Origin of the sequence: Pseudomonas putida (assembly GCF_001976065.1) — a bacterium.
GTDB classification, from domain to species: Bacteria; Pseudomonadota; Gammaproteobacteria; order Pseudomonadales; family Pseudomonadaceae; genus Aquipseudomonas; species Aquipseudomonas serbica.
In genome coordinates this window covers 1,379,176-1,436,846 of sequence record NZ_MNAH01000001.1, presented here as the reverse complement: position 1 = coordinate 1,436,846, position 57,671 = coordinate 1,379,176, and the positions used below count along the sequence as shown (strand labels likewise).

Below are 57,671 nucleotides of genomic sequence, written 5' to 3'. Positions count from 1 at the left end.
TTGAAATACGCCTGCTCAGCAGGTTCTTCAGCCTGCACGCGCGCCAAGTGATCAGCCGTGTTGAACGACGGCACCAGAGTCCGCGCATCAGCGTCTGAGTACAGCGCAAACCCACAGACATCGGCAGTGGGGTGCGCTTGGCGAAATTGCTCGATAGCCCTCTTGCACGCTACCTGAATATCTCGCTGAAAATGGTCGTTGATCTGGCCCGAGTCGCTCATTCAAAAAAGAACCTCATGAAACCATCCATATCCGTGCCCTCAACATCGCCGACCACTTCCCTGGCCCTGAACAGAAAGGCGGGCGTGCGCTGCCCCAGGATACGGCGTACGCGTTGGCATGGGCTCGATCAACGACGTTGTCCTGTATGAAAACGCAACACCCTTGCTGGACGAAAACAACGAACTGCAAAGGCTGCTATCAGACCTCCATCAGCTTTGCGCAGGGAGCCTTTGAACCCGGCGCCCCACGTTTGCCAATGCTGAAAGCCTTCAGGCCTGCTCGAATCGCTGCTGCAGCAAGTGCCGTGCAGTGCCTGCATTCAGGTAGGTGCCAATCAGGTCCGCCAACTCCTGGTCCTTGAGTTTTTTGTCGTCGCGGCAGATTTGCAGCAAGTGCAGCTGGACCCAGCGCTTTTTCCTGTTGAGTTTCGCATCCGGCGAAAAGAACGAACGCGAGGCCAACTCAGGCATCGGGGCGTCGTCTTCCAGCAATAGATTCAAGTGCACCCCTTGGCCCACTTGCAGACCAAAATCGGCGACATGCTGTATCGGCAATGGCGCCTTGAAGTTGGCGAAAACGAAGTGCTCGGGCGTCAGCAACAACGCGGTCTTGTTCGCCCGCGTGAGCATGCGCAAGGAGAGCGGCAGCAGGAACGCCATGCAGATCAAGAGCAGAATGCCAACCAACTTCATTGTGGAATTCGCGTCCACGAAAACCTGCGGCAGAAGGTACGGCAAGACCAGCAGGCCCAGACCCAACAGCATGAAGAACGAGAAGCAACCCAAGGTAATCCACCCGCGCAATCGTGCGCCTTCATGCAGTCGGACTTCCTCCGTGGCATTGCCGGCATGGCTACGCAACTCCTGCACAATCGCCGCATCCTGCTCCACGTAATGGCCGAGAAAGTCCTCGGTAATGCGCGCACGCAATGCCTGGGGATCGGCGAAGTAGTTATCCATCGCGGCGCAGGCTTGTGCCGCGTTGATCGGACGGGTGCCGCGGCTGACGGCCTCTTCGACCGTGACTTGCAGGGACGCCAGCCGCTCGCGATTGGAGGGGTGAGTGTCCGACGGATGAGGCAGGCTGGTTGCCATTTCCTCCTCGGGCAGGGTCAGCGGCTGCACGGCCAGCTCCTGCACCAGGCTGCCAGGCAAATCGCCGGTACGCACGTGTTCGGCGCTGGGGTTGGTCGCGCGGGCTACATGGGTCGATACACCCTGCTGCAACAAGGGGTCGATGGCAGCGATGCGCACCAACGCCGACGCGATGGCGATATTCCCCGTCAACTTCGCGCCCGCCGCGTCCGCCGCCAGCTCCCGCACGCGACTCCAATGGTTCACCGCGTGATCGAAACGCTCAATGAAATACTCACCGAGCATGAACGCCGGCCACAGCGTCGTGCGTTGCAGCACATCGCTTTGCAGCATGGTTTCGGCAATCACGCCGAGACTGCGGCCGATACCCTCGTAGATCGGTACGAAACGCAGGCTGTACTCGGTATCGGCACCGGCGAAGTGGGCCAGTTCGTGACCGATGACCGCGCCGGTTTCCGCCGAATCGAGCAGGCCCAGGTACAGCATCGGCACGTGCAGGGTGCGGCCCTTGAGCGCGGTGCCTGACGGCAGCAGGTTGACGTCGCTGGAGGTGACGTAAAAGCCTTCGGTCATGCCCAACACTATGTGCTCGGGTGCCAGCGCACCGAGTTGATCCGCCAGCTCGCGAACACGGGCCCACAGCGCAGGCGCCTGCTCCGGTGTGACAACTTGGCCGAGAACGCTCATCGGCGTGGACTGGAACATGTGCAGCATGACCGGCAGCTGTTTGCCCATCTGCCAGATCGAATACAGGAAACCGAGCATCAGCATTAGCACGACGAGCATCAGCTTGAATTCACCGGTGCTCATGTTCCCCATGTGCCACAGCCCCAGGCCTTCGAAACCGAGGATGGCCGCCACCGCTGCGCCCATGGCGACGATGTGCCCCACCAGCAGGTACGGCAACAGACGGCTCACCCGGCTGAAGGTGTGCAGCAATCGTTCACGGGAATGACTCGCGCGGGCGCCGGCCCAACGCAAACCCAGCAGCCCCAGCACGCCGACCAGCGAGGCCAGCAGGCCGAGGGCGATGGCGCCCTTGGCCAGGTTGTTCATCACGCCAGCCACCGGTTGCACGATGGTCAGTTCGTGTTCGGCCTGGGTAACCCGCGATAACGCCTCGTGGACACCCATGCGTTCGCCGTTGATATCGACCTTGGCCGAGCGTGAGAACGGCTTGGCAACCATCGCTTCGATTTCGACATGCATCTCGCTCAGTTCGGCCTTGATATCAGCGAACTCCTTGATGCTCTCGGTGCTGCGGTGTAACTCCCAGACAGCAAACAAGCCAAGGAAAAGCGGCAGGAGAATCAGCACGGCAATGAGTTTCAACGTTCTCATGAGACAGGGCCTCAATAGTCGCGTCGCCTTGTATCCGTGGCGAGCATAAATTCCATTTAACGAAGGCCCGAAAGCCCTCACGCTAATGCACGGCCGACACATGAAAGTTGTGAGACGCAGTCGTACCTGGCGCGTTATACAGAAATAACGGCGATATGTAACTCCGTATTGCCCGAACACTCGTTCAACAGCGCAAGGTCGCCTTGTATATCCACGGATATCTCGGGATGCCATCACTTCGTGCCAGTAATATGACACTTATCCTTCAATTTTTTCCTTACCGGATAATCAAGCGGGCATTAGGTGAACCGGTTCACCTTTTTTCAATTTTTTTTAGTTAAAAATTGGATCCATTTTCTTCCGGAAACCATTGAATCCATTGGGTTTCAGGCACTTGAGCCATGGACATCCGGCAAATAGTGGCAAGCAGACATCATTGCGGCAGGTCACAAAAAAAAGAAAAAATCCGCGCCTCGTAGGAACTTTCCTACACATCCCGTTGCCATACACGACGTTACTGGCAACTCGATATCCATATGCCAGCATCGCACTCCCAATGATTCCTGGCAGTGTGATTTCTTGATGTCAAACATCAACGATCACAACTGTGAACTGGTCGAGAAATTAGTCACTGCGCCCGTACTCCCCTGTATATCCGGGTAGTCGTCGCGAAGTGTTCAAGGACGAAGTTACCGATGACTCAGACGTTTTTTGATGTTGAAGCATTGATCAAGCTGCGAAGCCAGACCCGGGCCATTTCTGACGCGCTCAAGGCGCAGGCTTCGGACTACCTGGCGACCCTGGCTTTGCTGATTCGTCCGCAGACGTTTTTCGGTGAATACCTGCAGGGCGCGCAACGCAGCAGCGGCCGCGAGACCCAGCACCATTTCAAGGAACTCAAGGCGCTCTACGACCGCATCGGCTCGGCCGCTCCGTTCCAGCTGGTCAACGAACTCGAAGTGCCCCTCAACCTGCTCAGTACCACCCCGCAACTGTTTGCGCTGGAGTACGACAAGGTGCTGTCCCAAAGTGGCCAGTCCATTCGCATCACCAGCCCCGTGCGCTGGGTGGTCGGGTTCAGTTCGTTCGACCTGGCCCGTTTTCGCACCGTCATCAACGACCCCAATCGCAGCAGCGCCGAGCTGTACCGCTTCGTGGTGCATTACCTGGTGCTGTTCTACTGCCTGAGCAAGTCCCCCGGCATCAGCCGCTTGCTTGAAGGCCTGCGTTTTCCCGTCACCTTCGAACGCTTGAAAGACTTCGGCGACCTGCCCTTTTGCGTCATCAGTTCGCCGGTGCGCTCACAGTTGCCCGACGAATCGGTGATCCGCAGCAGCACCCAGATCGCCGGCAACACCAGCTTCGAAGAATTGGTGGGCTTGGAAAACATCATGGAAATGAACGATGAAATTCGTCAGCGCCTGCTGCTGACGATCGAAGGAATGTAACGCGCTCGGTCACCCATTGAACCGACTCGCAAACGACTTGCAGCGAATTGTTCGCACAGGAGATCACGATGGCGAAGAAGGAAAGTACCCAGCACAAACTCGACCGCGTTCGCGCGCCTCGGGTCCATATCACCTACGACGTGGATATCGGTGACGCTCAGGAAAAGAAAGAGCTGCCCTTTGTCGTCGGTGTGCTGGGCGATTTCTCCGGTAACCCGCTGGAGCCGCTGCCGAAGCTCAAGGACCGCAAGTTCATTTTCATCGACCGCGACAACTTCAACGGCGTGCTCAAGGGCATCAAGCCGCGCCTGACCTACCGCGTCGACAACACCCTGGCCAAGAACGGCACGCAGCTGGGTGTGGAGCTCAACTTCAACGCCCTCGAAGACTTCGAACCGCAGAACGTGGTCAAGCAGGTGGAACCGCTGCGCAAGCTGCTGGAAGTGCGCAACAAGCTGGCGGACCTGCGCAACAAGATGGGCGGCAACGACAAGCTCGAAGAGCTGCTGATGGACGTGTTGCAGAACACCGAGAAGCTGAAAACCCTGGGCAAGGAATTCGGCCGCGAAGCCGCCGTGCCAGCCACCGACGACAAAGCGTAGGAGCCTGACGATGAACGACAAGCAAACCGTGACTCAACAGGACAGCACGCTGGTTGAAGTGGACAGCTTCACCGCGCAATCCTCGTTGCTCGACAGCATCATTTCGCAAAGCCGCGTGGCCCGTTCCGAGACCGAGCGCACCCGCACCCGCGACCTGATCGGTGAATTGGTCAACCAGATCCTGGAAGGCGAAATGACGCCAAGCAAGGACCTGATCGCCGTGCTCGATGCGCGCATCGCCGAGATCGACGCGATGCTCTCCGAGCAAATGAACGAGATCATGCACGCCAGCGAGTTCCAGCAGCTGGAAGCGTCCTGGCGCGGCCTTAAGTATCAGGTCGACCAGACCGAGACCAGCACCACGCTGAAGATCCACCTGCTCAATGCGTCGAAGAAGGACCTGGTGCGCGATCTCAAGTCCGCTTCCGAATTCGACCAGAGCGCGCTGTTCAAGAAGATCTACGAAGAAGAGTACGGCACCTTCGGTGGTGCACCGTTCGGCATGCTGCTGGGTGACTACGAGTTCAACCGCAGCCCGGAAGACATGTACCTGCTCGAAGAGATTTCCCACGTTGCAGCGGCTGCCCACGCTCCGTTCATTTCGGCGGCCTCGCCTGAGCTGTTCGGCTGGGATTCGTTTACCGACATGTCCGGCCCACGGGACCTGGCGAAGATTTTCGACACCGTCGAATACGCCAAGTGGAAGTCGTTCCGCGCCAGCGAAGACTCGCGTTACGTCGGCCTGACCCTGCCCCACGTGCTCGGTCGCCTACCTTACGGCCCGGATACCACGCCGGTCGAGGAATTCAACTTCGTCGAAAGCGTCGATGGCCGCGACCACAACAAGTACCTGTGGATGAACGCCGCCTACGCACTGGGCACCCGGGTCACCGATGCGTTTTCCCGCTACGGCTGGTGCGTGGCGATCCGTGGCGTCGAGGGTGGCGGTCTGGTGGAAGGCCTTCCAACCCACACGTTCAAGACCGATGACGGTGAAATCGCCCTCAAGTGTCCGACCGAAATCGCCATCACCGATCGCCGCGAGAAAGAGCTGTCGGACCTGGGCTTCATTCCGCTGGTGCATTGCAAAGGCACCGACTACGCGGCGTTCTTCGGCACCCAGTCGACGCAGAAGCAGAAGCAGTACAACACCGACATCGCCAACGCCAACGCCCGGCTTTCCGCGCAGTTGCAGTACATCTTCGCCACCTCGCGCATCGCCCACTACATGAAGGCGATCATGCGCGACAAGATCGGCAGCTTCGCCTCGCGCAAGGACGTCGAGCTGTTCCTCAACAAGTGGCTGTCGAGCTACGTGTTGCTGGACGACACCGCCAGCCAGGAAGCCAAGGCCAAGTTCCCGCTGCGCGAAGCGCGCGCCGAGGTGTTCGAGGTGCCAGGCAAGCCAGGGGTGTACAAGGCCGTGACCTACCTGCGCCCGCACTACCAACTGGACGAACTGACCGCTTCGTTGCGCCTGGTCGCCGAACTGCCGCAATCGACCCGCGCCTGATCGCCAACATTGCCAGGGAGGCAAGATGACCCGTCAACACAAGCTGTTGCCATCGCTGCTGGACCGATTGCTGGACGATCGTCCGCATCAGTCCATCGAAGCGTCATCGCAACGCTTGTGTTCGCTGGCCGATTACAAGGCCAGCATCGTTCGCGACCTGGAAGTGCTGGTAAACACCCGCCAGTCCCTGATCGCCAACGAGCTGGACGGTTTCGCCAACCTGAACGGCAGCATCCTCGACTATGGCATGCCGGACTTCACCAGTCGCAGCGTGCTTGATCCGAAGGATCGCCTGCTGATCCAGCGGCAACTGGAGAAGGCCATCACGGTCGGCGACCGGCGCTTTCGCAGCGTCAAGGTGCAACTGCTCGCCCAACAGACCGGCCAACGCATGCTGACCTTTCGCGTGGACGCGGTCCTGCGCCTGCAAGACGTCACCCGCCAGGTGTCCTTCGACGCGGTGCTGCAGGTCAATACCCAGGAATACAAAGTGCAGAACCTCAACTGATGCTCGACGATCTGCTGCCCTATTACGAAAAGGAACTGTCGCACCTGCGCTTTTTGGGCCAGGAGTTCGCCAGCCAGTATCCGAAAATCGCGTCGCGGTTGCTCATCGAGGGCGATAACTGTGAAGACCCGCACACCGAGCGCCTGATCGAAGCGTTCTCGTTCCTGTCGGCGCGGGTGCATAAAAAACTCGACGACGAGCTGCCGGAAATCGTCGAGTCGTTTCTCGAGGTGCTGTACCCGCATTACCTGCGCCCTACCCCGTCGATGTCGATCGTCGAGTTCAACCTGGGCAAGCAGGAGAAAGTCACCGAGGCTTTCCGTGTGCCCCGGCATACCGAACTCAGTGCCAATCCGATCGATGGCGTGGTGTGTAAATTCCGCACCTGCTACCCGGTCGAGCTGTGGCCGGTGGCGGTGCAACAGGCCTCATTCATCGAGATGGAGCGCTCGGCGTTCAACGGCCACAGCGCTGACCTGGTCGCGCGCTTGCGCATCGGCCTGGTGGCGAACTCCGACGTGATGTTCGGCAAGCTGGAACTGGACAGCCTGCGGTTCTTCCTCGACGGCGAAAGCACGCTGATGCTGCAACTGTACGAGCTGCTGTTCAACAACCTGGCCAAGGCCACGCTGACCTTCGACGATCAGGGCCGCAGCCGAGAGGTCGTGTTACCGGCCAACGCGTTGAAAGCCGTCGGCTACAGCCTGGACGAAGGCCTGGTGGACTACTCCGAGCGCTCGTTCCTCGGCTATCGCCTGCTGCACGAATACTTCACCTTCCCCGACAAGTTCATGTTCTTCGACCTGTCGGGCTTTGCACGGATTCTGGCGGGCAAGGAGATCGAGAAAGTCGAGGTCAACTTCTACTTTTCCGACTACGACCTGAGCGACCGCCTCGCGCGCCTGACGCAGAACATCGGGCGCAATAACTTCAAGCTCAACTGCACGCCGATCATCAACCTGTTCCGCCAGCAGGCCGAGCCGATCAAGTTGACCCACGCCCAGCACGAGTACGCGGTGACGCCGGATGTGCGCCTGCAAGGCTCGGCCGAGGTGGTGTCCATCGACCGCGTACGACGGGTTCGCAAGGTCGGCGGTATCGATCAGGTCGGCACCTGTCATCCGTTTTTCGAACCCCGCGGCGATCAGGGCCCGGGGCAAAGTTTCTGGATGGCCCGGCGCCGTGCGGCACAGGGCGGCCAGCGCGATGGCTCGAACGTGTTTATCCGAATCGTGGATCGCGAGCTGGGCCTGATGGAGGCCAACAACGATGCGTTGAGCATCCGCCTGACCTGCAGCAACCGTGACCTGCCCCTGCTGTTGCCGTTCGGGGGTGAGCGCGGCGATTTCAATATCCCGGGCAACTCGGTGATCAAGGACATCCGCTGCCTGCGCAAGCCCACCGCCACCGCGCGCGTGCCCCTGGGCAACGGCGTGATCTGGCGGCTGATTTCGCACCTGTCGCTCAACCACATGTCGTTGGTGTCCCGTGGTCGCGAGGTGCTGCTGGAGCTGTTGTCGCTCTACAACTACCGCAACGTGTCGGCGATCCGCAAACAGATCAACGGCATCGTCTCGGTGAGCAGCGAGCCTGTGGTCGCGCGCATTGGCCACCCGCGCCCGAACTTCGTCCGTGGTGTTGGCATCACCCTCAACTTCGATGAAAGCCAATACACCGGCAGCGGTGTGTTTCTGTTCGGCATGGTGCTCGATCACTTCTTTGGTCAGTACTGCTCCATGAACAGCTTTACCCAATTAACCCTTCGCACCTTGCAGCGCGAAAAGAGAGTCGTCCAATGGCCACCGCGAACCGGCGATCAACCCCTGGTCTGATCGACCAGGCACGGGCTGAGCCGCACCGATTCGAGTTTTTCCAGTTGGTGCGCTTGCTTCGCCTGCATTACAGCAGGACCGGGCGCATGGACCTGCAGACCCGACCGCACGAAGACCCTTTGCGTTTTCGCTCGCAGCTGTCGCTCAACTTCCCGGCCAGTGAAGTCAGCGATCTGCAGTTCGAGCGTGAAGGCAAGGTGTCCGTGGCCGGCCTGCCGCTGTCCGAGATGCAAGTGACCTTCATGGGGCTGGTCGGGCCGTCGGGCGTATTGCCGCGCCCGTACACCGAGCTGTTGATCGAGCGGCACATCCAGTACCGGGATGACGCGGCCCACGCGTTCCTCGACATCTTTTCGCACCGCATGACCACGCTGTTCTACGAGGCCTGGCAAAAGTACAAGTTCTACATCGAGTACGAACGCAACGGCACCTCGGATTTCGATCGCTACCTGCTCAACCTGGTGGGTTTCGGCCCCGAGGCGCAGAAGCAGAAATTCGACAGACAAGGCTCGCCCCTGCGCCGGGAATTGTTCAGCTATTTCTCCGGACTGTTCGCGCAGAAACCGCGCAACGCGCTGAACCTGGAAGCGATGCTGTCTTTCTATTTTTCGCTGCCGTTCAAGGTCAAGCCGTTTGCCGGTCGCTGGCTGAAACTCGACGCCAGCCAGTGCACGCAGCTGGGGCGCAAGAACGCCGTGCTCGGGCAAAGCGCCGTCGCCGGCAACCGGGTCTGGGACTACCAGTCGTGCGTGCGCATCGAGATCGGTCCACTGGAACTGGCCGACTATCAACGCTTCCAGCCCGGCACCGAGGACTACCAGAAACTGCTGGAACTGGTGCGTTTCTATGTCGGTGCGGAACTCGACTTTCAGTTGGCACCCAAGCTCAAACCCAAGGCCGTACCGGTCGCCCGCCTGGGCAACGTGTCCCTGGGCCGGCTCGGCTGGCTCAAGCGACCAGGCGTCGACGTGGAGCCCTCCCGCTGCGCCCTCTTCCACATTCCTTTTGATGGGGTCTCCCTGTGAACCTGAAGTCCCTGTTTGCCAAGCTCAACGACACCAGCCGCGCCGCCACCGAAAGCGCCGCAGCCCTGTGCCTGTCGGAACACCACTACGATGTCGAGATCGAGCACCTGTTGTTGCAGTTGCTCGACGGCCACGACAACGACCTGCCAGCCATCCTGCGTCATTACGACGTGGTGCCTGAGCGCTTGCAGGCGCAATTGGTCACGGCACTGGGGACGTTCAAGAAAGGCAATACGCGCACCCCGGCGCTGTCGCCGCACCTGACCCGCCTGATCGAACAGGCGTGGGTGCTGGCCTCCATCGAGTTCGGCCAGGCCCAGATCCGCACCGGTCATCTATTACAGGCCTTGCTCGATGACGATGAGCTGCGCCGGGTGGTGATCGCGGGGGCGGCCGAGCTTGAGAAAATCAACGCCGACGATTTGCGCGTGAACCTCAACGCGCTGGTGGAAGGCAGCGCCGAGTCAGCGCTGGGCAAACCGCTGGGCGCTGCCGACGTCGCCAGCACGGTCAAGGGCAATGGCAAGACTCCGGCCCTCGATCAATACACCATCAACCTCACGCACAGCGCTCGCGAAGGCCGGATCGATCCGGTGCTCGGTCGCGAGTTCGAGGTGCGGCAGATGGTCGACATCTTGACCCGCCGCCGCCAGAACAACCCGATCCTCACCGGTGAAGCCGGCGTCGGCAAAACCGCCGTGGTCGAAGGCCTGGCCCTGCGCATCATCCAGGGTGACGTGCCGTCGGTACTCAAGGGCGTGGCCATCCACACCCTCGACCTGGGTTTGTTGCAGGCCGGTGCCGGTGTGAAAGGCGAGTTCGAAAACCGCCTCAAGTCGGTGATCGAAGAAACCAAGCGCAGCCTGCACCCGATCATCCTGTTCATCGACGAAGCGCACACCCTGATCGGTTCGGGCGGCCAGGCCGGGCAGAACGATGCCGCCAACCTGCTCAAGCCAGCCCTGGCCCGGGGCGAGCTGCGCACCATCGCAGCGACCACCTGGGCCGAGTACAAGAAGTACTTCGAGAAGGACGCCGCCCTGGCCCGCCGCTTCCAGGTGGTGAAGGTCGAAGAGCCGGACGAAGACAAGGCGATCCACATGCTGCGCGGCCTGCTGGCCAAGATGCAGGAACACCACAAGGTCACGGTGATGGACGAAGCGCTGGTGCAGGCCGTGCGCCTGTCCAATCGCTACATCACCGGGCGCCAACTGCCGGACAAGGCCGTCAGCGTGCTGGACACCGCCTGCGCCCGGGTCGCCCTCGGGCAATCGGCGCAACCGGGGCCGCTGGAAGACTGCAAGCGCCAGATCGACAACCTGCAGGCGGAAATCTCGGTACTGCAGCAGGAGGCCGCCAAAGGCAGCGACCATGCCCGACGCCTGACCACCCTGAACGCCGAGCTGCTGAGCGAGCAGCAGACCCGTGATGCCCTCGAACAGCAGTGGCAACGCGAGCTGCAACTGGTGAAAAAACTTGGCGCCCTCAGCCACCCCGAGAATCAGGCACCGGATACCCAGGAGATTGCCGCGGTGCGCGCCGAACTGGCCAGCGTCCAGGGTGAGCAACCGCTGGTGCATGCCCTGGTGGATGGCGGCACCATCGGCGAAGTGATTTCCGGCTGGACCGGCATCCCGCTGGGCAAGATGCTGCGCGACGAAATCGACACTGTGCAGCGCCTGCCGGCGCTGCTGGGTGAGCGGGTGCTCGGCCAGGACCACGCCCTGCAGGAAATCGGCAAGCGCATCAAGATTTCCCGCGCCCGCATGGAAGATCCGAACAAACCGATCGGCGTGTTCCTGTTGCTCGGCCCGAGCGGCGTGGGCAAGACCGAAACCGCACTGGCCCTGGCCGACACCCTGTATGGCGGCGAGCGCAACCTGATCACCATCAACATGTCCGAGTACCAGGAAGCCCACACGGTCTCCAGCCTCAAGGGCTCGCCGCCGGGTTACGTCGGCTATGGCGAGGGCGGCGTGCTGACCGAAGCGGTGCGACGCAAGCCGTACAGCGTGGTGCTGCTCGATGAGGTGGAAAAGGCCCACCCGGACGTGCTCGAACTGTTTTTCCAGGTGTTCGACAAAGGCGTGCTGGACGACGGCGAAGGTCGCGAGATCAACTTCCGCAACACCGTGATCATCCTCACGTCCAACACCGGGACCGAGCGCATCATGCAGTGGTGCCTCAATGCACAGCCGCAACCTACACCGGAAGCCATCGTCGAAGGGCTGCGTGAGGAGTTGAACCAGGTGTTCAAGCCGGCCTTCCTCGGTCGCCTGACCATCATCCCCTATTACCCGGTCCAGGACGCGATTCTTGAGCGCATTGTCGCGCTCAAGCTCGCGCGCATTCGCCAGCGCTTCGAGCGCAATCATCAGGCCGTCCTCGGTTATGACGAGGCGCTGGTCAAAGCCATTGCCTCGCGCTGCACCGAGGTCGACAGCGGCGCCCGCAACATCGACAACATTTTGTCCAAGACCCTGATGCCGGAACTGGCGCAGCGGGTCCTTGAGCGCATGGCGCAGGACAAACCGATCCAGAGTTTGAACATCGAGTTGGGCAGCGATGGCGATTTCGCCTATCGCCTGTGCTGATCGGGCATTTACAGGTAGTGGTCATGGACAAGAGAAATTCAGGGACGCGTGGAGCAAGACCGGCATTGGCAAAATGCCTGGTCGCGGCGGCAATGATGATGGCGCTGACGGCCTGTGGCGTCACCGACCGGGTCGGCAAGCGGGTCGACGACACCTGGGCGGGCGACATGCTGTTCGACGATCAGGAGAAGGTCATCCTCACCTCCGACGGCGGCAACCAGCTCAACCCCGATGCGTCCGGCCAACCGCTGTCGGTGGTGCTGCGCGTGTACCAGCTGACCTCGCTGGAGCGCTTTGCCTCGGTCGACGCCGACACACTGTGGGACGACCCGCAAAAGGCCCTCGGCAATACCCTGATCGAGAACCGCGAAATCACCTTGCTGCCGGGCATGGGCCAGGTCGACAAATGGCCGCTGAACAAGGCCACCGGCTATGTCGGCGTCGCCGCGTTTTTCCGCACCGACGAGAACAGCCGCTGGAAGGTTGCGTTTGACGCCAACTCCCTGCGCAAGGACGGCATCTGGTTCTCCTCCGACGGCCTGCGGGTACTGGTGGACAACAACAGGGTGTCCGCCGTCAGTGGCGTCGATGTCCTGGACAAACCCAAGACCCAGGAGCAGCTGGCCAAAGCCGCCACCCTGCCCGAGCAGCCGGCCAAACCCTCGCTGACCGAGCGCGTGCAGGACGCCGTGGTGCAGAAGGCCCAGGACCAGACGAGTGCCTCCGCGCAAAAAGCCGTGGACTCGAAATTGAATTCATTTTTGGAAGGCGCTCAATGAGTAAGCAAAGCCGGGTGATGTGGTCCGAAGGCATGTTCCTTTTGCCCCAGCATTTCCAGTATCAGGATGAGTTCCACCAGCATCAGCTGGCGCAGGCGACCCTGCGCAACACGCCTTTTCACTGGGGCGTGCAGTTGCTCGAAGTGGACGAGGAAGCCCTCGCCACCGGCTCCCTGCAGCTCAAGCGGCTGAAGCTGGTGTTTCCCGACGGCAGCCTGTACGACGCGCCGCAGCACGACCCGCTGCCGGCCGCCCGCGACTTGAAGGACCTGCTCAAGGGCAACGACCTGAAGGTCTACGCCGCGCTGAAACTGCCGGAGCCCTTCGGCCTGAACTACGTCGAAGACGGCCAGGAACAGAAGACCGGGCGGCGCTATCGCAAGCAGTTCGACACCTTGCCAGACCTCAACGAAGGCGACCTGGAAAACGAAATCACCAGCCTGCGCCTGAACGTGGTGATGCTCATCGACGGCGACAACCTCGATGGCTACACCTGGTGCCCGATCGCCCGGTTGTCACGCAACAACATCGGCGGCTTCAACCTCGACGGGCATTTCGTGCACCCGACGCTGCACCTGGGCACCCATGACACCCTGATCGGGCTGGGCAAGCGTTTGCTCGGTGCCCTGCAATCGAAGAGCAAGGCGCTGTCGGGGCGGCGTCGCGAGCGCGCGGACCAGATTGCCGAGTTCGGCTCAAGCGACGTCACCCTGTTCTGGCTGTTGAACACGGTGAACCGTGCGCACCCGGCCCTGGCGCACCTGCTCGCGCATCCACGCCTGCACCCCGAGCGCCTGTATCTGTTCCTGGCCGAACTGGCCGGCGGCTTGCTGACGTTCTCGCTGGACACCCAGCTCAACGACATCCCCGAGTACGACCACCACGACCCGGCGGCCTCGCTGGTCAGGCTCGACGAAATGATTCGCGTGCTGCTCGACAACGTAGTGCCCAATCAGTGCGTGGTGATCAACCTGACCCAGACCAAACCCTCGTACTGGCAAGGGCAGTTGCACGATCCACGGCTGGCGGAGGCGGATTTCTACATCTCCGTGCACGCCGACATGCCGGGCGCGAGCCTGCTGGAACTGGTGCCACGGGCGTTCAAGGTCGGCTCGCCGGAAGACATCGAAGTGGTGGTCAACAGCGCCATGCCGGGGGTCACCCTCAATCATTCGACCCGCCTGCCCAATGCGATTCCGGTGCGACTGGACAATCACTACTTCTCCATCGAACCCCATGGCCGGGTCTACGAGCGAATGATGAGTGCCCAGGCCATCTCTTTCTATGCGCCCAGCGCGTTCACCAACCTCAAGCTTGAACTGATGGCGGTACTCAAATGACCGAAGCCGTACTGCAAGGCGCCGTGGCGCCCGCCCGTGAAAAACCGACCCTCAAGGACCTGGTGCAAGACTTCATCAGCATGGCGCTGATCGTGCGCAAGGGCCGCCAGGTGACGTCGGTCAGCGCCTTCGAGGCCAGCGTCGACAGCTTCTTCAAGGCGCTGGAGCTCGACGCCCGTGGCGCCAACTACAGCGTTGAACAGGTCAAGGACACCCAGTACGCCCTCTGTGCCTTCCTCGATGAAAGCGTGTTGCGCTCCGGGGACAACGAATTGCGTCGGCACTTTGAATTGCAGCCGTTGCAGTTCCGCTATTTCGGCGTGCACCTGGCCGGTGAAGGCTTCTTCGAAAAGATCGATGCACTGCGTGGCGACGTCAAACAGAACCTCGACGTGCTCGAGGTCTACCACCTGTGCCTGGCCCTGGGGTTCGAAGGCAAGTTCAGCCTCGGGCAAAAGGACCAGTTGCGTTACCTGGCCAATACCCTGGGCCAAGACATCGCGCGTTTTCGCAAGACCCCCAAGGCCCTCTCGCCTGACTGGGCCTTGCCCGACCAAGTCTCGCAGATGCTGCGCCATGAAGTGCCCCTGTGGCTCTACCTGGCGCTGATTGCGCTGGTCTGCGCGGGTGTCTACCTGACGCTGGACTGGCTGCTGGGCAAAGACGTAGCCGCGTTGTCCGAACAAATCAGCCAGCTGTTCAGTGCCTGAGCACAGGTCAGGTAACCGAGTCAGGAAGACATGAAGACATTATTGCGTTCGTTGAAAAGTTTTTGGTTCCTCGTCCCCGTCCTGTGGCTGGCGAGCCTGGCGGTCTGCTGGTTCGTGGCCCCGCGCGTGGGTTGGCTGCGCGGGTATGCGCTGGAAGCGATGGCGCTCGTCAGTGCCTTCTACCTGCTGATCATTGTGCTGCGTCAGTACAAGCGCATCCGCGCCGAGCACAACCTTGAAAACCTGGTGCAGATCGAAGTCGATCGTTCGCTCAAGTCTTCTGGTGAGTTCCGCGATCAGCACGTGCTGCGCGAACGCCTCAAGCACGCCATCGCGATGTTGCGCACCGATCGCTCGGCCGGTGGCGGCGGCTCGTCGGCGCTTTACGATCTGCCGTGGTACCTGGTCATCGGCATGTCCGCGGCCGGCAAGACTTCGTTGCTGACCCGCTCGGGCCTGTCCGCCAGCATTGCCAGCAGCGCCAACGACACCGAAAGCGGTACCCAGCATTGCGATTGGTATTTCAGCCCCGAGGCCGTGATGATCGACACGGCTGGCCGTTACCTGCGCGACGACCCGTCGGCCAGTGAATTTGCCGCCTTCCTGCGCCTGCTGAAAAAGCAACGCAGCAAGGCCGCGGTCAATGGCCTGGTGCTGGTGGTGAGCCTGCCTGAACTGCTGGCGTGCAGCGCAACCGAGCGCAACGAACTCGCCGCACAACTGGTGTCGCGCATCGAGGAATACAACGATTGCCTGGACGCCAACCCTCCGATCTACCTGATGCTGAGCAAGACCGATCAACTGCCGGGCTTCAGCCAGGCGTTTGAAGGCCTGGACCTCAACGAGCGCCAACAACCCCTGGGCATGACCTTCGGTTTGTCCGAGATCCGTAACCAGGGCCTGCGCCCGGTGCTGGATGCCAAGCTGGCAAACCTGCACGGTCATATACGTCGCCACGTCGACGCCCAGATGATTGCCTTGGGTGCCGATGCCGACAGCGCGTTGCTGAACTTCCCGAACTATTTCGCCGAGCTGTCCGGGGTGCTGGAACAGTTTCTCCAGCACTTCGCCGAAACCCGTCGCAGCGGTGCGCCGCTGTTGCTGCGCGGGCTGTATTTCACCAGTGCCTTGCAGACCGACCAGCAGCTGAGCCAGGTGTATGAAGACGACCTGGCCGAGTCGTTCGCCTTGCAGACTGCCGCCGAGCAACCGGAGCACGGCAGCGGCAAGAAAATCAGCGACCGCAGCTACTTCATCACTGATACGTTCCGTCGGGTGATCTTCCCCGATCGCGACCTGACCCTCTATCAGTCGCGCATTGGCAAGAACACCTCCGCCAGCCCTGCCCTGCTGGGCCTGGCAGTATTGGCCGGGGTTGCGTTCATTGGCTGGCAAGCCCTGTCGTTCCAGAACAACCGGCAGTGGCTGGCCACCTTGCGCGAACAACTGAGTGAGCTGCAACAGTCCTCGGACCGTGCCGGGCTACTCGCCTCGGGCCAGGGCCTGGAGCTGTTGCGTGAGCAACTCCACGTCATCGAGAAGCACCGTGCCAACGGCGTGCCGCTGCAACTGGGTGCCGGTCTCTATCGTGGTGACGACATCTACCGCGTTGCGCAGACTGCCTACTGGCAACAACTGCGCACCCAGGCGCTGGAGCCTGTCACCTTGCAACTGCAATTGCAGATGCGCGCCTTCAATGAGTTCGCCAGGACCATGGATGCGCAGAACAGCTTTGCGCCTGCACCCAACAAGGCCGACTCAGGCAAATCCCGCGCGTCGGGCCAGAAACTGCCGACCCGCTTGAACAACCTGCCGCGCAGCAGCGGTGATGTCGCCAATCGCCTGACCGGTGCCGCCAAGGGTGCTGCGAACAAGGCCCGGGGCGAAGCGCTGACGGCGCTGCGCAACCCTGCCACGGCGAGCGATGCCGCTGACTTGTCGGCGACCACCGGCGGGCTGTCGTTGTCCGAAGAAATGCTCGGCCGGCTGGATGAGCGCCAAGTCGCCTCCATCATCGAGTCCTATAACGCACTGAAGCTCTACCTGATGCTCACGCAACCGGGCACCCACCCGGACGCGGAATTCGTCGGCGCTGCATTGCCGGTGGCCTGGGCCAATACCGCCAGTGCCGAGCACCCTGTCAGCATCGCGGTGATCGAGGACAACTCACCGGTCTACGTGCAGTTGCTCAAGAATGGCCAGGCACCCGCCTTGTCGCGTAACGAGCAGCTCATCAGCGAAACCCGCAACAGCCTGAAGTCCTTCATGATTTCCAGCTCGCTGGTAGACCGTGAATACCTGCACCTGCAACTGGAATCCAGCCGTCAGTTCCCGGCTGTCGGCTTGAGCGACCTGGTGCCGCTGCCTGGTCGGCAGTTGTTGTACGGCTCCGAAGCGGTCCCGGCGATTTTCACCCGCCAGGGCTGGGAACACTTCGTCAAGCCTGAGCTGATCAAGCTGGTGTCGGGCAACCTGCAAAACGAAACGGACTGGGTACTCGATGGCGAAGGCGGCGACAGCATCGTGCAGAAAGCCAACTTCATTCGCGAGTTCATGACGCGCTACAAGCGTGACTACACCCAGGCCTGGTACAGCTTCGTCGACAGCGTTGGCGTTCGTCATTTCACCGACATGGCCAATGCCACCCAGCAACTGTCGCTGCTCAGCGACGTGCAGAACTCGCCGGTGAAAACCCTGCTGGCGGCGGTCAACGACAACACCCAGTGGGACGTCCCTGCCCCGCGCGAAACCCCGCAGGCGGGCGTCAAGCCCGATGACGGATTCTGGAGCAGCGTCAGCGGGATCTTCGATGGCAAGAACACCGCGCCCGGTGCGCTGGTATCGCCGCTGCCGGCGGTTGACGATGGCAGCCTGGCGAAGCGCTTCGAACCGGTATCGCGGGTGTTCGCCGTGCAAAACGCCGAAGGCGCCGACAGCACGATCATGGACCGCTACCTCGCAGCCCTGCGCAAACTCAAGGTGCGGATGAACAACATCCAGCGCTCCCAGGACGTCGGCAAGAGCAGCAAGCTGCTGATCAGTGAAACCCTCGAAGGGTTGCCAAGCGAAGTGACCAGCGTGCGCAACTATGTCGAGACCACCGTCGACACCAGCCAGGGCAGCCTGTCCGATTCGTTGCAGAGCCTGTTCAGCCTGCCGATCCAGTTTGCCTGGGAAACCCTGCGCGACCCGGCTGGCCAACAGATTGCCAAGGCCTGGGCGCAGCAGATCGCCAAGCCCTGGGAGCAGGTCATGGCGCACCGTTACCCGATTGCGCCCGGCAGCCGCAATGAAGCCTCGGTCAAGGATCTGCAGCGTTTCGTCGACCCGGAATCCGGGCTGCTGCCGAACTTCAAGCGCAACGAAATCGGCAACCTGTCCGGTGGCGAGGGCCTGGGGATGAGCAGCAACAGCAAGGCCACGCCGCTGGTCAATCCGAACATGGTCAACAGCATCGACAAGGCCAGTTCGTTGGGCCAGGTGATCGCCAGCCTGTCGGACCGCGACAACGGCTTCGAGATCATGCTCGAGCCCTCCGCCAACCTCACCGACATCATTTTCACCCTCGACGGCCAGGTGCAGCACTACCGTAATGGCAGGACCAGCTGGAGCCGTTTCTCCTGGCCGGGCACGACCACCACGCCGGGCGCACGCCTGGATGTGGTGACCCTGAGCGGCGAGCGCATCACGGTGTTCGACTACCCGGGCCGCTGGGGCCTGCTGCGCATGAACGACAGTGCACGGGTGAGTGATCTGGACGGCATCCAGCAACGCTTCAGCTGGAACACCGGCAGTGGCCCGGTCAGTCTTGCCGTGCGCAACTATGGCGGCGTCAAGCTGACCGACCTGGCCAACGTCAAGGCCTTGAGTGCGCTCAATGGCGCAGAGGGTCGCCCGCTGTGAGCCAGCAGAACTTGAACCCGGGAACCGGCCAATGATCGGTTGCTTCGGCAAGGTCCCCGCGAGCCCGGACTTCGTCAGCCTGCAAGGTGCGGGTGACGACGTCTGCGAGTTCGACGGCTGGCTGCAAGGCGCACTGGCCGCCCTGCAGCACCGCGACGACTGGCGCACGCTGTTCGACGGGTTGCCGCTGTGCTTTTTCAGTTACCGCGCACGCAGCGGCAACTGGTTGCTGGGCGGGCTGATCAGCTCGAGGGATTCGAGTGGGCGGCGCTATCCGTTTTTCATTTTCCAGTCCCTCAAGGCCAGCGAAGCCGAGCCTCTGGTCAATCCGTTCACCCTGGGTGAATTGTTCAGCGGTCAGATCCGTCCGCTGCTGCACATGGCCGTCCAGGGCGAAAGCACGTCGGCGCTGTTCGAGCGCATCAAGGCCCTGCGCCCGTTGCAAGGCCAGGACTTCGAATTGTTCCGGCGCGTGCATGACAAGTTCCTGATGAATTTCAACCTGCGCGATATCAGTACCGCACTCGAAGGCGCCTACCCGGAGTTCGTCACCAACGCCGTGCTGACCCGGCTGCGGGCCCTGGAAAAGCACCTCGACCAGGCAACGCCAATCGGCATCGCCCTGCCCTTGCCGGCGGAAAGAGGCTTGAAAAACCCCACCGCCGATCTGTGGGTCACCTGGCTGACGCACATGACCGCGGCGCGCGCCGTGCCGCAGGTCAGCCTGCTGGCGGACGACTTCATGCGCCCCCGACTGATCTGTTTTGCCTCACGCAATACCTGCGATGCCTATCGCCTGTTGACCGGTATCGGTGAGCGCTCGCAGAGCTATGACGTGCTGGCGTCTTTCGATGCCTTTGACGAGCACCACCGTAATCACGCCTTTGCCGAAATCGACCGCCCGTTGGGTGACGTTATCGACCGTTTTGTCGATGCCCTGGATTCGAAGCCCGTATGAACAAGATCAAGTATTACTTCTTGCGCTATCAACCCTACATCCTGGGGGTGTGCTTTTTCCTCACGATCTTCGTGGTGTGGGGCATCGGGCGTGGGTTCGGCTTCAGTTCGCTCAACAGCCTGCTGACCGGCATCGGCGTGTTCCTGGTGCTGTCCGCCGGGTATGTGCTGCTGCTTTATCGGGGCGTGTCCCGGCATCACAACCTCGAAGGGCTGCTGCGTGAGGATGCCGACCAGGCCGTGTTGAACGCGAGCCCGGCGGATCGTGAGGAAGTCAGCCTGTTGCGCGAGCGGTTGTTGCAGAGCATCGAGCGCTTGCACAGCAACAAGCCACGGGGCAGCAATCCAAAGGATGCGCTGTATGCCCTGCCCTGGTACCTGGTGGTCGGCCAGCCGGCGGCAGGCAAGAGCACCATGCTTTACCAGTCGGGCCTCAATTTCCCTTACGCCGAGCGCGAAGGTGTGCGAGTCGCAGGCCTGGGTGGCACGCGCAATTGCGACTGGTTCTTCAGCTCCGAGGCCGTCCTGCTGGACACCGCCGGGCGCTACATGAACAACCAGGAAGAGGCCGGCAAATGGCGCGCGTTCCTGCAGCTGCTGCGCCAGCACCGTCAGCGCCGGCCACTCAACGGCCTGATCGTCACCGTCAGCATCCACGACATCCTGCAGACCTCGCTGGAAGATCAGGAGCGCATCGCCAAGCGTCTGCGCGAACGCATCCAGGAAACCCATGCCCTGCTGGAAGTGCGCCTGCCGGTCTACCTGGTGTTCACCAAGTGCGACCTGGTGCCCGGTTTCACCCCCTTCTATCGCCAACTGGACGAGACCGCCCGCGGCGAAGTGATGGGCAAGACCTTCTCCCACAAAAGTTATGAGCAGGCCGACTGGGGGCAGCGCTTCGGCGCCGCGATGGACGAATTGGTCAGCTATTGGCAACAGGTGGCAAGCCAGCAACTGGTCACGCAGGACATCCAGATCACCCGGCAGGATTCGGCGGTGTATCGCTTCCCGCTGGAGCTGGCGGCCCTCAAACCACGGCTGCAACTGTTCGTCGATGCCCTGCTGCGCGCCAACCCTTATCAACATGCGGAACTGCTGCGCGGCTTCTATTTCACCAGCGCGCTCGATGCCGACCAGCCGGAATCGGGTGGGCATGCACGGCAGGTGACCGAGCGCTTCTCGCTGGAAGGTGAGCGAGAGATCGCCAACGGCAACGCACAACCGCGCCCGCTGTTCATCAACAGTCTGTTCCGCAAAGTCATCATTCCCGACCAGCACCTGGTGGCGCTGTACACCACCAACCACCGCGAACGTCGGCGCAAAGCCACCTGGATCGGCGCTGCCACACTGGTCGCGGTGCTGCTGTGCAGTCTGTTGGGCTGGTCGTACGTTAACAACAGGGACACGTTGCACAGCCTTTCGGCGGAACTGACCCAGGCGGCGGCCGATGACCGTTCCGCTACCGCGCAATACACCGCGTGGCAAACCCTGGATCGACTGCGCTTCTGGACCGCGCATTACTACGCGCAGCACCACGACGAAGGCGTGCCGCTGCGCATGCGCCTGGGGCTTTATCAAGGCCACAAGGTAGAGCCACTGGTGCGCAGCCGCTATTTCGACCGGCTGGAAAGCGTGATGCTCAAGCCCACGGCCGACAACCTGACCCGCTCGTTGTACTTGCTGACCACCCTCAAGGTCTATCAGCGCAATGCCAAGGAGTTGATGCCGGTAACCGGCGTGGACAGCGTCGAACCCAAGGCGCTGCCCAACGACAACCGGGCGCAATCCATTGCGCAGTTTGGCAAGGCGACGCTGGACACCTACGTGATGCTCTCGCGTGCCCAGCGTGAAAAGGCCGACCCTGCTTTCCTGAAAGCGAAGATCCCGGATTACTGGTACCCGGCGATTGCCCGCCAGGTCGGTAACGCCGGTGTCGCCGCCGCGGACTATGAGTTCGCCAGCCGCCAGATCAACTTCTACAGCGACCAGATTCACGAGCCCGACGTGCCGCGAATCCTCGACAACGCGTTCCTGGTCTCCAGCTCGCGCAACTACATCAACAGCCTGCTGACGCAGTCATTGCGCTCGATCGAAACCATCACGCTGGAGTCGGACACCTTGTTCGCCTTTGGCCGAGCCGACTTCCAGAGCCTGAAGAATGAAGGCCAAGGCCAGCTAAGCGCGATCGCCGGCAAGCTGCTCAGCACCCCCAACGTCGGGAAAATCATCATCGCCGGGCACGCCGATCAACTCGGCGATCCCCAGGGCAACCTGCAGGTTTCCCGGCAGCGGGCACAAACCATCAAGACCTACCTGGTGGGCAAAGGCGTACCGGGCGAACTGGTCGAGGCCGTCGGCGAAGGCAGCACCCGGCCCCTGGTCAAGTGCGACATGCAACAGCCGAGGGCCCAGCTGATCCGGTGCCTGGAGCCTAACCGACGGGTCGAAATCGAAGTGCGGGCGCTCAACTGACACGCCGCGCTCTATGAAGAAAAACCGCTGCCCGGGCCGATTCCGGGTTGGCGCAACAAGCCTCTGTTGATCGATTCAAAGAGGTTAAAGCGAAGGGCTGTGATCTGTTTGCAGGTGACATCCTTTTTAATGAAGGTAAGGAGAAAGTAAAAATGGCATTTGACGCATACATCCAGATCGACGGCATTCCAGGCGAAGTACTGGACGACAAGCACAAGGATTGGATCGAAGTGCTGGGCTACGAGTATGGCGCCACCCAGGCGACTTCCGCGACAGCCAGCTCTTCGGGCGGTGCTTCGTCGGAGCGTGTGGCATTGAGCGACTTCAGCATCCGCAAAGCCGTGGACAAGGCTTCCGCCAAGCTGTTCGAAGCCTGCTGCAAAGGCACGCACATCGCCAAGATCCAGTTGAACGTAAACCGCGCCGGTGGCGACAAGGTGACCTACCTGACCATCAACCTGGAAGAAGTCGTGGTGTCTTCCGTCAAGGCGGTCGCTGGCGGTAGCCAGGGCGGCGAAGACAAAGCGGTGGGCGACCTGCCGATCGAAGAGATCAGCTTCAACTTCGCGCGCATCAAGACCACCTACACCCAGCAGAGCCGTGCCGACGGCCAGGGCGGCGGTAACGTCACCGGTGGTTGGGATCGCACTGCCAACAAGGTATTCGCGTAAACCCCGGGCAATAACGGGCCGCGAGAGCGGTCCGGTTTCAGCACTGCGCCCGCGAAAGCGGGCACGGTGTTCTTTTATTCCGATCCGAGTTGCCTATGTCTGAATTTCTCAACGACCTTTCGCTGGCCGAACTGACAGCGCCCATCAACGGGGGGAGCGGCGAAGACCTGAGCTTTTCCACCCTGTTCGATCAGGTGAAAGAAGCGCGGCGAGCAGACCCCGATTATCTGACCCAGGGTGACTGGCAAACCGACCTGAAGTCTTCCGACTGGGACCTGACCCTTACCCTGGCTGCCCAAGGCCTGGCTCGACAGAGCAAGGACCTGATGCTCGTCGCATGGCTCAGCGAAGCCCTGGCGCACAAGTACCATTTCACCGGTATCACCTTTGGCCTGACCCTGGCCGAACGCCTGCTGGACACTTTCTGGGCCGACCTCTTCCCTTCCCTCGAAGAGGGGGCCGATGAACGCGCTGCCCGCCTGGCGTGGATGAAAACAACCCTGGCCGATGTGGTGGGCGCACTGCCCATCACCCAGGGCCAAGCGTACGGCCTGCTGCGCTATGACGAATCCCGGCACGTGGAGAACCTGGCGTTGCAGAACCCCCAGGCCATGCGCGCGGCCCTCGACGAAGGCAAGATCAACGCCGAGGTGTTCCAGCGTTCGGTGGTGTTGACCGACTCCGACCACCTGCGCCAGAAAGCCTTCGAAATCGCCGCCAGCCTCAATGCCTGCCAACAACTCCAGGGCACCGCCGACAGGCTGTTCGGCCAGGATGCGCCGAGTTTTGCCGGGCTGCATGACGTGTTGTCCCGCGCCGGCCAACTGGCCGAGAAACTGCTCAAGGATCGCGGTATCGACCTACACCCCGCCCCTGTCGCGCCCACACCGGTCGTCGGCGATAGCGCTGGCGCACAACCTGAAGGTGCAGCAATGACCCAGACCCAGCAAGACATTCCCGTCACGCCGCTGCGCACCACACCGCAAACCCGCGACGAGGCATTCACCCTGCTGGCAGGTATCGCGCAGTACTTCAAGCAGACCGAGCCCCAGAGCCCTGTCCCCTATCTGATCGAACGCGCGATCAAATGGGGCAACATGCCGCTGGAGGGATGGCTGAGCGATGTGATCAAGGACAGCAACGTGGTGGACAACATCCGCGACGTGCTGGGGACGAAGTCCTGATGGCACTGAAAAAACTGCAGGCAAAAAAAATCCCGGGCAGCTGATGGACGCCCGGGATTCAAAAATGCATAAACCGTGGTGGTGAACGCGGGGCGTATACTACGCAATGTTTCGCCCTGTAACAAGATATTTTAGTTAACCGTTTAGTTACTAAAATCTATAAGCCGTTATATATCCTGATATTATTTACGGTTAACCTCGAAACCACCTTAACTACAGGAACCAGCGATACTCACGGGCACTGATGTCATTGAGGAATGCCAGGTGGTCCTGGCGCTTGTTCTCGCAATACACATGGACGAATTCCGCGCCCAAACCTTCACGCAGTTTTTGATGGCTTTGCATGGACTGCACCGCCTCGAGCATCTCCAGCGGGAAGTCGATGCCACTGTCGCGGTCTTCGTTGAGCGGGGCGATCGGTTCGCGGCCCTGTTCAAGGCCTTGTTCCATCCCCACCAGGATGGCGGCCAGTACCAGGTACGGGTTGGCATCGGCGCCGGCCAGGCGATGTTCGACCCGCAGGTTCCTGGCGTCCGACTCCGGCACCCGCAGGCACGCGTCCCGATCCTCGAAGCCCCAACTCGCGCGCGAAGCGACGTTCACCGTGGCGCTCAAGCGCCGCATCGCGTTGTGGTTCGGCGCGAAGATCGGCATGCAGTGCGGCAACACATCCAGGCAACCGGCCACCGCATGGCGCAACGCTTGTTGCCCGTTCGCCGCCATCAGGTTGTTGCCCGCTTCGTCGTACAGGCTCACGTGCACATGCATGCCGCTGCCGGGGTGCTGCAGGTAAGGCTTGGCCATGAAACTGGCGCGGTAGTCGTGCTTGAGGGCCACGCCTCGCGTACTGCGGCAGAACAAAGCGGCCCAGTCGGCGGCGCGCAGGCCGTCGTCCAGGTGACCGAAGTTGATTTCGAACTGACCGGGGCCCAATTCGGCGGTGATCACCGTGGCGTCGATGCCTTGGGCACGCGCGGTCTCGACCATTTCATCGAGCACCGGGGCAAAGCGCGACAGTCGTTCGATGTGCATGTTCGGCTGGTCATCGGCATCACCGGTCAGCGGGTCGCGGGCAAACTGCGGCAAGCCATCGCGCAACTGGCTATCGAACAGATAGAACTCCAGCTCGAACGCCACCACCGGAAAAATCCCCTTGCGACCCAGCCGCGCCAACACCTGGGCGAGGACTTCACGGGGTTCAAATTCGATCGGTTTTTCCGTGCCGTCGGAGGTGATCAGCATCTGCCCCAGCGGTTGCTTCTCCCAGCTCACCAACTTCAGCGTGCCTGGCACCAGGCGCCGCAGGGCATCCGGATCGCCGTCGTTGAAACAGTAGTCGCCGATCTTGAACAGCCCGCCCTGGGTGCCGAGCAACACGCAGTTTTGCGGTAACTTGAGGGCGCTGCCGGCGGCGACTTTTTCGAGCATTTCGATCGGGTAGCGCTTGCCGTAGAAATGCCCGGGGATGTCCAGGGAGATCAGGTCGACGTAACGCACCTCGGGGTAGCGCTGACGAAACCCACGCACTTCAGCCAGCAGATCAGAGCACACAGCATCCATCGTTTTGTTCCTTGCTTGTTTTTATCAGGTGTAGACCCAGAGCACTCGGGTCAGTTGGGCCGAGAGGTTGCCGTAGCGGCAGTGGGCATGACTGGCCAGTTGAAAGCTGTCGCCGGCGCGCAGGGTCACCGGGTCGTCATCATCGAGCCACAGGGTCAGCTCGCCTTCCAGGACGTAACCGCCCTGCTCCGAGCTGTCCTTCATGTGCCGGTCGCCGCTGCTGGCACCGGGTTCCAGCTGGCTTTCGAGCATGGAAAAGGACGCGCGCATTTTTGGCGAGACCAGGATGTCGGTGATGCCGTCGGCGTAATACAGGGTGCGGCGTTCGTCCGGCCGGGTGACCCAGGGCAACGCCATGGGTTTGGGCAGGCTGTAGAAATAGGTGGTCGGCACGCCGAGGGTCTCGCTGATGGCGGTCAAGTCCGCCACCGTCGGGCGGGACAAGCCGCGCTCCACTTGCGATAGAAAACCCACGGAGCGGCCGATCTTGTCGGCCAGGTCCTTCAAGGTGTACTTCTTGTGCTTGCGCAGGTCCTGGATCAGGATCGCCAGCGCCGAAATCTCTTCTTGCATGTCCATCTAATGGCTTCCAGAAATGGCCGATTCAAATGCTGTCGCGCAGCCGGTACCAGGCTTTGCCGATGGCTTCCAGCGGCGCTGCCATGTATTTCCCGCCGGGAAAGCTGGCGTTGCTCAAACCCTGATACAACGCCAACTCATCCGGCTGGCCGAGAATGGCGTCGGACGCCGCCCGTGCCCCGGCCAGGGTTGGCAGCACGCCGTGCCCGGAGTAGCCCTGCAACCAGTAGAGGTCGCCGCGTCGGCCGATGTCGGGCGTGCGCTTGAGCGTCAGGTCGATGTGCCCGCCCCAGGCGAACTCCAGTTCAATCCCTTTCAATTGTGGAAACACCCGTTCCAGGCATGGCCGGGTGGCGCCGGCGATGTCCTTGGGCATGCCACCCAGGTAGGTGCAGCCGCCGCCGAACAGCAGCCGGTTGTCCGGCGTGCGGCGAAAATAATCGAGCACGAACTGGTTGTCGGTGACACAGACATTGCTCGGTAGCAGCGCGGTGGCCTGGGCCTCGGACATCGGTGCCGTGGCCACTTGATAGGTGCCAACGGGCAGTACGCAACTCGATAGCTGCGGGTCGAGCCGGTCCAGGTAGGCATTGCAGGCCAGGACCAGGACATCGGCGCGGATGCGACCGCGGTTGGTGGTCACCACGAAGCCGTTTTTGTCCTCGTGATAATTCAACGCCTTGCTTTGTTCATGAATCACACCACCCGCCCGCTCAATCGCGGCGGCCAGCCCCAAGGCCAGTTTCAGCGGGTTCAAGTGCCCGCCTTCGGGGTCGAACAGGCCGGCCTGATAGCGCTCGCTGGCCACCCACTCGGGCAACTGGGCGCGCTCGATGAAACGCAATCCGTCATGCCCCCATTTGTGGCTGGCCTCGTGTTGCCATTCGGTCAACAGGCTGACCCGCCGTGGCATCACCGAGGTCCAGAGGTGGCCGGGGCGGTAGTCGCAATCGAAACCATGGCGTGCGGGCAATTCGCGCAATTCCCCTGCGGCCCAGCGCATGCCGTCCCACAGGCGCCGTGCGCGTTCATGACCCAGGGCGGCTTCCAGTGGCGGCATGTCACAGGACCAACCGAGAATGGCCTGGCCGCCATTGCGTCCCGATGCGGCCCAGGCGACCCGGCTGGCCTCCAGCAAGGTCACGCGCTTGCCGGCCAGGGCCAGGCGCAGCGCCGTGTGCAAGCCGCTGAAGCCGGCGCCGACGATCAGCACGTCGGTGTTTTGCTCGCCCTCCAATGCCGCGCGGTTGACCAGGCGATCGGCGCAGGTGTGGGCGTAGTAGCTGGCGACATGCTGGGTGGATTGCTGAAACATTTACCGGTTCCATGAAATTTTATAGTTGTAATTTCATGAAAAAATACAGGTTTAATTTCATGCGTGCAAGGTTGGTATCTTCGTTGGGGATGACTTGGCGGCCTGACAGATAACCCCTCTCCCGCGGCCGCCCCCGATCCACTGAAGGAGCTGGCTTGCCAGCGATGGAGGCCAACGATGACGCGGGGAGCCTGACGCCCTGCGGCGCTCTCAGGTTTTTCGCGAGCAGGCTCGCTCCCACAGGTATCGCGTACAGCCGCAAAATTCCGGTTGGCTGTCAGGCCGGCATTGCCAGCATGCCGGCTCCTTCAAACTAGTGCCTACAGGCATTTCAACTACACGTTGCTCAGCCAATAAATTTCCCACCAGTTAAAAAACTTTCACAAAAACCTCTGGACGCACCCCCACCCTTTCCCCTATAAAGCCACCTACAGGAATATTTTATTCCCACCAAGAAAATGCGCTCAAGGAATGAGCCTCGCTGTCCGCTGACATTTTTTCGCTATGCGATGAGCTGCCGCCATCATCCCGAGGACGTGTCATGCAACACGAGAAAAACCATTTCATCATCAAGATCACCTGTCCCGCGGTGTCGGGCATTGTCGCGGCCGTCACCACTTATCTCGCGGACAACGGTTGCTACATCGGGGAGATGGCGCAATTCGACGACGATTTCAGCGGGCGCTTTTTCATGCGCGCGGTGTTCCGTTTCAACGATGGCCACGCCGGGGATATCCAGCAGATCAAGGCCGGTTTCAGCGACGTCGCCCAGGCCTTCGACATGCAGTGGGAACTGCATGACACCCGCGAACCCATGCGCGTGCTGCTGATGGTGAGCAAGTTCGACCATTGCCTGACCGACCTGCTCTACCGCTACCACAAGGGCGAGATGGACATGACCATCACCGCCATCGTCTCCAACCACCTCGACCTGCGGCCCATGGCCGAGCGCGAGGGCATCCGGTTCATCTACCTGCCGGTGACCAAGGACACCAAGGCCCGCCAGGAAGCCGAACTAATGAAGGTGGTCGACGACACCGGCACCGAACTGGTGGTGCTGGCGCGCTACATGCAAATTCTCTCCGACGACCTGTGCAAGCAACTGTCCGGGCGAGCGATCAACATTCACCATTCCTTCCTCCCCGGTTTCAAGGGCGCCAAGCCCTATCACCAGGCGTACCAGCGCGGCGTGAAGCTGATCGGCGCCACCGCCCACTACGTCACCAGCGATCTCGATGAGGGTCCGATCATCGAGCAGGAAGTGCAGCGGGTCGATCACGTCTACCTGCCGGACGACCTCGTGGCCACCGGCCGCGACACCGAGACCGTGGCCCTGTCGAAGGCGGTCAAGTACCACCTGGAGCACCGGGTCTTCCTCAACCAGGACCGAACGGTGATCTTCCGGTGAACACTCCCCGACTGATTGACGGCAAAGCCGCCGCCGCCCGGGTGTTGATCGAGGTCCGCAAGGACGTCGACCGCCTGCGTGCGCGAGACATCCAGCCGGCCCTGGCGGTGATCCTGGTCGGCAGCGACCCGGCCAGCCAGGTGTATGTGCGCAACAAGATCCTGCGCGCCGAAGAGGTCGGCATCCGCTCCCTGGAACATCGCCTGCCCAGCGACACCCGCACCGAACAGCTGCTCGAGCTGATCGCCCGCCTGAATGCCGATCCCTCGATCCACGGCATTCTCCTGCAACTGCCCTTGCCTGCCCATGTCGATGAACTGCGGGCACTGCAAGCCATCGATCCGGGCAAGGACGTCGACGGTTTCCACAGTGAAAACGTCGGAGGCCTCAGCCAGGGCCGCCCGGTGCTCGCGCCTTGCACGCCTAGCGGTTGCCTGTATCTGCTGGAGCAAACCTGCGGCGATCTGCGCGGCAAGCACGCGGTGGTGATCGGCCGTTCGAACATCGTCGGCAAGCCCATGGTCGCCCTGTTGCTCAAGGCCGACTGCTCGGTGACCGTGCTGCACTCGCGCAGCCCGGCCCCACAAGTCCTGTGCCGCCAGGCCGACATCGTCATCGCCGCGGTGGGTCGTCCGCGCCTGATCGACGCCAGTTGGCTCAAGCCTGGCGCGGTGGTGATCGACGTCGGCATCAATCGCATCGACGACGCCGGTCGCAGCCGCCTGGTCGGCGATGTCGACTTCGACAGCGCCCTGCTCCAGGTCGCGGCCATCACCCCGGTACCCGGGGGTGTCGGGCCGATGACCATTGCCTTCCTGATGAAAAACACCGTGACCGCGGCCCTTATGCAACACCATAGCCAATCGGAGGCCGTATGCCCTTCAATCTCCTGAAGTACGGATTGAGTTCCGAATACCCGGTCGAAGTGGACCTGCCGCCACCGCGCGAGCTGAAATCAAGCTATGACGTGGTGATCATCGGTGCCGGTGGCCACGGCCTGGCCACCGCGTATTACCTGTCCAGGTACCACGGCATCAGCAACATCGCGGTGCTGGAAAAATCCTATCTGGGCGGCGGTAACACCGCGCGCAACACGGCGGTGATCCGCTCCAATTACCTGACCAGCGAAGGCGTGCGTTTCTATGCCGAATCGGTGCGGATGTTCCAGGGCCTGTCCAACGAATTCGATTTCAACATCATGTACTCCGAGCGCGGCCAACTGACCCTGGCCCACACCGATGCCACCGTGCGCTCGTTCCGCCAGCGCGCCGAGGTCAACAAGCACTTCGGCGGGCGCACCGAAATGATCGACCGCCAGCAGATCCGCGAACTGGTGCCCAGCCTCAACCTCGACCCCGGCCACCTGCCGGTGATCGCCGGCCTCTGGCACATCGACGGCGCCACCGCACGCCACGATGCCGTGGCCTGGGGCTACGCCAAGCAGGCGGCCAAGCGCGGCGTGGAAATCCACCAGCTCACCGAAGTGCAGGACCTGATCATCGAGAACGGTGCGATCACCGCCGTGAAGACCAATCGCGGCACGATCAAGTGCGGCTGCGCGGTGCAGGCGATTGCCGGGCACAGCTCGCTGCTGATGGCCAAGGCCGGGATTCGCTCGCCGATCCAGACCTTCCCGCTGCAAGCCATGGTCACCCAGCCGTTCAAGCCCTTTCTCGATCCACTGGTGAGCTCATCGGCGCTGCACTGTTATGTGCAACAGACCAGCCGCGGCGAGGTGGTGTTCGGCGGTGGCTCCGATCCGTACCCGCTGTTCAACACCCGTTCCACGCTCGATTTGAAGGAAAGCCTGCTGGCCCACGCCATCGAGATGTTCCCGTTCCTGGCCAACGCCAAGCTGATGCGCCAGTGGGCCGGGATCACCGACATGACCCCCGACTACAGCCCGATCATGGGCCTGTCGCCGGTGAAAAATTATTACCTGGACGCCGGTTGGGGTACCTGGGGCTTCAAGGCCACGCCCATCTGCGGCAAGACCATGGCCGAACTGGTGGCCAGCGGCGGCAAGGTCCCGGAGCTGATCAAGCCGTTCGGCCTGGAGCGCTTCTCGACCTTCCGGCAAGTCAACGAAATGGGCGCCACGGCGGCCAGTCACTGAGGGAGAGCGGACCATGAAAATCATCCATTGCCCGCTTAACGGGCCACGCAACATCAGTGAGTTCACCTATGGCGGTGAGTTCAAGCCCATGCCCGATCCAGTGACGTGCAGCGATGCCGAGTGGGCTGACTACGTGTTCAACACCGACAACCTCGCCGGCGTGGTGCGCGAATGGTGGATGCACACGCCTTCGAGCTACTGGTTTCTCGCGGAACGTCACACGGTGACCGACGAAATCCTGCGCACCTTCGACCCCAAAGAACTTTTCACCGCTCGCGTCGACACCCAGGAGATCGCCGGATGAACCGCCTACCCGCCCCGATGGGCCTGCTGATCGACCGTGACCAGCCCCTTGATTTCAGCTTCGATGGCCAACCGTTCCAAGGCCTGCAAGGCGACAGCATCGCCAGCGCCCTGCTCGCCAACGGCCGCTTCCTGATTTCCCGCTCGTTCAAATACCATCGCCCGCGTGGCCCGCTGACCATGGCCGGGCAGGACGCCAACAGCCTGGTGCAACTGCCCCAGGAACCCAACGTCCTGGCCGATGCCCACGCGCTGGCGGCTGGTTTGCAGGTGACGGCGCAGAACGTCAATGGCTCGCTGGACAACGACCGCGATGCGTACCTGGGCAAGTTCTCAAAATTCATGCCGGTGGGCTTCTACTACCGCTCGTTCTACAAGCCCAAGGGCATGTGGAAAGTCTGGGAACCGATCATTCGCAAGAAGGCCGGCCTGGGCGTACTGGACCTGAAATTCCAGCCCGAATACTACGACAAGGCCTACCTGTTCACCGACCTCGCCGTGATCGGCGCCGGTCCCGCCGGACTGCACGCGGCACTGACCGCGGCCAACGCCGGGGCCAAGGTGCTGCTCGTCGAGCAACAGCCGGTTCTCGGCGGGTCGCTGACCTATGCGCGCTTCGACATCGCCGGTACCCGCGCCGACGCCTTGCGCCGCGAACTGCTGGCGGCGGTGCAGCAGCACGCCAATATCCGCATCCTTACCGAGGCGACCTGCAACGCCTGGTTCACCGACAATTACCTGCCGGTGATCCAGGGTAAACGGATGTACAAGGTGCGCGCCCGCCAGTGCCTGGTGTGCAGCGGTGCGTTCGACCAGCCGGTGGTGTTTCGCAACAACGACTTGCCCGGCGTGATGCTGACCAGCGCCGCACAGCGCCTGATGAAGCTGTACGCGGTCAAGCCGGGCAAGCGCGCGGTGGTGCTGACTGGTAACGATGACGGTTATCTCGCCGCGCTGGACCTGTTTGACCAGGGCGTGGAAGTCGCCGCGGTGGTGGACCTGCGCCATGGCCCGGGCGATGAAGCCCTGCTCGCCGCGCTGGCGCAACGCAAGATCCCCTGCCAGCGCAACAGCACCGTGTACGAAGCCCTGCACGAAAAAGGCCTGCGCCACGTCAACGGCGTCGACGTGCGCAAGATCACCGCCCAGGGCCAGGTCGCCGAGAGCGGGCAGCACCTGGCCTGCGACCTGCTGTGCATGTCCGCTGGCTACATGCCGGTCTATCAACTGCTGTGCCAGGCCGGTGGCAAGCTGGCCTACGACGATCAACGCGCTGAATTCACCCTCAGCGGGCTGCCGCAGAACCTCACGGTCGCAGGCTCGGTCAATGGCCGTCACCGTCTCGACAACGTCATCGCCGACGGCGTCAATGCCGGGGCCGACGCCGCCGCTGCGCTCGGGCTTGCGGTCGGCGCGCAACGGGCGCCCTTGGGCAGCGAGCTGCGGGTCAACTTCAATTGGCCGATCTTCCCCCACCCCAAGGGCAAGGACTTCGTCGATTTCGACGAGGACCTGCAAGTAGCGGACATCGTCAATGCCACGCGCATCGGCTATCGCGACGTGCAACTGGTCAAGCGTTATTCCACTGTGGGCATGGGCCCCTCGCAAGGCCGTCACTCGGCGCTGCCGACCGCGCGCCTGGTCGCCTGGGCCACCCAGCGCAACGTCAGCGAAACCGGGGTGACCACCGCACGCCCGCCCTTTGTCGCGGAAAAACTCGCCCACGTCGCCGGTCGCGCCTTCGACCCGTATCGGCAAACCCCCATGCACGCCCGGCACCTGCAAGCGGGCGCGAAGATGATGCCAGCGGGCATCTGGCAGCGCCCGGCCTACTACGGCCATGCCCGGGACCGCGAGGCGTGCATGCAGGCCGAAGCGCTGCATGTGCGCAACAAGGTCGGCATCATCGACGTCTCGACCCTGGGCGGGCTGGATGTGCGCGGCCCGGACGCCGCCGAACTGCTCAACCGGATGTACACCTTTGCCTTCCTCAAGCAGCCGATCGGGCGATCCCGTTATGCGCTGATGACCAATGAACACGGGGTGGTGATCGACGACGGCGTCTGCGCGCGGTTCGCCGAAAATCACTTCTACGTCACCGCCACCACCAGCGGCGTGGATCGTATCTATCAGCAGATGCTCAAGTGGAACGCGCAATGGCGACTGGACGTGGACGTCGCCAACGTCACGGCTGCGATCTGCGCGGTCAACGTCGCCGGCCCCGACTCGCGCAAAGTGCTGGAGAAGGTTTGCAGTGACCTCGACCTCAGTGCTGCCGCGTTCCCCTACCTCGGCGTGCGCCAGGGCACCGTGGCCGGCATCAAGGCGCGGCTGTTGCGGGTCGGGTTCGTCGGCGAACTGGGTTATGAAATCCACGTACCGGCACGCCATGGCCTCACGCTGTGGGACGCGCTGATGAACGCCGGCAAGGCCCATGACATCCGCCCTTTCGGCGTGGAGACCCAGCGTTTGCTGCGCCTGGAAAAAGGCCATGTGATCATCAGCCAGGACACCGATGGCATGACCCACCCGGCGGAAATCGACATGGGCTGGGCCGTCAGTCGCAACAAGCCGTTCTTCGTCGGGCGCCGCTCGGTGGACATCCTCGAAGCCCAACCACAAACCCGCAAACTGGTGGGCTTCACCTTGCCCAGGGACAGCCTGCAACCGCTTGAAGGTCATCTGGTACTGAACGGCCCGGACATCAGCGGCAACGTCACGTCCTGCGAGTACTCGGCGAGCCTGGGCAAGATCATCGGCCTGGCGTACGCCGGCATCGACCAGAGCACAGCCGGGCAACGGATCCTGATCCGCGTCGAAGGTGGCCGCGTGGTCCAGGCCGAAGTCGTTTCGTTACCCTTTTTCGATCCCGCCAACCTGCGCCAGGAGCTTTGAGCCATGACCAGCCTGACACACCAACACAGCGCCGGTCAGCCGGCCCTCGCCCTCCTGCCCCGCTGTGCGCTGACTGACCTGACCGACCTGCCCCGGGTCGGCTTTCGCGGCGCCGGCAGCGCGGCCTATTTGCAGGGTCGGCACTTCGTGCTGCCAGACGCGCCCAACCACGCCGTCAGCCAGGTTGACGGAAGCTGGGTAGCGCGCCTGTCCCAGACCGAATACCTGCTGCTGGGCAGTACCCAGGACCAGGGCGAACGCGTCGCCGACGAAGAGGCTCGCTGGGAGTTGGACCATCAAGCCAACTACCTGCTGCCGCGCCAGGACAGCCATGCGTGGTTCCAGCTCAGTGGCGAGCATTTGTCCGAGGTCATGGCCAAACTCTGCGGCGTGGATCTGAGTACCCAGGTGTTCGGCCCCGGGGCCGTGGCGCAGACATCGGCTGCGCGGATCAATGTGATTGTGATCAATGCCATGTCTGCGCAACAGCCGAGGTTTTATATCCTCTGTGACCGGGCATCGATGGCTTATTTTCAGGAGGCGTTGCTGGATGCGATGGAGGAGTTTTCGGGCATGGCATAAAAGATTAATACCTACGTTCACGATCAGGCGGCCGGGCGGCGGCCCCCTGTGGGAGCGAGCTTGCTCGCGCAAAACCTGAGAGCACCGCGGGGTGTCAGGCTTCACGCGTCAGCGTTGACCTCCATCGCTGGCAAGCCAGCTCCTACAGTGTGATTTGTGGCCATACGCAGCTTTCGTGTGCGCTGTAGAACCTGTAGGAGCTGGCTTGCCAGCGAAGAGGCCGGCGCATCCAACATCACGGGTGACTGACACACCGCCTTCGCTGGCAAGCCAGCTCCTACAAGGGATTTGTGGCCATACGCAGCTTTCGTGTGCGCTGTGGAACCTGTAGGAGCTGGCTTGCCAGCGAAGAGGTCGGCGCATCCAACATCACGGGTGACTGACACACCGCCTTCGCTGGCAAGCCAGCTCCTACAAGGGATTTGTGGCCATACGCAGCTTTCGTGTGCGCTGTGGAACCTGTAGGAGCTGGCTTGCCAGCGAAGAGGCCGGCGCATCCAACATCACGGGTGACTGACACACCGCCTTCGCTGGCAAGCCAGCTCCTACAGTGGATCGGGTACGGCCGTGGGAGTTGGGTTGGCTGTAAGGTCGCCTTCGCGAGCAGGCGCGCAGTTACCTGAAGAAATGACTGGGGGTCTTGCCGAACTGTTTCTTGAACATGCTGGTGAACGCACTGGGGCTGTCGTAGCCCAGCTCCCCGGCAATGTCGATGATCTTCTCGCCGACGGCAATACGCTCCAGGGCCAGCAGCAAACGCGCCTGCTGACGCCATTGGCCAAAGGTCATCCCGGTTTCCTTGCGGAACAGGCGCTGGATGGTTTTCTCGTCGAGGTCCAGGCGTGCGCTCCAGTGCGCCAGGGTCGAGCCATCGCCGGGATCTCGCTGCAACGCTGAACACACCGCCTTGATCCGCGGGTCCGTAGGCTGAGGCAGGTGCAGAGGCAGGGTCGGCAAGATCCTCAGTTCATCGAGGATCAGGCGCATCACCCGGCCTTCGCGCGAATCCGCTTCGTAGGGCGCAGTGATCTGCACCGAAACCTTGATCAACTCACTGAGCAACGCCGAAATACTCACCGCCCTGGGTTCCGCTGGCATGTCCGCAGCCGCCTCGGGACGTACGAACAGGCTGCGCATTTTCAACGGCCCGACGCAGCGGATCGAGTGAATGTGCCGGCTCGGCATCCAGATCCCACGGCTGGGCGGCACCGTCCACTGGCTCAATCCCGAGTGCACCACCATCACGCCTTCGATGGCGTAGATCAGTTGGTGGGCTTGATGCGAGTGCGCTTCGATCACCCAGTTTTCCGGGTAGTCGGTGGCGCTGCTGCTCACGGCGCAGGCGCGCCCGTCGATCTCCCTGAGGAATTCATCCAGCGACTTGATCATGATGCCCTTTTTGCGATAGTCGATTCCCGAATTGCGCGAGACAGGCAATCGGACGCCCCCTAGGATAGCGCTGAACCCTGAAATGGCCAGCGCTTTTACCCAGTGCCCGCCGGTGCTTTTTTCTCTGGAAGGATCCCATGTCCATCAGTACCACCGCCTCCGCCACTACCTCCAAGAAGGCCACCGCCTCGGTGGCCAGCCAGGCCAGCCCGTTGGTGATGCGCGTCATCGGTGCCTGTGCCCTGGCGCACCTGATCAACGACCTGATCCAGGCCGTGCTGCCGTCAATCTACCCGATGCTCAAGGCCACCTATGGCCTGACCTTCACCCAGGTCGGCCTGATCACCCTGACCTTTCAACTGACCGCTTCGCTGCTGCAACCCTGGGTCGGCTACTACACCGACCGCCACCCCAAGCCGTGGCTGCTGCCGGCCGGCATGGTCTGCACCCTGATCGGCATTCTGATGCTGGCCATGGTCGGCAGCTTCGGGGCGATCCTGGTGGCTTCAGCCCTGGTGGGCATTGGCTCCTCGACCTTCCACCCGGAAACGTCCCGCGTCGCACGCCTGGCCTCGGGTGGACGCTATGGCCTGGCCCAGTCGACCTTCCAGGTCGGGGGCAACGCCGGCAGCGCCTTCGGCCCGTTGCTGGCAGCGGCCATCGTCATCCCCTACGGCCAGGGTAACGTCGCCTGGTTCGGCCTGTTCGCGGTCTTCGCCATCCTCGTGCAATACGGCCTGAGCCGCTGGTATCGCAACCACCTGAACCTGTTCAAGCTCAAGCAAGGCACCCAGGCCACCCATGGCCTGTCCAGGCAGCGGGTGAGTTTCGCCCTGGTGGTCCTGGCCTTGCTGGTGTTCTCCAAGTATTTCTACATGGCCAGCTTCACCAGCTACTTCACCTTCTACCTGATCGAGAAGTTCGACCTGTCGGTGGCCAGTTCGCAGCTGTACCTGTTCCTGTTCCTCGGCGCCGTAGCGGCCGGCACCTTCTTCGGCGGCCCGATCGGCGACCGGATCGGGCGCAAGCAGGTGATCTGGTTCTCGATCCTCGGTGCCGCGCCCTTCACCCTCGCCCTGCCCTATGTCGACCTGTTCTGGACGGGCGTACTGAGCATGATCATCGGCTTCATCCTCGCCTCGGCCTTCTCGGCCATCGTGGTCTTTGCCCAGGAACTGGTGCCCGGCAACGTCGGCATGATCGCCGGGGTGTTCTTCGGCCTGATGTTCGGTTTCGGCGGCATCGGCGCCGCGCTGCTCGGGCACCTGGCGGATATCCACGGCATCGAGTACGTGTACACACTGTGCTCGTTCCTGCCGTTGCTGGGGATCCTCACGATCCTGTTGCCGTCTACCAAAGGCGTTTAGCGGCCAGGTTATGCGCCAGCGTCAAGGCATTGCCCAGGGCCGCGCCGCTGGCGGTGTTGTCGAAGATGCACCAGGCAGCCAGTCCGTCGGCGGCGGCTGCCTGCATCTCGCCTGCCAGGCGTTCCAGCCGCGGCAGGTCATAGGGGCTGTGATAGATGCGCGGCGAGCCGTGCAGCCGCCAGTATCGGAACCCCGGCCAGCCCCGAGGCGTCGAGTCGGTGCTGATGCGCGAAGGATCCACCGCAGCCTGCGCAATGCGATAGTGCACCAACAGGGCCTCGGCTTGCGTCCAGGATTCGTGTCGGGGTTCAAGCACCACATCCCCTGCAAAACACCGCCTGAGACTGATGAAAAACGCTTCGGTCACCGCCGGGGCAAACTCCAGGGACGGCGGCAATTGCACAAGCAGGCAGCCCAGGCGATCGCCCAACCCGGAACACTGCAGCACAAATTCCTCGAGCGCCTGGTCACAGTCCTGCAGACGCTGCACGTGTGTGATCTGCTTGGGCACCTTGACGCTGAAGCGAAAGCCGGCCGGCACGCAGGCGCCCCAGCGCTGGTAGGTTTGGACGCGATGCGGGCGATAAAACGAGCTGTTGATCTCAACGCAGTTCAGTCGCGCCGCATAACGCTGCAAGTGGGTGCCCTCTGCCGTGAAGGCGGCTGAATATTCCCGGCCCAGGCTCCATCCGGCGCACCCTGTGAAAATTGACTGAACATTCACATCCATCTACCTCTCCCCTGCTTATGTCTAAGGGCACAAAGCGGCTGCGGCGGTTCCTTTTTTCATGCACGACAGCGGATCAATGGTCGAGCGCCATAAGTGATCGCCTTCGCGTGAAAACAGTTGCAACCAATGGTCATCAACCCCGGTCGACATCGAAAAGCCAGCCATGGGGATTTGCAGATGATAGGAGTGATTGTGCCGGTGCATAACGAGGAGCAGCGCCTTGAAGAATGCATCGAGTCGCTGCTGGCAGCGTCTTTCCACCGAGAACTGGACGATGAGGAAGTGAGGATCCTGATCGTCCTGGACGACTGCACGGACGCTTCACTCGACATCGCCCAGGCCTATGACGTGTGGACGCTGAGCTGCAACCACCGCAACGTTGGCAAGACCCGGGCCCAAGGTGCCGAACACCTGCTGGCGAGGGATGCACGCTGGCTGGCCTTCACCGACGCCGACAGCGTCGTTCCCGATACCTGGCTGGCAGAGCAGATCAGCTTCAACGCGGATGCGGTTTGCGGCCTGGTCGAAGTCGCCGACTGGTCCGAACATCCGGAACGGGTGCGCGAGCGCTATCGCGCCAGTTACCACACCGTTGATGGTCACCGGCATATCCATGGCGCCAACCTCGGCGTCTCTTCGGCGGCTTACCGCAAGGCGGGCGGATTCCAAGCCCTGCCCGCCCACGAGGACGTGCAGCTGGTGGCCGATCTGGAGCGCAGCGGCGCGCGCATCATGTGGACGGCGAGGAACCGGGTCACCACCAGCGCCCGCCAGCACTGCCGGTGCCGGGAAGGTTTTGGCGACTACCTGAAGTCGTTGGCCTTTTGACTATTGGCAGGTCTCGGCAAGGTCGATCGAGGTCGCGTCACGGCTCCAGTATTCAAGGAGGAAATCCGCTTCTTCATGACGCATCAGACGATGCAGATTCAGACGCTCCGCAAGCGCTGCATGGACGTCGGGACCGTCCTGGGAACAGCCTTCGATCGGATGCAACCAGTGGCAGGCCAGCACGCTGCCCGCCGGGCCCAGGCTGCGCAAGGTCTGCTCGATGACCTGATGCCATTCGCCTGCATCGAGGAAGTAGCCCACTTCGCTCAGCACGATGAGGTCAAACTCGCCGTCCGGCCAATCCCGGGGAATACGGGCCTGCTCGACGCGGACATGTTGCAGGCCACTCAAGCGCTGGCGCGCCAGTGCCACCGCCTTCGCGTTGATGTCCTGGCACAGCAACGCGTCACTGCGCTCGGCCAGCTGCGCGCTGAGTTCACCGTTGGCGCAGGCCGGCTCGAACACCCGTTGATAACGCTGGCGCGGCAAGCTGGCCACCGTCAGTTCGCGTTTGCGCTTTTCATACCAGCGGGTACGAAAGGACCAGGGGTCATCGCTGGCCCTGAACATTTGTTCGAAGTAGTCGGGCGGCAGGCTCATAGAAACACCAGTTCAAAAGGTTGCATCAGGCGTTCGAGGGTTTCTCGACTCAACACCGCCGGTGGGCTGACCTGCGAGACATGGGCGGCAATGGCCTGGCGCTTTTGCGCCAACACCTGGGGATCCAGCAGGTATTTGTGCGCCCGTGCCCAAGGGATTCGGGCATCGTCCGGTCGCGCCCAATGCCACGCCCAGACCGGCACTTCGATCAGACAGGCCCTTTGCCGGGCGACCGCGCTGGCGGTCGCCCGGCCAGTCGCCTCGTGATCGCAGTGGCCGTCTAGGCGCCAGGTGGTGATCACCCGATCCTGCGGGCGAATCAAGGCCGCCAGCCGCTCGATCAATAACCCCTCCTGGCCCGCTACGCCGCTGTCGGGCAGACCCAGGCGTTGCCAATCCAGGGCAGTGACATCGAGCCCCATGCGGGCGAGCGCGCGCGTGCTTTCCAGCGGGCGCTCGCGGCGCAGACGCGTCGGGGTCCAGTGGTGCGACTGCGGATGGCTGGCTTCGCCATCGGTGACTGCGATCATCAGGACGTCGGCCTCCCTGCCCTGCATCCCGGCGAGGATGCCGGCGCAACCGAGCACTTCATCGTCAGGGTGCGGAGCGACCACCACCAGGCGCTGGCCCGCAGGCACGAGTTCACGGTGGGTGATGGTGGGCACCCGCGCCAGCCAGTCACTGGCCTGCCATTGGGCCAGCGATGTGCCGGGACCCTGGATGAGATTCTCCCCTTGAGATACCGACTCGGCGCTCACAGCTCCCAGCCCTCAAGCGGTTGCGCGGCGACCTGCTGTCCAAGCTGCGCCAGGTCCTTTTCGGCATGGCTCTGGCGCACGAATACCGGCAGGTCGGCGGCGAGCCTGGCGAAGTGACTGTCACGACAGAACGGCGTGGCCCCCAACCCGCGCCCGACATGGGCCAGCACGCTGTCGACCGCGACTTCGACCTGGGCGCGCAGGCGCCGGACCGGAAGTTGCGGTGAGCTTTGGGGGTTGTCATCGATCCAGCGAGCCGTTTCCCGCAGCGCCGCCCTGGCCATGCACAACGCCGCATCGACAGCCCCCAGATGCGCCTCGGCATGGGCGTCGTGATACGGCTGCGTGCAGTGCTGGCGAAGGTAACCGGCGAGCGCACAGGCGGCGCCGTACCAGCACGCGGCTATTCCACCCCCACCCTGCCAGAAGCCGGGTCGGTCGACATACTGTCCGGGCAACCCGACACAACGGCCAAGGGCACCTTCGAACAGCAGGTCGATGCTGGCCGTACTGCCCATGCCGACCGCCTGCCAGCCATCCTCGAGTAGCCTGATCGTGGGCTGGCGCAACGTGACCGCTACCAACTGCGGCCGCTGCTGTTCATCCCACGCCGTCACGAGCGCCTGATCGAGCATGGCGGCGCCGGAACACCAGGCCTTGCGACCCTGCAGGTAAACATTGCCTGCATGGCGATCGACAATCTCGAGCCGGGCAAAGGGAGGCTCGGCCGCCCAGGTTCCCCAACTGCCCGCGGCCGCAGGCGAGTCGGGCTCGAGCTCGGCCATGATTGCCAGCGCGTCGGTATGGCCTTCGAACAACTTGGCCAGCCGCAGGTCGCTGGCGGAGACGGCGGCCAGCGTGCGCCAGCGTTCCAGCGTACGGCCCTGCCCGGGCAATGGCAGATCAGCAAATCCAGCCCTGATCAGTTGCTGCATCAGCGGTTGCAACGCAGCGTCCGCGGTGCTTATCGCCGGTCGGCAGGCAAACGGCCGCAGCAGACTTTCGAGGGTTGCCGCATTGCTCATGGCCCATTCTCCCTTCTGAGTGCTCTTGAAATTCATGACTTGAAGTTGAGAGGCAGGCAGCCTGCAGGAGTTCATTGCATCTGTACGTGTATCGCTGAGCCCGTTTTTAGAACCACCCGGGCCAAGGCAATGTCTCTGCTTTATAGACACCCTTCACAATGGAGGAGAGCTCGAATGAGCAACTCACAAGCGCATGCTCCCGCGCAAAAACTGATGTTCGAACGCAATGGCTGGGTGCCGAACAACCCGCGTCTGCCGGTGCTGATCTATCCCAAAGCCATCGCTGTCCAGGGCAACGATCCAGCGGCGCTGTTCGAAAAAACCTTCAGTGCCAACGGCTGGCCGCCGCAATGGCGCTATGGGGTATATGACTATCACCACTACCACACCGAAGGCCATGAAGTGCTTGGGGTGGCCAGCGGGCATGCACGCCTGATGCTGGGCGGGCCCGATGGCCTGGTGCTGGAAGTCGGTGCCGGGGATGTGCTGCTGTTGCCTGCCGGCACCGGTCACTGCAACCTGGATTCGAGCGACGACTTCCTGGTGGTCGGCGCCTACCCGCCGGGCCAGCACGCCGACATTTGCCGTGAAGCGCCGAGCGCTGCGCAACAGCAAAGCATCGACACCCTGCCGTTTCCCGAGCAGGACCCGGTGCAGGGTTCCCATGGCGCGGTGAGCGAACATTGGTCAAAAGGTCAGCCGAGAAATATCTAGAACTCGTAGCCCGGGCTTCGATCCAATGTATACCCACTGGAGGCCAGCGCCATGAACAACGATGACCGCATCACCCCTGCCGACACGCCGACCGAGGAGGATGAAAGCCTTGAACCTTCTCCCCCCGAAACCACCGAGGAGCAAGCCGAAGACCTGCGGCGCAAAGTTGACGAGATACAACGCAAGGTGGCGGACGGCAACTGATCCGGCGCTGCATCAATGCCGCCGGGTCACGGTCAACGCCACCACGGCGATGCGCTCCACCCGTTCATAACCGGGTTTGAGCAGTTCCTCGCCGAACACGTCGGGGTCCAGCTCTCGATAGGTCCAATCGTACTTGTCGTCGCTCAGCAGCGGCTGTACGGACTCCAGGAAGGGGTCCGTCCCGGCGACCATCGCCACCCCGGTGTACAACACCAGGCTGCCGGCCTTTTCCAGGCGCGGCAGCGATTCGCGGACGATGCGCACAGACAAGGCTTCGCCCAGCGTGCCACCGCCATGGCGATAGGCGCGTTGCTGGCTGTCGTTCATGTAGGGCGGGTTGGCGATGATCAGGTCGAACTGCCCTTCGACACTGCCCAGCACATCGCTGTGGTAGGCGCTGACATTACTGGCCTGGGCCAGCTCGGCATTCACCGCCGACAGGCGCAGCGCCCGTGGATTGATATCCACCGCCAGCACTTCGGCGTCCGGCCGGGCAAGGGCGATAACCAGAGCGCCAATGCCGGACCCGCAGCCTATGTCCACCGCTCGCCGCACGGGTTCCGCGCGCTGCTGCAGATGGGCTTCGATCAATTGCGCAAAACGATAGCTGTCGGGTCCGAAGAACACCGAGTCGCTCTGCGTGGTCGGATACGCCGAATGGGCAATCAGCAAGCGCCCAAGGCTTGACCAGCGCACCGTAGCGCGCCAAAGCGATCCCTCCTTTTCGACGATGCCCGCCTGTTCCAATTCAGCCAGTTGCTGCGGTGAAAACAGCCCGTGCTCGAAAGGCATCGACCAGCCGAACACATCACGCAGGTCCTTGGCCAAGAGCGGCACAAAGCGCTGGCACACCCGTTCGTGGGTCAAGGGCGTCGGGGTGATGAAACGGTAGTCCTCGGCAGCGAGAAGCCTGCCCAGCTCCAGCAATGTGCGATCGGCTATCTGTTGTCCTGACATGCATGACTCTCCTGAAATCAGCGCAAACGGGCCACGCATTCAATGAAACGTCGGGTGGCGTAAAGTCCGGCGGGTCGACAATGGCGCTGTGCCGAAAGCCACGGGATCAGCAATTGCAGTTGTTGCCGCGGTGACTGGTCGCGCAGGGAATCCTGCAACGCCTTGAGCTCAGGGTCGTTCGCAAAGGCTTCATCGGCGAAGGCATCGTCGGATGGCGCCCGGCGTGGCACTGGCTGGCGTTGCGGGTCTTGCCAGTCACCGGCGATCCAGTCGTGCAGCAGTTGTTTTTCATAGCCACTGAACACGCCGAACATGGCCGCCGTATCGCCCTCGATCAATTGCCAGAATCGGCTCTCCTTGGGCGGGCCATGGCGTTTGATCCAGCCCTTGCGTTGCAGCGCGCCGAGAAACTCTTCGATCTGGCCCGGCGTCGCCAGCCACTGGTTGACGGTCTGGCCTTCGACCTTGCAGTAATCGGAATGCATGTGCTGGCCGAAGCTGCGTTTGCGCTCGAGCATGGCGATCACTTCCTGCTGCAGGTCGAAGCCTGCAATCACCGCCGTCGAGCCCGGCCCCAGGTCATTGAGTCGATAGCCGGCGGCGACCCGCCGATAGAATTCTTCGCGCCCCTGCTCCATCGGCATCAGGTCGAGCAGCGCTTCGATCGCCTTGCGCCCGTGACCGCTGCTGACGTTGTCGATGGTCACATGCAGGGTGAAGTAGTACGGGTCGATCCCCAGCTCCCGCAGTTCATAGGCGCTGATCAGCAGGTGCAGCGGCAATTGCTCATAGCCGAGGTTGTAGCCGATCACCTCGGGCATGAACATCTCGCTGCACTGCCCCAATGCGAGTTGAATCGCACCCTGGCGAAAGTGTTCGTCGAGCAGCCCCTGCCGGTCGCCACAGTCGTGCGCAGCCAGCAACTTGCGGTAGATCACCACGTGATTCTGCCGGGGATCGCCGTTGCCCAGCTCTTCCAGATAAGTGCTCAGCAGCCCGTCATACCGCAGGTCCTGCCAGTGCTCAAGCACACCGGTCAGCCAAGCGCCATCGACCTCCTTGGTCGGGGCCACCCGCTGCAGGAAAAACAGGGCATGGGCTTTGTTCGAGAAATACCGACGTGGCCCGCCCTGCTTGCGCGCTTCGAGGTAGAGGGCATAGTCGCGCGCGACATCGGCGCAATGTTGTTCCGACCATGCCGCCAACTGTCCTGGCGCTTCGGGCAGATCCCAGGGGAGCTCGGCGGCCTCGGCCAGTTGCTCGCGCAGGAACTGTTCGCCCAGGGTTCCGGCTTGCGGGTCGTTGCTGTACAGCAAATCGTAGAGTTCGCGGTACTGGCCACCGGCTTCCGCGAGCGTCGAAGGCGAACCCGACAGGGCTGTTAATAGGGTCATTGGCAGTTCTCCTGGGCAGTACTTCGGGTTAACACCGGGCGCTTTTTTCTATCGCCTGTCATCGGACAAAGGTGTTTGCTCATCTGCTTCGGGAAGCTTCCTGTCGCGCTCACTCCAATCCCGCGCGTCCTCGTCATCGTCGAGGTCGGGCTGTTTCAGGGGATCGTATTTGCCCGGATCTTCCGACGCGGGGAGCGTCTTGTCCGGGTCTTGGCTGTTGCCCTGGAAAGTCGACTCGCTGGACATGTCTCACCTCACAAACCGGGCCCGGGTTTTCCGGGTCGTACAGCTTTGAAGGCGTCCAGGGGATTGCGTGCGTTCGAGTAGACGAGCGGCATACACCCTTGCAGGAGATCGACATGCCAGCGAAGGCGCCCTCCCGGTCAACCAGTCTCTCGCGGCTGTACCCGACCTACTGTAGGAGCCGGCTTGCCGGCGAAGGCTCCCTCCCAGTCAACCAGTCTCTCGCGACTGTACCCGATCTACTGTAGGAGCCGGCTTGCCGGCGAAGGCGCCCTCCCAGTCAACCACTCTCTCGCGGCTGTACCCGACCTACTGTAGGAGCCGGCTTGCCGGCGAAGGCTCCCTCCCAGTCAACCACTCTCTCGCGGCTGTACCCGATCTATTGTGGGGCCTGCCGACGATGGCGGCCTGACAGCCGACCTGTTCCCAAGTGAACGCATCCCCCTGTAGAAGCTGCCGAAGGCTGCGATCTTTTGATCTTCTATTCAGCCCGATCAATCCGATCCAGCGCCCGACTCACCGCCAGCTCGCCGAGCATGATGACCTGGGCTATCCCCAACAGGGTATTGCGACTCGTCCCTTCCATATGATCCGCCAGATCCAGCGTCATCACATTGGCCGAAGCCAGCGACTCACAGGCATGGGCCAGCAGGGTTTCGGTATCGAGTTCCGGGTTGACGATGAACATGGTGCAAAGCTTGCGCGGAGTGGCCTGGATATCGGCGGCTGAGGGGATGCGTTCGGAGGGTGTTACCGGATCGGTGTCCGGCGGGTTTGGGGTCGGCTTGATCATATGCTGTGTTCTCTAGTTGAGTGCCGCCCTTCTGCTACTAAACGAAAAGGGAGGCAACTGTACGCAGGTTAGTAGACCGGGGAACTCAGCTAAGCCGGCGCGCCCGAAAGCGCCCTACGTACAGCCACCATCAAAATACAGGTATGGAAATACCTGTCAGACGGATGCACGTGCAGCCAAATTACCGCGGGCTACTAAACCCGATCACTGACCATCAGTGACGCGAACCAAGTTACCGAGCAGCTCCAAGGCGCACAAGCCGGCGGATTCTGGCGTAACCGTAGGCAACGGCGCAAGGCGCTGTGGCTTTCGGGAAGTAACCCGGGTAGCTTTTAAACACGTTGCACATTGCTCGCAAAAGCGCTGCCAATAGAGGCAGGACAACCCTCGCGCCAAACGCTTGAATGCCGTGGGATACCGCCGCGCCCCTCCCTTCCTCAAACCCGCAAAAAAATCCTACAGATCCGGCGCACCGGCATCTCGGACGCATCCTACGCGCGCATCAGAAGCATCCGATTCCAACCTTTGTCAGATTCTCGAAAGCTGTCGGGTGCCTGAACGAGGGTGGAAAACCAAGCCTCCCCGTATGCCCAGCCAGCCCAGGGAGGACTGATTTTGTCCAACACACCGCGCATTTTCTTCAACCACACTCGCCACACATTCACCATCCACCGGCTCGACGCCGTCTTCGATGTCCTGGCCTTCGAAGGCCAGGAACACCTCAGCCAGCCCTTCAGCTACCGCATCGAATTCACCTGCGCCGAACAGGACCTCAGCGCCGAACAAATACTCAACAAGGACGCCCGYTTCAGTCTGTATCCGTTGCCGCCAAAGCCGCCTTACCCCGGCCTGCCAGYGCCCGAGTACAAGCCGTTGCGCAGCCTGTATGGCGTGGTCAACACCTTCCAGCGCCTGTCCAGCTCCCGCGACGAAGCYCGCTACGAAATCACCCTGCAACCGCGCCTGGCCCTGCTCGATCGCGGCCGTCAGTACCGCCTGTACCAGCAMCAGTCGGTGCCGGAGATCGTCGAGCACATCCTGCGCAGCCGCCACGRTTTCCTCGGCCAGCATTTCCTGTTCCAGCTGGTGCGCGAATACCCCCGYCGCGAGCAGGTCATGCAATACGGCGAAAGCGACCTCAAGTTCATCGAGCGCCTGCTGGCCGAGGTCGGCATCTGGTACCGCTTCAGCCACGACGACCGCCTGCAGATCGACGTCGTCGAGTTCCACGACGACCAGCGCCACTACCAGTTCGGCGTGCAGCTGCCGTTGCGTGCGCCGGCCGGCTTCGCCAGTGGCGAGGACGGCGTGTGGGGCCTGCAGACCCGCCACCAGGTGGTGGAGAAATCCATCAACTTCCGCGCCTATCACCACCGCGATGCAAGGGCCCGGCTCGATGGCGAAGTCGACCAGACCCGCGGCACCACGACCACCACCTACGGCGAGGCCTACCACTACGCCGAACCCTACCGCGTGCTCGGCGATCGCCTCGACCAGGACGAAGATCTGCAAAGCGAAAGCGGTTTTTTCTACGCCCGCCTGCGTCACGAACGTTACCTCAACAGCCAGACCCACCTCAGCGGCGCCAGCAGCAGCGCCACCCTGGCGCCGGGCCAGGTGCTGAAAATCGCCGGCGCGCCCCAGGCCTTTACCCCCGGCGCAGTGATCACCGGCCTGCACACCTGCGCGGCCCGCGACCGCAGCATCGAAGTAAATTTCGAGGCCATCCCCTACGCGGAAATGGTCTGCTTCCGCCCGCAAGTCCCGCCCAAACCGATCATCGCCGGCACCCTGCCGGCCCGCGTCACCAGCGGCAAAGCCAACGATCCCTACGCCGAAATCGACCTCGAAGGCCGCTACAAGGTCAACTTCCTGTTCGATCGCGACCCSTGGAAGCTCGGCCAGGAAAGCATGTGGCTSCGCCAGGCACGCCCCTACGCCGGCGACACCCAYGGCCTGCACCTGCCGCTGATCTGCGGCACCGAAGTGGCCATCGCCTTCGAACARGGCGACCCSGACCGCCCCTACATCGCCCACGCCCTGCACGACAGCGACCACCCGGACCACGTGACCCTGCGCAACTACAAACGCAACGTGCTGCGCACYCCGGCGAACAACAAGCTGCGCATGGAGGACAACCGCGGCGAGGAGCACATCAAGCTCAGTACTGAGCACAGTGGCAAGAGCCAGCTGAACCTGGGGCATCTGGTGGATGCGCAGAAGAAAAAACGCGGGGAAGGGTTTGAGCTGAGGACGGATGGGCATGGCGCCATTCGTGGCGGCAAGGGCTTGTTCATCAGCGCCGATGTGCAGGCCAAGGCCCAGGGCGTGGTGCTGGAAATGGCCGCTGCGCTGGGTCGTTTGCAACAGGCAGGGGAGCAGATGCAAGGCCTGTCCAGCGATGCCCAGGCGGCCCACGCCGATTCCGCCGATGTGCAGGCCCAAATATCACTGATGCGCGAGCAACTCGATGCACTCAAGGCTCAGGTGATCCTGCTCAGCGCGCCCCAAGGCATCGCCTTGAGCAGTGGCGAGCACCTGCAACTGGCGGCGCAGGACAACCTGATGCTCAACGCCGGTGGCCAAGCCGACTTCAGCGTGGTCAAGCGCCTGTTCATGGGTGTGGGCCAGGGATTTAGCCTGTTTGTGCGCAAGCTGGGGATCAAGCTGATCGCCAATCATGGCCCGGTCAGCGTGCAAGCGCAGAACGACTCCTTGGAACTGCTGGCTCGCCACGGGCTGTCAATTACCAGCACCGAAGACGAAATCCATATCACCGCGAAAAAGAAAATCGCCCTCAATGGCGGGGGCAGCTATCTCAGCCTCGATGCAGGCGGCATCGAATCGGGGACGGCGGGCGACCACAAGGTCAAGTCTGCGCACTTCGCCTTTAGCGGTCCGGCCAGCATGACCGCCGCGCATCCGGATTATCCGCAAAGCCTGTCCAAACAAGTTCTGCGGCTCAACGTGCCGCAAGCCCCAAACGCTTCCAGCGAAGGCTGGGCAGGCATGCCCTACACCCTGTACGCCGACGGCGCGCTACTCAAGCGAGGTGTGTTGGACAAGACCGGGCAACTGTTGATTGACCATCAGGTTGTGACTCAAACCTATCGGCTGGTGATGGCCAACAGTGTTGCCTACCAGATTCCGGTTCCCACCGACTACCGCAATCCCGAACAGGCGCACTTAGCCAATCGCGGCTTGCAAAACCACCCCTCGCGAACCAATGCCGAGGTGAGTGAGCCCACCTCGCACACCGATCACCGCGCCCTGTACGCCGCAGTGATGGAAGGACCTACTGACCAGGAAGGAAAAACACCATGAGATCAACCGACATCGTTACGCCGGTCGCACTCCAGCAAACCCAAGAGGCCACCTGCTGTTCACCCTGGTATGTGTGCAACACCGAGTATCACCCCGCAATGGCTACCTATAAGCCGTTGGTCAACGGCGAAGAGACCTTCAAGGCTGTTCATCTTGCCATCGCCCAGGCCACGAAAACTGTCGACATCATCTGCTGGGGTTTTCAGCCATCGATGTTTTTCATTCGCGAACGAGACCTCGAGGTGCCGTGCATCGGCGATTTATTGAAGGCCAAGGCGAAAGAGGGCGTCAAGGTTCGGATATTGGGCTGGGAGATATTGTTTAACAGCGCGGGTTGGGCGGGTGAAGCCAATCTACCCGGGAAAGGCCCGTACCGAATCTACAACCGCGCGATGCAACCTTCCACGGATATCCAATATGCCTATGATCGGCAGTGGTTTGCCGATTGCGCAGCTGCCCAACGAAGTACGAGTGGCCTGTCGCTGTTTGTCAGCCGCGGCTTCAGTTGGCAAGAGCGAGCTGAAATTTCCCACTGGGTGAAATATGAAAGTCTCGACCCACAGATCAGCGCCAACATGCGCCAAGCGTTGCGGTTTACAGCGTCACACCACCAAAAGACGGTGCTGGTCGATTATGAGCTGCCAGACAGTGCCGTCGGTTTCGTCATGGGCCACAACATGCTCGACGAGTATTGGGACACTGACAGGCATTCCGCGCTAAATCGATCCAGGAACAGCAAGCCCAGACCCGATCATGGCCCGCGTGGTGATACGCCACGTCAGGATATTTCCAGCCAGGTCAGCGGGCCGATTCTGGAACACCTGCACCACAACTTCGCCAGCGCCTGGCGCAAGGAAACCGGCGAGGACCTGCTCGCTCTACGGCAAGCCAAGCAGGTGGGGCCACAACTTCAATGCTTGCCCGGCGCCACCCGGCAGTTGGCTCAACTGCTGCGCACCCAACCCCAGGAAGGCAAGCGGGATATCGAGAAGCTTTACCTGCAAGCCGTCAACAACGCGACCCAATTTATCTACATCGAGAACCAGTATTTCCGCTGGCCACCCCTGGCTAACCTGATCAAGGACGTCGCCGCCAGCCAGGCCAGAGCCGGACGTGATCCTGTGGAGCATGGCAGCCTGCATCTGTTCGTTGTCACCAATGACACAGAACAAGGCCTCGGCCCTGGCGCAGTCAATACCCAACGCATGCTCGAAAGCCTCGGGCGCGCCGACACCATTCCCCAAGTCACGAAGTTACAACGCATTGAAAAGGTCAAAGCCGACGCACCACCCCGGCCACGGCCCGAGCCAAGCGATCGCGTCGGGCATCAGGAGCTTGCCCAGTGGCAGGAAAAACTCGATTGGCACATCCGGCAAATCAAGGACAGCACCCTTGTTCCGGAGAACATTCCCAACCTGAAAGTTCATGTGTGCTCGTTGGTCGCCAACGACTTGAAGGCGGGCGACAAATGGATGCCGGTGTACATCCACTCCAAGCTGATGATCGTCAACGACGTGTTCACCACCCACGGCTCGGCCAACATCAACACCCGCAGCATGCAGGTTGATAGCGAGCTGAACATTGCCCATGAGTGGGCGAGCGTGACCCAGGCGTTGCGGCGGCGGTTGTGGGATATGCATACGAATGGGATGGGGGCGCAGGATGATGCGGATGAGGCGTTCAAGGCCTGGCAGACGATCGTCAATGACAATAAAAAGTTTCAGGAAAAGAAGGATGCGCCCTGTGCTTCGCTCGTCGAATTTTATTACGACAAAGCCACCCTGAAGGATCTCGACTGATGCGTCTCGTGCTCTTGCTGTTGTGCCTGCTGTTGGCCGCTTGTGATAGCCGCAGCGCCTTTACCTATATGAAGAAGGACCCTCATGTGAATCCGCTCACCGACATCAAGGCCAATTTCGCCTTTGCCTGCGCCCACGAAAAAATTCCTGCCCCCTCAGCCGAAACAGATGTGCTGTTCCAATACGCCCGCTGGTTGCAGAGGAACAATCAGCTAAAGCAAGACAAGAGCGTCGACGTCGAGATCGAACGGCTGTACCGCATCGCCGCCGAAAACGGCCATTACAAAGCCAACATCAACCTTCAGAACGGAGCGATGCGTCAGCATTTCAAGCTTCACGGCCATGAACACTTGCGCCTGAGCCAACAACTGATCGAAGCCAGTGTTGCCACGGGATATTACTTCGTGGGGATCTTCTTGCAGCAGGGTTCGGCTGGGTTGAAGCAGGATTCGGAAATGGCGTTACGTTATTACCGCAAGGCCGCCGATCAGGGAAGTGCCCAAGCCCAGGCATATGTAGGCGACAAGCTGGCGCCGAGCGATATCGCGCCAGACGTAGCCCGTCAGATGCGCCGTTGCGCCGCTGAACAAGGCAATGGGAACGCAGCCGTCATGCTGTCGATTTACCTAAGGGATGAGGGGAAATACACCGAAGCAATCGAAGTTTTGCAGATGGGTGTAGCCGGCGGGGATGAACATGCTGCCGGCCGCTTGGACGATGCATTTCGAGGTCATCCTTCCACGAATAAGATGTACTACCTAGGGCAACAAGAAGACCTTGAACGCGCCGAACGCTATAAAAAAATATGGCGAATACTCGCGAGAGCTTCCTACGCGAACCCCACAGTCCCCGAAATCAACGAAATCGTCCCTTTACCCCCGGCGAAGCTCCCAGCCTGGGACGGCAAGCTCCAATGGCTYGAAGCACGCCGGGCCAATGTCCCACCGGAAAAGCCCAGCCAAGCGCTGATCAACCAGCTGTCCAAGGCCAAACTCCTGGACCCGGCCACCGGCCGAGGACTTCCGGGTTCACCYGCATTCAGCCAGGCTCATTTATCCGCRCCGTACTGCTATAGCGGTCAAGTCTGCCCGGTAAGTGGGTACTGGCAGGTTGGCTGGCTTCCTCGCCACCATTCAGTTAAGGACGGCAACGGYATTCGGTATTTCGAGCAGGGCGTGATCTTGCCCAAGCAACTGGTCGAACGTTACCACCCACGCATCTGGCCCTTCTCCGACAAGATCACAAGATCTGAGCAAGCGGTTGAATGGTGCCTGCTCGGATGAGAGATCCAGCTCAAWCAGGACAGTAACGCACTGCGTCCCGCTGTCGACACCTGCGCAATGGTGACGCGGAGCCYCACGGGATGCATTCCCACGCAGAGCGTGGGAACGATCAGTAAAAGAAGAATGCGCCCTGTGCTTCGCTCGTCAATTTTTATTACGACAAAGCCACCCGAAGGATCTCGACTGATGCGTCTCGTGCTCTTGCTTTTTTGCCTGCTGCTGGTTGCCTGCGACACCAGTAACCCTACTTCTACTTCGACCGAGAAAATGCCCTTGAACCCTTTAACTGAAGCCAAGGCCAGGATGGCTTTTAACTGTGTGCACGAGCAGATACCTGAGGCTCCCGCGGAGGCCGATGTGCTATTCCGCTACGCGCGCTGGTTGCAAAAGAATAACCAACTCAAGCAGGACAAGACTGTTGATGGAGAGATCGAACGTCTATACCGCATCGCCAGTGAGAACGGACACTACAAGGCCAATATCAATCTACAGAACGGTGCGATGCGCGGTTTCTTCAAACTCCGTGGTGAAGAGCATTTGCGCATGAGTGAGCAACTGATCGACGCGGGCGTGGCAGCGGGATATTACTTTGTCGGCATTTTTCTGCAGCATGGTTCGGCCGGGTTGCAGCAGGATCACGAAATGGCGTTGCGTTACTACCGCAAGTCCGCCGATCAAGGGAATGCACAAGGCCAGACATATATCGCCGACAAGTTAGCGCCGATCAACATTGCCCCGGACGTTGCCCGGCTAATGCGCCGTTGTGCTGGGGCGCAAGGAAACGGTAAAGCTGCAAGAGCACTCGGTGTTGATTTGTCGATAGATGGGCATTTTCAAGAGGCACTCGAAGCATTCCAACTTGGGGCAGCTGCCGGTGATAGTACTTCGGCTTCTTTTTTGACCGAGGGCTTCCGTGGTCCGGAGCCGAATGATCGGTTGTACTACCTGTGCCAACAAGAAGACCTCGAACGCGCCGATCGCTACAAAAAAATCTGGAAAATCCTCTCGGACTACTCCTACGCCAATCCCAAAGTCCCCGAGATCAACGAGATCGTCCCGCTGCCACCCGCCGAGTTGCCCGCCTGGGAAGGCAAGCTGCAATGGCTGGAAGAACGCCTGGCAAACATCCCACCAGAAAAACCCAGTGAAGCGCTGATTCTTAGTTTGGCCAAGGGCAAAGCCCTCGATCCCGCCACCGGCCGACCGCTGCCGGATTCTCCCGGCTTCATCCAGGCTACTTCCCCCAGGCCGACCTGCAACAGCGGCTAAGCCTGCCCGCAGTCTGGCTACTGGAAAGCAGATATAGGTAGCCAGTTTTTCTCGCGCCTCGAAGGTGCACAAATTCGCCGTTTCGAGAAGGGCGAAATCCTGTCAACACTAAGAATCCAAAGGCGCCACAGCCGCTTCTTGCTCGCCGACCGAGTGATCGTCGAAGAGGAAAATATCAAATGGATACTGTTCGGAGAAGCCTGAGTATTTCCTGATGGGCAGGGTGCAACTGGTAACACGCACGACTCACACCTTAGAAACAACACCGCCAATTCCGGCAACTAAAAAGGAGCAGCATAATGAGGCGATCAAAGCTATGAAAGACCGCCTGAAGGCCAACGGCAAGGCCCCCAAGCAGATCATCTGTGCGGCGATGCGCAAGCTGCTGCACTTCGTTTACGGCGTGCTCAAGTCGGGCCAACCCTATGACCCGAAACTTGCGCTTGCCCGGTGAGGTTCAAGACGGTATCTACAGAGTGAATATCAGAAGGCGATTTCCTACGCCTTAGCTGAAGGAGCGAGCGGGCAGCGGACAGCCGCACCGCTGGCTCCAACAGATTTCAAGTGTGATGAATCTCCCGATCCTTCGTCTCCGGCAGGAAGAACGTACCCAGGATCGCCGTCATCACCGCGATCACGATCGGGTACCACAGCCCATAGTAGATATCGCCCGTGGCCGCGACCATGGCGAAAGCCACTGTTGGCAGGAATCCGCCGAACCAACCGTTGCCGATGTGGTATGGCAGTGACATCGAGGTGTAGCGGATGCGCGCCGGGAAGAGTTCCACCAGCCAGGCGGCGATCGGGCCGTAGACCATGGTCACGTAGATCACCAGGATGGTCAGGAGCAGCAGCACCATCGGGTAGTTGGTCTTGGCCGGGTCGGCTTTCTCGGGGTAGCCGGCGTCCTTGAGGGCGGTGCCCAGGGTTGCGATGAAGGCGTCGTTGCGGGTCTTGAAGTCGGCGGCCGGCATGCCGGTGCCTTCGAAGCTGGGGATCACTTTGTCGCCGATACGAACCTGCGCGACAGTTCCCGGCTCGGCCTTCTCGTTCTTGTAGGGGATGGCCCGTTTGGCCAACACGGTCTTGGCCAGGTCGCAGGAGCTGGTGAATTTGGCCTTGCCCACCGGGTCGAACTGAAACGAACACTGGTCGGGATCGGCGATCACCGTGACCGGGTTCTTCTCCTGTGCGATGAACACGTCGGGGTTACCGTACTGGGTCAACGCATTGAAGATCGGGAAGTAGGTCAGCGCCGCGAGGATGCAACCGGCCATGATGATGCCCTTGCGCCCGATGCGGTCGGACAGGCTGCCGAAGATGACGAAGAACGGCGTACCGATCAGCAGCGAACCGGCAATCAGCAGGTTGGCGGTCTGCGCGTCGATCTTGAGGGTCTGCAGCAGGAAGAACAACGCGTAGAACTGCCCGGTGTACCAGACGACGGCCTGGCCGGCGGTACCGCCGAGCAGCGCCATGATCACGATCTTGAGGTTTTCCCAACGGGCGAAGGATTCGGTCAGCGGCGCCTTGGAGGCCTTGCCCTCGGCCTTCATCTTCACGAACACCGGCGATTCGCTGAGTTGCAGGCGGATGTAGACGGAGACGATCAGCAGCAGGATCGACAGCAGGAAGGGAATCCGCCAGCCCCAGGCTTCGAACGCCTCGGTGCCAAGCACGGTGCGGCAGGCAAGGATCACCAGCAGCGAAAGGAACAGGCCGAGGGTGGCGGTGGTCTGGATCCACGAGGTGAAGTAGCCGCGCTTGCCCTTGGGTGCGTGTTCGGCCACGTAGGTCGCCGCCCCGCCGTACTCGCCACCCAGGGCCAGGCCTTGCAACAGGCGCAGGGTAATCAGGATGATCGGGGCGGCCACGCCAATGGTCGCGTAACCGGGCAGGAAACCAACGATGGCCGTGGAGACACCCATGATTACGATGGTGATCAGGAAGGTGTGCTTGCGCCCGATCATGTCGCCCAGTCGGCCGAACACGATGGCGCCGAAGGGGCGCACGGCGAAGCCTGCAGCGAACGCGAGCAAGGCAAAGATGAAGGACGTGGTCTCGTTGACGCCGGCGAAGAAGTGCTTGGCAATGATCGCGGCGAGGGAGCCGTAGAGGTAGAAGTCGTACCATTCGAACACGGTGCCCAAGGACGAGGCGAAGATGACCTTGCGCTCCTCCTTGGTGATCCCGTGCTGGGGCGCGTTACCCGCGGTGGTGTTGTCGATTGCGGCCATGAGTCGTCTCCGTCTTTCTCTTGTTATAGGCCGGAGTACCCCACTATCTTCTTGTTGCCGCACCCTGGCCCTGGGGCTGATGTCATCGGATTACGGATTGCGCAAAGCATGCACACAGGCTGACGGCCTCGCATCGCTGCAAGGTTTCATTGAGCATAATCGGCTTCTTGCAGATATCCACTCGCCATCACGGGCAAACGGAATCAAGCGAATGAGCCTGCAACCGAGACTTTGTGCCGTTGGAAGATATTTTGTTGCGAGGGGGGATGTACAGAATGCAATAACCCCCACTCGCGCAGTGCGTGAGTGGGGGTTATCAGAAATATGGCAGGGGCGGCTGGATTCGAACCAACGCATGGCAGGATCAAAACCTGCTGCCTTACCGCTTGGCGACGCCCCTGTAGCTACTGCCTGGAGAGCCGGGGAAGGCCCTCAGCAGGAATGGGCGGCAATTTACCAACATTCTTGCCGCCTGGGAACCCCCTCGCCCAATTATTTTATTTTAAAACAGCGACTTACCATCAAGGATCGACCTGTCCCATCAGTTCGGGCACCGATTCAGGGCGATTGGCGAAGCGCTGGGCAAGCACTGCGCAGACCATCAGCTGGATCTGGTGGAACAGCATCAGCGGCAGGATCAACACGCCAATGGTGCTGCCGGCGAACAGCACCTGAGCCATCGGCACGCCCGTGGCCAGGCTTTTTTTCGAGCCACAGAAAAGAATGGTGATGCGGTCTTGCTGGTTGAAACCCAGGGCCTTGCCCAGCACCGTGGAGGCCACCAACACCAGCCCCAGCACCACGCAGCAGGCGACCACCAGCCCGGCCAGGTCACGCAACGGGATCTGGTGCCAGATGCCTTCGATCACCGCTTCGCTGAAAGCACCGTACACCACCAGCAGGATCGAGCCCTGATCGACAAATTTCAGCCAGTTCTTGTTGCGCGCCACCCAGGCGCCGATCCAGCGGCGAGCGATCTGCCCGGCAATGAACGGCAGCAACAACTGCAGGCTGATCTTCAGGATCGCGTCCAGGGTCGAGCCACCCTCGCCGTGCACGTCCAACAGCAAGGTCACCAGCAAGGGCGTGAGAAAGATCCCGAACAGACTGGACGCTGCCGCGCTGCAAATCGCCGCCGGGATGTTGCCTCGTGCCAGGGAGGTAAAGGCGATCGCCGACTGCACCGTGGCCGGCAGCGCGCAGAGGTAAAGCATGCCCATGTACAGGTCGGCGCCGATCAGCGGTGACAGCAATGGCTTGAGCGCCAGGCCGAGCAGCGGGAACAGGACGAAGGTCAGGCCGAACACCAGCAAGTGCAGGCGCCAGTGACCGGCACCGGCAATGATCGATTCCCGGGAGAGCTTTGCCCCGTGGAGGAAAAACAGCAGCGCAATGGCGCCGTTGGTCAACCAGCCAAAGCCCACGGCCACCTGGCCACTGGCGGGCAACAGGCTGGCGAGCAGGACCACGCCGACCAGGGTCAGGGTGAAGTTGTCGGGCAAGAAACGGGGGCGGGTCATCAGGGGCATCCAGGCGGCCGGGAACGTTGCGACCACTCTAGCGCGCCCCCAAATTGCCGGCTAACGCTAAAAAGCCAGGAGATAGCGCCTAACGGACACCTCTCAAAATCACGGGTGACTGGTACGCCGCTTTCGCTGGCAAGCCAGCTCCTACGGGGGATTTGTGCCATACACAGCTTTTGTATGCGCTGCAGGCACCTGTAGGAGCTGGCTTGCCAGCGATGAGGCCGGCACATCCAACATCACGGGTGATTGATACGCCGCTTTCGCTGGCAAGCCAGCTC

46 protein-coding genes and 1 tRNA gene (1 of these 47 running past the window's edge) are annotated in these 57,671 nt (G+C 61.6%); 30 read left to right on the top strand and 17 right to left on the bottom strand.

What is annotated here, in order from left to right:
* Both BKX96_RS06545 and BKX96_RS06540 read right to left on the bottom strand, forming a co-directional pair.
* Window positions 1–221: the start of a DUF4303 domain-containing protein gene (locus tag BKX96_RS06545; RefSeq protein WP_046820300.1), read on the bottom strand. Its footprint begins 307 nt before the window's first position; the window shows 221 of its 528 coding nt (coding positions 1–221); its start codon is at window positions 219–221; its stop codon lies off the left edge, out of view.
* A 270-nt stretch (window positions 222–491) separates the two neighbouring features.
* Entirely contained in the window at window positions 492–2,657 is a 2,166-nt protein-coding gene (locus BKX96_RS06540) for a M48 family metallopeptidase (protein WP_046820301.1), read from the bottom strand.
* Between the two features lie 695 nt (window positions 2,658–3,352).
* Here BKX96_RS06540 and BKX96_RS06535 point away from each other — a divergent pair.
* From BKX96_RS06535 to tssA, 15 genes are all read left to right on the top strand, one after another.
* A complete protein-coding gene (locus tag BKX96_RS06535) occupies window positions 3,353–4,105 on the top strand; it encodes a hypothetical protein (protein WP_046820302.1) in 753 nt (250 codons plus the stop codon).
* Window positions 4,106–4,173: 68 nt separating this feature from the next.
* Window positions 4,174–4,707 carry a type VI secretion system contractile sheath small subunit gene (tssB, locus tag BKX96_RS06530; protein WP_046820303.1) on the top strand — a complete coding sequence of 178 codons (534 nt, stop codon included), beginning with the start codon at window positions 4,174–4,176 and terminating at the stop codon, window positions 4,705–4,707.
* 10 nt (window positions 4,708–4,717) lie between these two features.
* Entirely contained in the window at window positions 4,718–6,220 is a 1,503-nt protein-coding gene (gene tssC, locus BKX96_RS06525; RefSeq protein WP_046820304.1) for a type VI secretion system contractile sheath large subunit, read from the top strand.
* Window positions 6,221–6,245: 25 nt separating this feature from the next.
* The gene (gene tssE / locus BKX96_RS06520) at window positions 6,246–6,728 is read left to right on the top strand and encodes a type VI secretion system baseplate subunit TssE (protein WP_077183099.1); all 483 of its coding nucleotides are present in this window, start codon (window positions 6,246–6,248) and stop codon (window positions 6,726–6,728) included.
* A complete protein-coding gene (gene tssF, locus BKX96_RS06515) occupies window positions 6,728–8,560 on the top strand; it encodes a type VI secretion system baseplate subunit TssF (protein WP_077183098.1) in 1,833 nt (610 codons plus the stop codon). The genes tssE and tssF overlap by 1 nt, the downstream gene beginning before the upstream one ends.
* Window positions 8,524–9,585 (top strand): type VI secretion system baseplate subunit TssG, encoded by a 1,062-nt coding sequence (gene tssG / locus BKX96_RS06510; protein WP_046820307.1) that lies wholly within the window; start codon window positions 8,524–8,526, stop codon window positions 9,583–9,585. Before tssF ends, tssG begins: the two co-directional genes overlap by 37 nt.
* A complete protein-coding gene (tssH, locus tag BKX96_RS06505) occupies window positions 9,582–12,179 on the top strand; it encodes a type VI secretion system ATPase TssH (protein ID WP_077183097.1) in 2,598 nt (865 codons plus the stop codon). Before tssG ends, tssH begins: the two co-directional genes overlap by 4 nt.
* Before the next feature lie 23 nt (window positions 12,180–12,202).
* Window positions 12,203–12,958, top strand: a complete 756-nt coding sequence (gene tssJ / locus BKX96_RS06500) for a type VI secretion system lipoprotein TssJ (protein WP_077183096.1) — start codon at window positions 12,203–12,205, stop codon at window positions 12,956–12,958.
* Complete coding sequence (tssK, locus tag BKX96_RS06495) at window positions 12,955–14,298, top strand: type VI secretion system baseplate subunit TssK (RefSeq protein ID WP_046820309.1); 1,344 nt, start codon at window positions 12,955–12,957, stop codon at window positions 14,296–14,298. The genes tssJ and tssK overlap by 4 nt, the downstream gene beginning before the upstream one ends.
* A complete protein-coding gene (gene icmH / locus BKX96_RS06490; protein WP_046820310.1) occupies window positions 14,295–15,008 on the top strand; it encodes a type IVB secretion system protein IcmH/DotU in 714 nt (237 codons plus the stop codon). The genes tssK and icmH overlap by 4 nt, the downstream gene beginning before the upstream one ends.
* A 30-nt stretch (window positions 15,009–15,038) precedes the next feature.
* Window positions 15,039–18,911 (top strand): type VI secretion protein IcmF/TssM N-terminal domain-containing protein, encoded by a 3,873-nt coding sequence (locus BKX96_RS06485; RefSeq protein WP_077183095.1) that lies wholly within the window; start codon window positions 15,039–15,041, stop codon window positions 18,909–18,911.
* A 31-nt stretch (window positions 18,912–18,942) separates the two neighbouring features.
* Window positions 18,943–19,869 carry a type VI secretion system-associated protein TagF gene (gene tagF, locus BKX96_RS06480; protein ID WP_077183094.1) on the top strand — a complete coding sequence of 309 codons (927 nt, stop codon included), beginning with the start codon at window positions 18,943–18,945 and terminating at the stop codon, window positions 19,867–19,869.
* Complete coding sequence (gene tssM, locus BKX96_RS06475; RefSeq protein WP_077183093.1) at window positions 19,866–22,340, top strand: type VI secretion system membrane subunit TssM; 2,475 nt, start codon at window positions 19,866–19,868, stop codon at window positions 22,338–22,340. Before tagF ends, tssM begins: the two co-directional genes overlap by 4 nt.
* A 152-nt stretch (window positions 22,341–22,492) precedes the next feature.
* Complete coding sequence (locus tag BKX96_RS06470) at window positions 22,493–23,011, top strand: Hcp family type VI secretion system effector (RefSeq protein ID WP_077183092.1); 519 nt, start codon at window positions 22,493–22,495, stop codon at window positions 23,009–23,011.
* Window positions 23,012–23,106: 95 nt separating this feature from the next.
* Window positions 23,107–24,195, top strand: a complete 1,089-nt coding sequence (gene tssA / locus BKX96_RS06465) for a type VI secretion system protein TssA (protein ID WP_077183091.1) — start codon at window positions 23,107–23,109, stop codon at window positions 24,193–24,195.
* Window positions 24,196–24,408: 213 nt separating this feature from the next.
* On the opposite strand, the gene BKX96_RS06460 is transcribed toward tssA, so the two are convergent.
* Genes BKX96_RS06460 through BKX96_RS06450 form a run of 3 tightly spaced genes read right to left on the bottom strand, consistent with a single transcriptional unit; the run spans window position 24,409 to window position 27,649 of the window.
* Entirely contained in the window at window positions 24,409–25,755 is a 1,347-nt protein-coding gene (locus BKX96_RS06460; protein WP_077183090.1) for a glutamine synthetase family protein, read from the bottom strand.
* A gap of 24 nt (window positions 25,756–25,779) precedes the next feature.
* Entirely contained in the window at window positions 25,780–26,334 is a 555-nt protein-coding gene (locus BKX96_RS06455) for a helix-turn-helix domain-containing protein (protein WP_046820316.1), read from the bottom strand.
* Between the two features lie 25 nt (window positions 26,335–26,359).
* Window positions 26,360–27,649 (bottom strand): NAD(P)/FAD-dependent oxidoreductase, encoded by a 1,290-nt coding sequence (locus BKX96_RS06450; RefSeq protein ID WP_077183089.1) that lies wholly within the window; start codon window positions 27,647–27,649, stop codon window positions 26,360–26,362.
* Between the two features lie 541 nt (window positions 27,650–28,190).
* On the opposite strand from BKX96_RS06450, the gene purU reads away from it, so the two are divergent.
* The 6 genes from purU to BKX96_RS06420 are packed head-to-tail and all read left to right on the top strand — an operon-like array spanning window position 28,191 to window position 34,953.
* Window positions 28,191–29,057 (top strand): formyltetrahydrofolate deformylase, encoded by an 867-nt coding sequence (gene purU, locus BKX96_RS06445; RefSeq protein ID WP_046820318.1) that lies wholly within the window; start codon window positions 28,191–28,193, stop codon window positions 29,055–29,057.
* Window positions 29,054–29,950 (top strand): bifunctional methylenetetrahydrofolate dehydrogenase/methenyltetrahydrofolate cyclohydrolase FolD, encoded by an 897-nt coding sequence (gene folD, locus BKX96_RS06440; protein WP_077183088.1) that lies wholly within the window; start codon window positions 29,054–29,056, stop codon window positions 29,948–29,950. Before purU ends, folD begins: the two co-directional genes overlap by 4 nt.
* A complete protein-coding gene (locus BKX96_RS06435; RefSeq protein ID WP_046820320.1) occupies window positions 29,932–31,173 on the top strand; it encodes an FAD-dependent oxidoreductase in 1,242 nt (413 codons plus the stop codon). Before folD ends, BKX96_RS06435 begins: the two co-directional genes overlap by 19 nt.
* Before the next feature lie 13 nt (window positions 31,174–31,186).
* Window positions 31,187–31,477 carry a sarcosine oxidase subunit delta gene (locus tag BKX96_RS06430; protein WP_077183087.1) on the top strand — a complete coding sequence of 97 codons (291 nt, stop codon included), beginning with the start codon at window positions 31,187–31,189 and terminating at the stop codon, window positions 31,475–31,477.
* A complete protein-coding gene (locus tag BKX96_RS06425) occupies window positions 31,474–34,371 on the top strand; it encodes a 2Fe-2S iron-sulfur cluster-binding protein (protein ID WP_077183086.1) in 2,898 nt (965 codons plus the stop codon). Before BKX96_RS06430 ends, BKX96_RS06425 begins: the two co-directional genes overlap by 4 nt.
* A 3-nt stretch (window positions 34,372–34,374) precedes the next feature.
* Entirely contained in the window at window positions 34,375–34,953 is a 579-nt protein-coding gene (locus BKX96_RS06420) for a sarcosine oxidase subunit gamma (protein ID WP_077183085.1), read from the top strand.
* A gap of 615 nt (window positions 34,954–35,568) precedes the next feature.
* Here the strand turns inward: BKX96_RS06420 and BKX96_RS06415 are convergent.
* Complete coding sequence (locus tag BKX96_RS06415; RefSeq protein ID WP_077183084.1) at window positions 35,569–36,390, bottom strand: AraC family transcriptional regulator; 822 nt, start codon at window positions 36,388–36,390, stop codon at window positions 35,569–35,571.
* A gap of 89 nt (window positions 36,391–36,479) precedes the next feature.
* Between BKX96_RS06415 and BKX96_RS06410 the strand changes: the two genes are divergently transcribed.
* Window positions 36,480–37,709 (top strand): MFS transporter, encoded by a 1,230-nt coding sequence (locus tag BKX96_RS06410; protein ID WP_046820330.1) that lies wholly within the window; start codon window positions 36,480–36,482, stop codon window positions 37,707–37,709.
* On the opposite strand, the gene BKX96_RS06405 is transcribed toward BKX96_RS06410, so the two are convergent.
* Complete coding sequence (locus BKX96_RS06405; RefSeq protein WP_077183083.1) at window positions 37,693–38,439, bottom strand: DUF72 domain-containing protein; 747 nt, start codon at window positions 38,437–38,439, stop codon at window positions 37,693–37,695. The two genes, BKX96_RS06410 and BKX96_RS06405, sit on opposite strands and share 17 nt — an antisense overlap.
* 177 nt (window positions 38,440–38,616) lie before the next feature.
* On the opposite strand from BKX96_RS06405, the gene BKX96_RS06400 reads away from it, so the two are divergent.
* Complete coding sequence (locus BKX96_RS06400; protein ID WP_077183151.1) at window positions 38,617–39,267, top strand: glycosyltransferase family 2 protein; 651 nt, start codon at window positions 38,617–38,619, stop codon at window positions 39,265–39,267.
* On the opposite strand, the gene BKX96_RS06395 is transcribed toward BKX96_RS06400, so the two are convergent.
* From BKX96_RS06395 to BKX96_RS06385, 3 genes are read right to left on the bottom strand one after another with little or no spacing between them, the layout of a single operon-like run.
* A complete protein-coding gene (locus BKX96_RS06395) occupies window positions 39,268–39,867 on the bottom strand; it encodes a class I SAM-dependent methyltransferase (protein ID WP_077183082.1) in 600 nt (199 codons plus the stop codon). It lies immediately after the preceding gene.
* Entirely contained in the window at window positions 39,864–40,625 is a 762-nt protein-coding gene (locus BKX96_RS06390; protein ID WP_077183081.1) for a PIG-L deacetylase family protein, read from the bottom strand. The genes BKX96_RS06395 and BKX96_RS06390 overlap by 4 nt, the downstream gene beginning before the upstream one ends.
* Window positions 40,622–41,650: an acyl-CoA dehydrogenase family protein gene (locus BKX96_RS06385; protein WP_077183080.1), complete on the bottom strand. Its 1,029-nt coding sequence runs from the start codon at window positions 41,648–41,650 to the stop codon at window positions 40,622–40,624. Before BKX96_RS06385 ends, BKX96_RS06390 begins: the two co-directional genes overlap by 4 nt.
* A gap of 174 nt (window positions 41,651–41,824) precedes the next feature.
* On the opposite strand from BKX96_RS06385, the gene BKX96_RS06380 reads away from it, so the two are divergent.
* Both BKX96_RS06380 and BKX96_RS32805 read left to right on the top strand, forming a co-directional pair.
* Entirely contained in the window at window positions 41,825–42,364 is a 540-nt protein-coding gene (locus BKX96_RS06380; protein WP_077183079.1) for a cupin, read from the top strand.
* Between the two features lie 51 nt (window positions 42,365–42,415).
* On the top strand, window positions 42,416–42,568 hold the full coding sequence (locus BKX96_RS32805; protein ID WP_166621360.1) for a hypothetical protein: 153 nt from the start codon (window positions 42,416–42,418) through the stop codon (window positions 42,566–42,568).
* 12 nt (window positions 42,569–42,580) lie between these two features.
* Here BKX96_RS32805 and BKX96_RS06375 read toward each other — a convergent pair whose 3' ends face one another.
* The 4 genes from BKX96_RS06375 to BKX96_RS06360 form a co-directional block, all read right to left on the bottom strand.
* Entirely contained in the window at window positions 42,581–43,525 is a 945-nt protein-coding gene (locus tag BKX96_RS06375; RefSeq protein ID WP_077183078.1) for a methyltransferase, read from the bottom strand.
* Between the two features lie 17 nt (window positions 43,526–43,542).
* Window positions 43,543–44,919 (bottom strand): iron-containing redox enzyme family protein, encoded by a 1,377-nt coding sequence (locus BKX96_RS06370; protein ID WP_077183077.1) that lies wholly within the window; start codon window positions 44,917–44,919, stop codon window positions 43,543–43,545.
* 48 nt (window positions 44,920–44,967) lie between these two features.
* The gene (locus BKX96_RS06365) at window positions 44,968–45,165 is read right to left on the bottom strand and encodes a hypothetical protein (RefSeq protein WP_077183076.1); all 198 of its coding nucleotides are present in this window, start codon (window positions 45,163–45,165) and stop codon (window positions 44,968–44,970) included.
* Window positions 45,166–45,643: 478 nt separating this feature from the next.
* A complete protein-coding gene (locus BKX96_RS06360; protein ID WP_077183075.1) occupies window positions 45,644–45,955 on the bottom strand; it encodes a DUF6124 family protein in 312 nt (103 codons plus the stop codon).
* 615 nt (window positions 45,956–46,570) lie between these two features.
* Between BKX96_RS06360 and BKX96_RS06355 the strand changes: the two genes are divergently transcribed.
* The 5 genes from BKX96_RS06355 to BKX96_RS06335 all read left to right on the top strand — a co-directional run bounded on the left by BKX96_RS06355 (window position 46,571) and on the right by BKX96_RS06335 (window position 54,084).
* Complete coding sequence (locus tag BKX96_RS06355) at window positions 46,571–49,279, top strand: type VI secretion system Vgr family protein (RefSeq protein ID WP_077183150.1); 2,709 nt, start codon at window positions 46,571–46,573, stop codon at window positions 49,277–49,279.
* On the top strand, window positions 49,276–51,078 hold the full coding sequence (locus BKX96_RS06350) for a phospholipase D-like domain-containing protein (protein ID WP_077183074.1): 1,803 nt from the start codon (window positions 49,276–49,278) through the stop codon (window positions 51,076–51,078). The genes BKX96_RS06355 and BKX96_RS06350 overlap by 4 nt, the downstream gene beginning before the upstream one ends.
* Window positions 51,078–52,361, top strand: coding sequence for an SEL1-like repeat protein (locus tag BKX96_RS06345; RefSeq protein ID WP_077183073.1), 1,284 nt, complete (start codon window positions 51,078–51,080; stop codon window positions 52,359–52,361). Before BKX96_RS06350 ends, BKX96_RS06345 begins: the two co-directional genes overlap by 1 nt.
* A gap of 186 nt (window positions 52,362–52,547) precedes the next feature.
* Entirely contained in the window at window positions 52,548–53,630 is a 1,083-nt protein-coding gene (locus BKX96_RS06340) for an SEL1-like repeat protein (protein ID WP_077183072.1), read from the top strand.
* 316 nt (window positions 53,631–53,946) lie between these two features.
* Window positions 53,947–54,084 carry a hypothetical protein gene (locus tag BKX96_RS06335; RefSeq protein WP_179092130.1) on the top strand — a complete coding sequence of 46 codons (138 nt, stop codon included), beginning with the start codon at window positions 53,947–53,949 and terminating at the stop codon, window positions 54,082–54,084.
* 106 nt (window positions 54,085–54,190) lie between these two features.
* Here the strand turns inward: BKX96_RS06335 and BKX96_RS06330 are convergent, their stop codons facing one another.
* The 3 genes from BKX96_RS06330 to BKX96_RS06320 form a co-directional block, all read right to left on the bottom strand.
* Window positions 54,191–55,867, bottom strand: coding sequence for an MFS transporter (locus BKX96_RS06330; protein ID WP_077183071.1), 1,677 nt, complete (start codon window positions 55,865–55,867; stop codon window positions 54,191–54,193).
* 325 nt (window positions 55,868–56,192) lie between these two features.
* Window positions 56,193–56,267 (bottom strand) — tRNA-Gln (locus BKX96_RS06325).
* Between the two features lie 121 nt (window positions 56,268–56,388).
* Window positions 56,389–57,387: a bile acid:sodium symporter family protein gene (locus tag BKX96_RS06320; protein WP_046816433.1), complete on the bottom strand. Its 999-nt coding sequence runs from the start codon at window positions 57,385–57,387 to the stop codon at window positions 56,389–56,391.
* Between the last annotated feature and the right edge of the window lie 284 nt (window positions 57,388–57,671).

Excerpts from the sequence above, each read along its gene's own strand:
- BKX96_RS06540 (WP_046820301.1), bottom strand. The coding sequence starts at position 2,657 with ATGAGAACGTTGAAACTCATTGCCGTGCTGATTCTCCTGCCGCTTTTC.
- BKX96_RS06535 (WP_046820302.1), top strand. The coding sequence starts at position 3,353 with ATGACTCAGACGTTTTTTGATGTTGAAGCATTGATCAAGCTGCGAAGC.
- tssB (WP_046820303.1), top strand. The coding sequence starts at position 4,174 with ATGGCGAAGAAGGAAAGTACCCAGCACAAACTCGACCGCGTTCGCGCG.
- tssC (WP_046820304.1), top strand. The coding sequence starts at position 4,718 with ATGAACGACAAGCAAACCGTGACTCAACAGGACAGCACGCTGGTTGAA.
- tssE (WP_077183099.1), top strand. The coding sequence starts at position 6,246 with ATGACCCGTCAACACAAGCTGTTGCCATCGCTGCTGGACCGATTGCTG.
- tssF (WP_077183098.1), top strand. The coding sequence starts at position 6,728 with ATGCTCGACGATCTGCTGCCCTATTACGAAAAGGAACTGTCGCACCTG.
- tssG (WP_046820307.1), top strand. The coding sequence starts at position 8,524 with ATGGCCACCGCGAACCGGCGATCAACCCCTGGTCTGATCGACCAGGCA.
- tssJ (WP_077183096.1), top strand. The coding sequence starts at position 12,203 with ATGGACAAGAGAAATTCAGGGACGCGTGGAGCAAGACCGGCATTGGCA.
- tssK (WP_046820309.1), top strand. The coding sequence starts at position 12,955 with ATGAGTAAGCAAAGCCGGGTGATGTGGTCCGAAGGCATGTTCCTTTTG.
- icmH (WP_046820310.1), top strand. The coding sequence starts at position 14,295 with ATGACCGAAGCCGTACTGCAAGGCGCCGTGGCGCCCGCCCGTGAAAAA.
- BKX96_RS06485 (WP_077183095.1), top strand. The coding sequence starts at position 15,039 with ATGAAGACATTATTGCGTTCGTTGAAAAGTTTTTGGTTCCTCGTCCCC.
- tagF (WP_077183094.1), top strand. The coding sequence starts at position 18,943 with ATGATCGGTTGCTTCGGCAAGGTCCCCGCGAGCCCGGACTTCGTCAGC.
- tssM (WP_077183093.1), top strand. The coding sequence starts at position 19,866 with ATGAACAAGATCAAGTATTACTTCTTGCGCTATCAACCCTACATCCTG.
- BKX96_RS06470 (WP_077183092.1), top strand. The coding sequence starts at position 22,493 with ATGGCATTTGACGCATACATCCAGATCGACGGCATTCCAGGCGAAGTA.
- tssA (WP_077183091.1), top strand. The coding sequence starts at position 23,107 with ATGTCTGAATTTCTCAACGACCTTTCGCTGGCCGAACTGACAGCGCCC.
- BKX96_RS06460 (WP_077183090.1), bottom strand. The coding sequence starts at position 25,755 with ATGGATGCTGTGTGCTCTGATCTGCTGGCTGAAGTGCGTGGGTTTCGT.
- BKX96_RS06455 (WP_046820316.1), bottom strand. The coding sequence starts at position 26,334 with ATGGACATGCAAGAAGAGATTTCGGCGCTGGCGATCCTGATCCAGGAC.
- BKX96_RS06450 (WP_077183089.1), bottom strand. The coding sequence starts at position 27,649 with ATGTTTCAGCAATCCACCCAGCATGTCGCCAGCTACTACGCCCACACC.
- purU (WP_046820318.1), top strand. The coding sequence starts at position 28,191 with ATGCAACACGAGAAAAACCATTTCATCATCAAGATCACCTGTCCCGCG.
- BKX96_RS06435 (WP_046820320.1), top strand. The coding sequence starts at position 29,932 with ATGCCCTTCAATCTCCTGAAGTACGGATTGAGTTCCGAATACCCGGTC.
- BKX96_RS06430 (WP_077183087.1), top strand. The coding sequence starts at position 31,187 with ATGAAAATCATCCATTGCCCGCTTAACGGGCCACGCAACATCAGTGAG.
- BKX96_RS06425 (WP_077183086.1), top strand. The coding sequence starts at position 31,474 with ATGAACCGCCTACCCGCCCCGATGGGCCTGCTGATCGACCGTGACCAG.
- BKX96_RS06420 (WP_077183085.1), top strand. The coding sequence starts at position 34,375 with ATGACCAGCCTGACACACCAACACAGCGCCGGTCAGCCGGCCCTCGCC.
- BKX96_RS06410 (WP_046820330.1), top strand. The coding sequence starts at position 36,480 with ATGTCCATCAGTACCACCGCCTCCGCCACTACCTCCAAGAAGGCCACC.
- BKX96_RS06405 (WP_077183083.1), bottom strand. The coding sequence starts at position 38,439 with ATGGATGTGAATGTTCAGTCAATTTTCACAGGGTGCGCCGGATGGAGC.
- BKX96_RS06400 (WP_077183151.1), top strand. The coding sequence starts at position 38,617 with ATGATAGGAGTGATTGTGCCGGTGCATAACGAGGAGCAGCGCCTTGAA.
- BKX96_RS06395 (WP_077183082.1), bottom strand. The coding sequence starts at position 39,867 with ATGAGCCTGCCGCCCGACTACTTCGAACAAATGTTCAGGGCCAGCGAT.
- BKX96_RS06385 (WP_077183080.1), bottom strand. The coding sequence starts at position 41,650 with ATGAGCAATGCGGCAACCCTCGAAAGTCTGCTGCGGCCGTTTGCCTGC.
- BKX96_RS06380 (WP_077183079.1), top strand. The coding sequence starts at position 41,825 with ATGAGCAACTCACAAGCGCATGCTCCCGCGCAAAAACTGATGTTCGAA.
- BKX96_RS32805 (WP_166621360.1), top strand. The coding sequence starts at position 42,416 with ATGAACAACGATGACCGCATCACCCCTGCCGACACGCCGACCGAGGAG.
- BKX96_RS06375 (WP_077183078.1), bottom strand. The coding sequence starts at position 43,525 with ATGTCAGGACAACAGATAGCCGATCGCACATTGCTGGAGCTGGGCAGG.
- BKX96_RS06370 (WP_077183077.1), bottom strand. The coding sequence starts at position 44,919 with ATGACCCTATTAACAGCCCTGTCGGGTTCGCCTTCGACGCTCGCGGAA.
- BKX96_RS06365 (WP_077183076.1), bottom strand. The coding sequence starts at position 45,165 with ATGTCCAGCGAGTCGACTTTCCAGGGCAACAGCCAAGACCCGGACAAG.
- BKX96_RS06360 (WP_077183075.1), bottom strand. The coding sequence starts at position 45,955 with ATGATCAAGCCGACCCCAAACCCGCCGGACACCGATCCGGTAACACCC.
- BKX96_RS06350 (WP_077183074.1), top strand. The coding sequence starts at position 49,276 with ATGAGATCAACCGACATCGTTACGCCGGTCGCACTCCAGCAAACCCAA.
- BKX96_RS06340 (WP_077183072.1), top strand. The coding sequence starts at position 52,548 with ATGCGTCTCGTGCTCTTGCTTTTTTGCCTGCTGCTGGTTGCCTGCGAC.
- BKX96_RS06335 (WP_179092130.1), top strand. The coding sequence starts at position 53,947 with ATGAAAGACCGCCTGAAGGCCAACGGCAAGGCCCCCAAGCAGATCATC.
- BKX96_RS06330 (WP_077183071.1), bottom strand. The coding sequence starts at position 55,867 with ATGGCCGCAATCGACAACACCACCGCGGGTAACGCGCCCCAGCACGGG.
- BKX96_RS06320 (WP_046816433.1), bottom strand. The coding sequence starts at position 57,387 with ATGACCCGCCCCCGTTTCTTGCCCGACAACTTCACCCTGACCCTGGTC.